Source organism: Mycobacterium sp. 852002-50816_SCH5313054-b, assembly GCF_001667185.1.
Classification (GTDB): Bacteria; Actinomycetota; Actinomycetes; order Mycobacteriales; family Mycobacteriaceae; genus Mycobacterium.
On sequence record NZ_LZIC01000059.1, the window covers coordinates 55,961 to 99,719 of the forward strand.

48 protein-coding genes, 4 tRNA genes and 1 pseudogene (1 of these 53 only partly in view) are annotated in these 43,759 nt (G+C 67.3%); 28 read left to right on the forward strand and 25 right to left on the reverse strand.

What is annotated here, in order from left to right:
- Positions 1-198: the final stretch of an aminodeoxychorismate lyase gene (locus A5787_RS12585; RefSeq protein ID WP_156763914.1), read on the forward strand. 672 nt of this gene lie to the left of the window's left edge; only the last 198 of its 870 coding nucleotides appear in the window; the start codon falls outside the window, past its left edge; its stop codon occupies positions 196-198.
- A gap of 346 nt (positions 199-544) precedes the next feature.
- Here A5787_RS12585 and A5787_RS12590 read toward each other — a convergent pair whose 3' ends face one another.
- From A5787_RS12590 to lmeA, 6 genes are all read right to left on the reverse strand, one after another.
- A complete protein-coding gene (locus tag A5787_RS12590) occupies positions 545-1,213 on the reverse strand; it encodes an FABP family protein (protein WP_066966849.1) in 669 nt (222 codons plus the stop codon).
- A 143-nt stretch (positions 1,214-1,356) separates the two neighbouring features.
- Entirely contained in the window at positions 1,357-1,659 is a 303-nt protein-coding gene (locus A5787_RS12595; protein WP_066966852.1) for a DUF1416 domain-containing protein, read from the reverse strand.
- A gap of 1 nt (position 1,660) precedes the next feature.
- Positions 1,661-2,494, reverse strand: a complete 834-nt coding sequence (locus A5787_RS12600) for a sulfurtransferase (protein ID WP_066966855.1) — start codon at positions 2,492-2,494, stop codon at positions 1,661-1,663.
- Positions 2,495-2,530: 36 nt separating this feature from the next.
- On the reverse strand, positions 2,531-2,995 hold the full coding sequence (locus A5787_RS12605) for a DUF4395 domain-containing protein (protein WP_066966858.1): 465 nt from the start codon (positions 2,993-2,995) through the stop codon (positions 2,531-2,533).
- Between the two features lie 226 nt (positions 2,996-3,221).
- A complete protein-coding gene (locus A5787_RS12610; RefSeq protein ID WP_066966861.1) occupies positions 3,222-3,635 on the reverse strand; it encodes a thioredoxin family protein in 414 nt (137 codons plus the stop codon).
- The gene (gene lmeA, locus A5787_RS12615) at positions 3,632-4,444 is read right to left on the reverse strand and encodes a mannan chain length control protein LmeA (RefSeq protein WP_066966864.1); all 813 of its coding nucleotides are present in this window, start codon (positions 4,442-4,444) and stop codon (positions 3,632-3,634) included. The genes A5787_RS12610 and lmeA overlap by 4 nt, the downstream gene beginning before the upstream one ends.
- Positions 4,445-4,619: 175 nt before the next feature.
- On the opposite strand from lmeA, the gene A5787_RS12620 reads away from it, so the two are divergent.
- The 6 genes from A5787_RS12620 (at position 4,620) to pstB (ending at position 10,364) form a co-directional block, all read left to right on the forward strand.
- Positions 4,620-5,393 carry a response regulator transcription factor gene (locus A5787_RS12620; protein ID WP_066966867.1) on the forward strand — a complete coding sequence of 258 codons (774 nt, stop codon included), beginning with the start codon at positions 4,620-4,622 and terminating at the stop codon, positions 5,391-5,393.
- On the forward strand, positions 5,390-6,313 hold the full coding sequence (mshD, locus tag A5787_RS12625) for a mycothiol synthase (RefSeq protein WP_066966870.1): 924 nt from the start codon (positions 5,390-5,392) through the stop codon (positions 6,311-6,313). The genes A5787_RS12620 and mshD overlap by 4 nt, the downstream gene beginning before the upstream one ends.
- A gap of 150 nt (positions 6,314-6,463) precedes the next feature.
- Entirely contained in the window at positions 6,464-7,582 is a 1,119-nt protein-coding gene (gene pstS, locus A5787_RS12630) for a phosphate ABC transporter substrate-binding protein PstS (protein WP_066966875.1), read from the forward strand.
- Between the two features lie 38 nt (positions 7,583-7,620).
- Positions 7,621-8,664, forward strand: coding sequence for a phosphate ABC transporter permease subunit PstC (pstC, locus tag A5787_RS12635; RefSeq protein ID WP_066966980.1), 1,044 nt, complete (start codon positions 7,621-7,623; stop codon positions 8,662-8,664).
- Positions 8,661-9,575 carry a phosphate ABC transporter permease PstA gene (gene pstA, locus A5787_RS12640; RefSeq protein ID WP_066966878.1) on the forward strand — a complete coding sequence of 305 codons (915 nt, stop codon included), beginning with the start codon at positions 8,661-8,663 and terminating at the stop codon, positions 9,573-9,575. The genes pstC and pstA overlap by 4 nt, the downstream gene beginning before the upstream one ends.
- Positions 9,576-9,587: 12 nt before the next feature.
- Complete coding sequence (gene pstB, locus A5787_RS12645) at positions 9,588-10,364, forward strand: phosphate ABC transporter ATP-binding protein PstB (RefSeq protein ID WP_066966881.1); 777 nt, start codon at positions 9,588-9,590, stop codon at positions 10,362-10,364.
- Here pstB and phoU read toward each other — a convergent pair.
- The 5 genes from phoU to A5787_RS12670 form a co-directional block, all read right to left on the reverse strand.
- Positions 10,361-11,029 (reverse strand): phosphate signaling complex protein PhoU, encoded by a 669-nt coding sequence (phoU, locus tag A5787_RS12650; protein ID WP_066915931.1) that lies wholly within the window; start codon positions 11,027-11,029, stop codon positions 10,361-10,363. The genes pstB and phoU overlap by 4 nt on opposite strands.
- Positions 11,030-11,087: 58 nt before the next feature.
- Positions 11,088-13,127: an LCP family protein gene (locus A5787_RS12655; protein ID WP_066966885.1), complete on the reverse strand. Its 2,040-nt coding sequence runs from the start codon at positions 13,125-13,127 to the stop codon at positions 11,088-11,090.
- A 165-nt stretch (positions 13,128-13,292) separates the two neighbouring features.
- Positions 13,293-14,426, reverse strand: a complete 1,134-nt coding sequence (dusB, locus tag A5787_RS12660; protein WP_066966888.1) for a tRNA dihydrouridine synthase DusB — start codon at positions 14,424-14,426, stop codon at positions 13,293-13,295.
- Between the two features lie 3 nt (positions 14,427-14,429).
- Positions 14,430-15,452: an acyl-ACP desaturase gene (locus A5787_RS12665; RefSeq protein ID WP_066966891.1), complete on the reverse strand. Its 1,023-nt coding sequence runs from the start codon at positions 15,450-15,452 to the stop codon at positions 14,430-14,432.
- Positions 15,453-15,617: 165 nt separating this feature from the next.
- Complete coding sequence (locus A5787_RS12670) at positions 15,618-16,232, reverse strand: TetR/AcrR family transcriptional regulator (protein WP_066966894.1); 615 nt, start codon at positions 16,230-16,232, stop codon at positions 15,618-15,620.
- A 65-nt stretch (positions 16,233-16,297) separates the two neighbouring features.
- Here A5787_RS12670 and A5787_RS12675 point away from each other — a divergent pair, with 65 nt between their 5' ends.
- Entirely contained in the window at positions 16,298-17,308 is a 1,011-nt protein-coding gene (locus A5787_RS12675; protein ID WP_066966897.1) for an oxygenase MpaB family protein, read from the forward strand.
- A 9-nt stretch (positions 17,309-17,317) separates the two neighbouring features.
- On the opposite strand, the gene A5787_RS26655 is transcribed toward A5787_RS12675, so the two are convergent.
- From A5787_RS26655 to A5787_RS12685, 3 genes are read right to left on the reverse strand one after another with little or no spacing between them, the layout of a single operon-like run.
- Entirely contained in the window at positions 17,318-17,521 is a 204-nt protein-coding gene (locus A5787_RS26655) for a zinc transporter Slc39a7 (protein WP_082977191.1), read from the reverse strand.
- The gene (locus A5787_RS12680; protein ID WP_066966983.1) at positions 17,518-17,940 is read right to left on the reverse strand and encodes a metalloregulator ArsR/SmtB family transcription factor; all 423 of its coding nucleotides are present in this window, start codon (positions 17,938-17,940) and stop codon (positions 17,518-17,520) included. The genes A5787_RS26655 and A5787_RS12680 overlap by 4 nt, the downstream gene beginning before the upstream one ends.
- Before the next feature lie 35 nt (positions 17,941-17,975).
- Positions 17,976-18,476, reverse strand: coding sequence for a nucleoside deaminase (locus tag A5787_RS12685; RefSeq protein ID WP_066966900.1), 501 nt, complete (start codon positions 18,474-18,476; stop codon positions 17,976-17,978).
- Positions 18,477-18,566: 90 nt separating this feature from the next.
- Between A5787_RS12685 and A5787_RS12690 the strand changes: the two genes are divergently transcribed.
- Positions 18,567-19,475, forward strand: coding sequence for a class I SAM-dependent methyltransferase (locus tag A5787_RS12690; protein ID WP_066966903.1), 909 nt, complete (start codon positions 18,567-18,569; stop codon positions 19,473-19,475).
- Here the strand turns inward: A5787_RS12690 and A5787_RS12695 are convergent.
- Together A5787_RS12695 and A5787_RS12700 are read right to left on the reverse strand one after the other, a co-directional pair.
- A complete protein-coding gene (locus A5787_RS12695) occupies positions 19,465-20,274 on the reverse strand; it encodes a TIGR04255 family protein (protein WP_066966906.1) in 810 nt (269 codons plus the stop codon). The two genes, A5787_RS12690 and A5787_RS12695, sit on opposite strands and share 11 nt — an antisense overlap.
- A gap of 101 nt (positions 20,275-20,375) precedes the next feature.
- Positions 20,376-20,451: transfer RNA gene (locus tag A5787_RS12700), tRNA-Lys, on the reverse strand.
- A 135-nt stretch (positions 20,452-20,586) separates the two neighbouring features.
- Between A5787_RS12700 and A5787_RS12705 the strand changes: the two genes are divergently transcribed.
- From A5787_RS12705 to A5787_RS12715, 3 genes are all read left to right on the forward strand, one after another.
- Positions 20,587-20,659: transfer RNA gene (locus tag A5787_RS12705), tRNA-Glu, on the forward strand.
- 31 nt (positions 20,660-20,690) lie between these two features.
- Positions 20,691-20,767: transfer RNA gene (locus A5787_RS12710), tRNA-Asp, on the forward strand.
- A gap of 26 nt (positions 20,768-20,793) precedes the next feature.
- Positions 20,794-20,867 (forward strand) — tRNA-Phe (locus A5787_RS12715).
- A 15-nt stretch (positions 20,868-20,882) separates the two neighbouring features.
- Here A5787_RS12715 and A5787_RS12720 read toward each other — a convergent pair.
- The 3 genes from A5787_RS12720 to A5787_RS12730 all read right to left on the reverse strand — a co-directional run bounded on the left by A5787_RS12720 (position 20,883) and on the right by A5787_RS12730 (position 24,840).
- A complete protein-coding gene (locus A5787_RS12720; RefSeq protein WP_066966909.1) occupies positions 20,883-22,565 on the reverse strand; it encodes a PE-PPE domain-containing protein in 1,683 nt (560 codons plus the stop codon).
- 63 nt (positions 22,566-22,628) lie between these two features.
- Positions 22,629-23,081: a tautomerase family protein gene (locus tag A5787_RS12725; RefSeq protein WP_066966912.1), complete on the reverse strand. Its 453-nt coding sequence runs from the start codon at positions 23,079-23,081 to the stop codon at positions 22,629-22,631.
- A gap of 46 nt (positions 23,082-23,127) precedes the next feature.
- Entirely contained in the window at positions 23,128-24,840 is a 1,713-nt protein-coding gene (locus A5787_RS12730) for a CocE/NonD family hydrolase (protein WP_066966914.1), read from the reverse strand.
- Between the two features lie 62 nt (positions 24,841-24,902).
- Here A5787_RS12730 and A5787_RS12735 point away from each other — a divergent pair, with 62 nt between their 5' ends.
- The 7 genes from A5787_RS12735 to A5787_RS12765 all read left to right on the forward strand — a co-directional run bounded on the left by A5787_RS12735 (position 24,903) and on the right by A5787_RS12765 (position 31,162).
- Entirely contained in the window at positions 24,903-25,508 is a 606-nt protein-coding gene (locus A5787_RS12735) for a TetR family transcriptional regulator (protein WP_066966917.1), read from the forward strand.
- Positions 25,509-25,544: 36 nt separating this feature from the next.
- A complete protein-coding gene (locus tag A5787_RS12740) occupies positions 25,545-26,246 on the forward strand; it encodes a M15 family metallopeptidase (protein ID WP_066966919.1) in 702 nt (233 codons plus the stop codon).
- A 60-nt stretch (positions 26,247-26,306) separates the two neighbouring features.
- Complete coding sequence (locus A5787_RS12745) at positions 26,307-27,116, forward strand: methyltransferase domain-containing protein (RefSeq protein WP_066966922.1); 810 nt, start codon at positions 26,307-26,309, stop codon at positions 27,114-27,116.
- Positions 27,117-27,189: 73 nt separating this feature from the next.
- Positions 27,190-28,767, forward strand: coding sequence for a methylmalonyl-CoA mutase family protein (locus tag A5787_RS12750; RefSeq protein WP_066966926.1), 1,578 nt, complete (start codon positions 27,190-27,192; stop codon positions 28,765-28,767).
- Positions 28,768-29,193, forward strand: a complete 426-nt coding sequence (locus A5787_RS12755) for a cobalamin-dependent protein (protein WP_066966929.1) — start codon at positions 28,768-28,770, stop codon at positions 29,191-29,193. It abuts the gene before it with no gap.
- Positions 29,178-30,134 (forward strand): LLM class F420-dependent oxidoreductase, encoded by a 957-nt coding sequence (locus tag A5787_RS12760; protein ID WP_066966932.1) that lies wholly within the window; start codon positions 29,178-29,180, stop codon positions 30,132-30,134. Before A5787_RS12755 ends, A5787_RS12760 begins: the two co-directional genes overlap by 16 nt.
- Positions 30,131-31,162: a CaiB/BaiF CoA-transferase family protein gene (locus A5787_RS12765; RefSeq protein ID WP_066966935.1), complete on the forward strand. Its 1,032-nt coding sequence runs from the start codon at positions 30,131-30,133 to the stop codon at positions 31,160-31,162. Before A5787_RS12760 ends, A5787_RS12765 begins: the two co-directional genes overlap by 4 nt.
- Before the next feature lie 71 nt (positions 31,163-31,233).
- Here A5787_RS12765 and A5787_RS12770 read toward each other — a convergent pair whose 3' ends face one another.
- Positions 31,234-32,127 (reverse strand): LysR family transcriptional regulator, encoded by an 894-nt coding sequence (locus tag A5787_RS12770; RefSeq protein ID WP_066966939.1) that lies wholly within the window; start codon positions 32,125-32,127, stop codon positions 31,234-31,236.
- Positions 32,128-32,294: 167 nt separating this feature from the next.
- Here A5787_RS12770 and A5787_RS12775 point away from each other — a divergent pair, with 167 nt between their 5' ends.
- Together A5787_RS12775 and A5787_RS12780 are read left to right on the forward strand one after the other, a co-directional pair.
- A complete protein-coding gene (locus A5787_RS12775) occupies positions 32,295-33,188 on the forward strand; it encodes an SDR family oxidoreductase (RefSeq protein WP_066966942.1) in 894 nt (297 codons plus the stop codon).
- Positions 33,181-33,951, forward strand: a complete 771-nt coding sequence (locus A5787_RS12780) for an LLM class flavin-dependent oxidoreductase (protein WP_082977192.1) — start codon at positions 33,181-33,183, stop codon at positions 33,949-33,951. Before A5787_RS12775 ends, A5787_RS12780 begins: the two co-directional genes overlap by 8 nt.
- On the opposite strand, the gene A5787_RS12785 is transcribed toward A5787_RS12780, so the two are convergent.
- Both A5787_RS12785 and A5787_RS12790 read right to left on the reverse strand, forming a co-directional pair.
- Positions 33,948-34,262 carry a DUF4286 family protein gene (locus tag A5787_RS12785; protein WP_066966947.1) on the reverse strand — a complete coding sequence of 105 codons (315 nt, stop codon included), beginning with the start codon at positions 34,260-34,262 and terminating at the stop codon, positions 33,948-33,950. The two genes, A5787_RS12780 and A5787_RS12785, sit on opposite strands and share 4 nt — an antisense overlap.
- A 25-nt stretch (positions 34,263-34,287) precedes the next feature.
- Positions 34,288-34,629 carry a 2Fe-2S iron-sulfur cluster-binding protein gene (locus A5787_RS12790; RefSeq protein ID WP_066966986.1) on the reverse strand — a complete coding sequence of 114 codons (342 nt, stop codon included), beginning with the start codon at positions 34,627-34,629 and terminating at the stop codon, positions 34,288-34,290.
- Positions 34,630-34,734: 105 nt separating this feature from the next.
- Here A5787_RS12790 and A5787_RS12795 point away from each other — a divergent pair, with 105 nt between their 5' ends.
- From A5787_RS12795 to A5787_RS12810, 4 genes are read left to right on the forward strand one after another with little or no spacing between them, the layout of a single operon-like run.
- Positions 34,735-36,138: a class I adenylate-forming enzyme family protein gene (locus tag A5787_RS12795; protein ID WP_066966949.1), complete on the forward strand. Its 1,404-nt coding sequence runs from the start codon at positions 34,735-34,737 to the stop codon at positions 36,136-36,138.
- Positions 36,116-37,021, forward strand: a complete 906-nt coding sequence (locus tag A5787_RS12800) for an acyl-CoA dehydrogenase family protein (protein ID WP_066966988.1) — start codon at positions 36,116-36,118, stop codon at positions 37,019-37,021. The genes A5787_RS12795 and A5787_RS12800 overlap by 23 nt, the downstream gene beginning before the upstream one ends.
- Positions 37,008-38,096 (forward strand): acyl-CoA dehydrogenase family protein, encoded by a 1,089-nt coding sequence (locus tag A5787_RS12805; protein ID WP_066966952.1) that lies wholly within the window; start codon positions 37,008-37,010, stop codon positions 38,094-38,096. The genes A5787_RS12800 and A5787_RS12805 overlap by 14 nt, the downstream gene beginning before the upstream one ends.
- A complete protein-coding gene (locus A5787_RS12810) occupies positions 38,097-38,864 on the forward strand; it encodes an enoyl-CoA hydratase/isomerase family protein (RefSeq protein ID WP_066966956.1) in 768 nt (255 codons plus the stop codon).
- Positions 38,865-38,924: 60 nt separating this feature from the next.
- On the opposite strand, the gene A5787_RS12815 is transcribed toward A5787_RS12810, so the two are convergent.
- Positions 38,925-39,782, reverse strand: a complete 858-nt coding sequence (locus tag A5787_RS12815) for a proline iminopeptidase-family hydrolase (RefSeq protein ID WP_082977193.1) — start codon at positions 39,780-39,782, stop codon at positions 38,925-38,927.
- Positions 39,783-39,941: 159 nt separating this feature from the next.
- Here A5787_RS12815 and A5787_RS12820 point away from each other — a divergent pair, with 159 nt between their 5' ends.
- The 3 genes from A5787_RS12820 (at position 39,942) to A5787_RS12830 (ending at position 42,403) form a co-directional block, all read left to right on the forward strand.
- Positions 39,942-41,081 carry a thiolase family protein gene (locus A5787_RS12820; protein WP_066966991.1) on the forward strand — a complete coding sequence of 380 codons (1,140 nt, stop codon included), beginning with the start codon at positions 39,942-39,944 and terminating at the stop codon, positions 41,079-41,081.
- 7 nt (positions 41,082-41,088) lie between these two features.
- Positions 41,089-41,964 carry an ArgK/MeaB family GTPase gene (locus A5787_RS12825; protein ID WP_066966962.1) on the forward strand — a complete coding sequence of 292 codons (876 nt, stop codon included), beginning with the start codon at positions 41,089-41,091 and terminating at the stop codon, positions 41,962-41,964.
- A 64-nt stretch (positions 41,965-42,028) separates the two neighbouring features.
- Positions 42,029-42,403 carry a limonene-1,2-epoxide hydrolase family protein gene (locus A5787_RS12830; protein WP_066966965.1) on the forward strand — a complete coding sequence of 125 codons (375 nt, stop codon included), beginning with the start codon at positions 42,029-42,031 and terminating at the stop codon, positions 42,401-42,403.
- A gap of 513 nt (positions 42,404-42,916) precedes the next feature.
- Here A5787_RS12830 and A5787_RS12835 read toward each other — a convergent pair.
- Positions 42,917-43,300, reverse strand: a complete 384-nt coding sequence (locus tag A5787_RS12835; protein WP_066966968.1) for a DUF732 domain-containing protein — start codon at positions 43,298-43,300, stop codon at positions 42,917-42,919.
- Positions 43,301-43,597: 297 nt separating this feature from the next.
- Positions 43,598-43,759 (reverse strand): annotated as a pseudogene (locus A5787_RS27335) (FAD-binding protein); the annotation flags it as partial.

Genomic DNA, 43,759 nt, shown 5'->3' on the forward strand with positions numbered 1-43,759 from the left:
GCCCGGGCCAAGGGCTATGACTGCGACTACCGGGCGCTGCGGGCCGCGGACCTGCATGCGGCCCAAGGGATCTGGTTGATATCAAGCATGACCCTGGCGGCGCGTGTGCACACGCTGGACGGGCGCCCACTGCTCCGGTCTCCAATCGCCACCGAATTCGCCGAACTGGTCGACGCTGCCATCGTCAGCGATCGCTGAGCGCTGAATTCGGTTGTCGGCTCGAAGGATGGCGGGTAACTTCGGCCGTACACAAGGAAGGAGGTGGTCCGCGAAATTGATAGCTTCATGGACATGTGAGGTGGCTACGCGCTAGCTGCACTGGCTCGGAAGAGTTGGCGTTCAACGCACGCTGGCGAATTCCCCGTAGCCACCCGGCCCCCGAGCTTCCGGTCAGTCCAACCAGGAGCTTTGCTCGGGGGCCGCTCCATGTCATGACCCCGACGTCGCCAGCGTGGGGCCTACGGACGATTTCAAGGCAGTTTCCATACATAAGGCCCACGCTCGGCGAGATTGCGATCGGGTTGCGCATGACCCTCGCGGGCGACTAACCGGCGAAGCGCGACAGCCGCGCCGAAAGGTGCGGCACCAGACCGCCGTCGGCGTCCACCCGTTCCTCGACGTAGGCCAGATCACCGCCCTCGACGATGCCGTAGAGCCGCTTGGCGCCACCGACCAGCAGGCCCGAACGGCTGCGGGCCAAGGCGTCGGTGGCAAGCTCCCACGACGACTGCGTGCGGGGCCGGCCGTAGAACAACTCGATGTAGCCGGCCGAATGCGCCAACAACAGCTCGATGGCCTGCGATTCGGTCGGATCGTCGGGGTCGCTGACGAAGCGCCAGAAACCGCTCTCGCGCAGGCCGGGTCCCTGGTAGCCGCCCTTGTCGTCGAGCCGCCAGGACCGCGCTTCCCAGTTGAGATAGTCGCCGCCGTCGTGCGAGACCACGATCTGCTGCCCGAACCGGTAGTCCCCGTCGTGAGCGCGCCCCTCGCCCTCGCCGCGCCACACGCCGACGAGCGGCAGCAGCGCCAGCAACGCATCGTTGAGGTTGGCTCCTTCGCGCAGATTTGCGGTGTCGGCGGGCACCGGGAGATCGTCGAAGGCGGGGATATTGCGGGAAGCGGTCATTTTGGCGCGTTCGGCGGCGGCTGCGACCGCACGGTCGGCGGAGCCGCCGGAAACGACTGGGCCCTCAGCGTCGTCGTCGGAACTCACGACTCGTCAGTGATGAGCCGGTAGAGGGTGTACAGCGCGAACCATGAGATGACCACGACCGATATGACCAGCATGATCTCGAAGAAGAGCACCACGGGAACGAGTCTATTCGTGCAGCAGGTGCCCGGGGACCGGCCGGTCCGTCAGGCGATCTTGACGTCCACCTCGTGAATGCCGGCACCGGACGGTGCCACCACGGCGTCGCCGTTGCCGATGGGGGACAGCGCGCGCAGCGTCCAGGACCCGGGTGCGGCGAAGAAGCGGAAGTCACCGGTGGCCGACGCGACGACCTCGGCCGTGAACTCGTCCGACGAGTCCAGCAAGCGCACGAACGCTCCCCCCACCGCCTGGCCCTCGCCATCCACGACCCGGCCCGTGATCACCGTTTCCTTCTCCAGATCGACGCTGGCGGGCAACGTCAGTCCTTGCTTCGGTCCAGAGCACATATCAGCTTCCCAACTCGATCGGGGCGCCCACCAGGGAGCCGTATTCCGTCCAACTGCCGTCGTAGTTCTTGACGTTTTCGTGGCCGAGTAATTCCCGCAGTACGAACCAGGTGTGCGACGAACGTTCCCCGATCCGGCAGTACGCGATGGTTTCCTTCGTGCCGTCCAGCCCGGCGTCGGCGTAGAGCTTGGCCAATTCCTCGTCGGACTTGAAGGTGCCGTCCTCGTTGGCGGCCCTGCTCCAGGGCACGTTGATCGCGCCGGGGACGTGGCCCGGCCGCTGGCTTTGCTCCTGTGGCAGGTGTGCCGGCGCGAGGATCTTGCCCGAGAACTCGTCGGGGGAGCGCACGTCGACCAGGTTCTTGACGTTGATGGCCGCGATGACCTCGTCGCGGAAGGCGCGGATGCTGTTATCCGGCGGGGCCGCGGTGTAGGAGGTGGCCGGCCGGTTGACGGCGTCGGTGGACAGCGGGCGCCCGTCGAGTTCCCACTTCTTGCGTCCGCCGTCGAGCAGCTTGACGTCGGCGTGGCCGTACAGCTTGAAATACCAGTAGGCGTAGGCGGCGAACCAGTTGTTGTTGCCGCCGTAGAGGACCACCGTGTCGTCGTTGGCGATGCCGCGGTCGGACAGCAGTTTGGAGAATTGCTGTGCGTCCACAAAATCGCGCTTGACGGGGTCCTGCAGATCGGTGCGCCAGTCCAGCTTGATCGCGCCGGCGATGTGGCCGGTGTCGTAGGCGCTGGCGTCCTCGTCCACTTCGACGAAGACGACGTTTCCGGCATCGAGATTGCTCTCGGCCCAGTCCGCTGAGACCAGGACGTCGGAGCGTGCCATGGTGGGTGTTCCTTTCGATTGCTTCTGATGTAGGCGTTATGCGGCAGTCGGTCGAAAGCGTGCGACCAACGGGTAGAGCTGGCAGCCCAGGCAGATGCCGAAGGCCGCGTTGAGGAAGGCGGCCACCAGCGCGGCCGCGGTGGCGGCGACGCCGAGCACAAAGGCGCCGACGGCAAATCCCGCGACACCGACCACCGCGAAGATCAGGCCGACGAGTTGGGCGAACTTCAGCGGCGCGACGGGTTCGCGCTCTGTGACGGGTCCCAGCCGGGGCGCCACGACGCGGGCGAACACCCGCCCATAGGGGTGGCGGCGGGGCCCGCCGATGGCGCCGACGGCGAAGATCACGGCCTGCGCCCCGAGAATGAGGGCGGCCGCCAGCGGGCTGACGGCCGAAACAATGAGCGCGAGCACAAGGACCGCAGTCGTGACCCAGGCGGCGAACCTGGGCCCGCGCACGTCGACGCGGTCGGGCTGCACGACGGTGTTGCTGCTTGGCACGGGGACTACTCCTAGAAGTTCTTGTTGCGCGGAAGATGGGTGGAGTGGAGGCGCGCCACGGTAGGGGACCGAAGCTGCTCCGAGTGCGCGCAGCGCGCTGCTACTCAGGAGCTACAGCAACAACAACGACAACCCGCAATGCGGCACAGATCGACTGTGCGACGCGTGGTGAGCATGGGCTCGAGGCGGGCTGACACGTCGGCAAGCTTACCCAATGACGTAGCGCTCAAGCCAACAGAGGCTGCAGCGCCGAACGCAGGTCGGCGGCCTTGGGCACCCCGGAGGCGCGGTATCGCTGTCGCCCCTCGACATCGAAGATCAGCGTGGTGGGCAGCGACAGCACCGAGAAGCGCCGGGCCGTGCCCGGGTTGGCGTCCAGGTCGATCTCGAGGTGGGCTACGTCGGCCATCTCCTCGCAGAGCTGGCCGACCACCCGGCGAACCCGATCGCACGGCCCGCACCACGGGGCGCTGAAGTGCACGATGGTCGGACCGCTCTGCGACAACGCCAGTTCGCCGCCGTCGGGCCCGCCCGGATCGGGGAGAATCTCGCGGACTCTTCCCGACCTGCGCGTCAACAGCCAACCGGCGACGGTCGCCACGGCGACGGCCCCGACGATCGCGACAAGCACGGTGGTCATGACTGCTTAAACCCTGCCAGGGTGACGGTTACTCCCCGGGTGACGCCCTCGATGATGACGTCGGAGCCGCGCGCGCCCTCTGTTGTCGGCCCAACTCCGAACGGCAGCCGCTGGTTGGGCAGCCTGGTGGTGAAGGCGCGGAGCACCGCGTCCCGCTTGTCGTCCGGGACCGGTTGGTCGGCGGTGTCGGGACCGGTGAGGACGCCCGTCGGCGTGATCACCAGCGTCGCAGGGTCGTCGGGTGCGATGGAAAGGTCCGCCGAGACGCTGACCCGGTGCTCGAAGCCGGCCGAACGGGGCGTGCCGCTGAACACCAACCCGTGGCTGTCGGAGATGCCCGATGCGGTGACGCCGCCGGTGGCGGTGTTGGTTTCCCTGGGAGGCGCCTCGACCATGAGATCGGTGATGCCCATGAAGCGGCCCAGGTGCGTCGAGTCGATGATGATGCGGCTCTCCAGCCTGCCCACCGGGAGCTGCGCGTCGGGTCTGATCAGCCAGGACGCCTGCGTCACGTCCACCGAGTACATGGTGGCTTCGAGGGTGGCCGTGCCGACCATCGTGTGATCGACGGCGTTGGCCTTGATCTCCAGCTGGTTGTAGTGGTGGCGCATCGCCTGCGGGATGAAGGGGAACGCCACGATGGCGACGAACGGGTCGGAACCGAGGTGCGCCACTTTCCGCACGTCGGTCGACAGCCGGTATTCGGCGTAGATGCTGGCTCCGTAGTCGACGCCGACGGCGGCGACGACCGGTACGGCCACGGCGATCGCCGCGGCCGCCGCGCCGATCAGCACCTTGCGCACCCGCACATTGTCGCGTAATCCGCTGGCCGCCGTGTCGCCGGCCGCCCGGTGGCGGGGCTCACACTGCCGCCTCCCCCACGCCGAAATGGCAGGTGGCACGTTATCGTTAGATGTCCTGGCAACTAACGCGTCGTGGCGTTACGAAATGGGAGACGCCTTCCCCCCGAGCTGGAGGGGCTAGTTGGAGCTATTACTGCTGACCTCGGAACTGCACCCGGACCCGGTGCTGCCGTCGTTGTCGCTGCTTCCTCACACCGTCCGGACGGCGCCGCCAGAACCATCCTCGTTGCTGGAGGCCGGGACCGCGGACGCCGTGCTGGTCGACGCGCGCACCGACCTGTCGTCCGCGCGCGGCCTGTGCCGGCTCCTGAGCACGGCGGGCCGGTCGGTCCCCGTCCTTGCCGTGGTGAGCGAAGGCGGGCTGGTGGCGGTGAGCGCCGACTGGGGGCTGGACGAGATCCTGCTGCCCGGCACCGGGCCCGCCGAGATCGACGCCCGGCTGCGGCTGGTGGTCGGCCGCCGCGGGGGGCTGGCCGACCAGGAAAGCGCGGGCAAGGTCAGCCTGGGCGAGCTGGTGATCGACGAGGGCACCTACACCGCGAGGCTGCGCGGCCGCCCGCTCGACCTCACCTACAAGGAGTTCGAGTTGTTGAAGTACCTGGCGCAGCACGCCGGCCGGGTGTTCACCCGGGCGCAGCTGCTGCACGAGGTGTGGGGCTACGACTTCTTCGGCGGGACCCGCACGGTCGATGTGCACGTGCGTCGACTGCGCGCCAAGCTCGGCCCCGAATACGAGGCGTTGATCGGCACGGTGCGCAACGTCGGTTACAAGGCCGTCCGGCCGGCGCGCGGTCGACCGCCGATGGCCGACCTCACCGAGGCCGAAGCCGATGAGGCCGAGTCCGATTCGGAGGATCTGCAAGAGCCGCTGGGCGACCCGTTGCGCAGTCAGTGACCTCGCCCGACTGGCGATCGACTCTCACCGCCGCCGAGCAGCAGAGCGTGCGCCAACTCGTCTCGGCGGCAACGGAATTCGATGGGGTGGCGCCCGTCGGCGAACAGGTGCTGCGGGAACTCGGGCACGACCGCACCGAGCATTTGCTGGTTACCGGTGCCCAACCGGGCACGATCGCGGGCTACCTGAATCTCAGCCTGCCCCGCGAAGGCGGCGGGGGGATGGCGGAACTCGTGGTGCACCCCGAGGCCCGGCGGCGCGGTGTCGGCACCGCCCTGGTACGCGCGGCGGTAGCGAAAACCGGTGGGAGCAACCAATTTTGGGCGCACGGCACCCTCGAGCCGGCCCGGGCGGCCGCCGCCGCGCTCGGGCTGGTCCCAGTGCGCGAGCTCGTCCAGATGCGACGCTCGCTGCGTGACGCCCCCGACTCCGTGCCGCCGGTTGCCGGGGTGGAGATTCGCACCTACCGGGGTGCGGCCGACGACGCGGAGCTGCTGCGCGTCAACAACGCCGCGTTCGCCCAACACCCCGAACAGGGTGGGTGGACCGATGCCGATCTGGCGGAACGGCGCGGCGAACCCTGGTTCGACCCGGAGGGATTGTTCCTGGCGTTCGGCGCGCCCGACAGCGACGAGGCGGGCAGGCTACTGGGCTTCCACTGGACCAAGGTGCACCTCGATCGACCGGGCCTGGGCGAGGTGTACGTCGTCGGGGTCGATCCGTCGGCGCAGCGCCGGGGCCTCGGGCAGGCGTTGACAGCCATCGGGATTCAGTCGCTGGCACGCCGGCTCGCCGGTTCGGCCGAACCGACCGTGATGCTTTACGTCGAGTCCGACAACGTTGCCGCGGTAAGGACCTACGAGCGCCTGGGCTTCAGCACCTACAGCGTCGACACCGCCTACGCGGTGGCCACCGGCTGAGCGCAAGCCGATCGTTCACCCGGCATTCATCTCTAGCGACTTCTCTGGGCAGCACCGACGCATACTTTCGCGGCGAGTTGGCTACCTCCCTTGGGGACGGCCGGCGGCGCCTGCATGCGTCGGGGGGAGCGCGTCAAGAAAGCGAGATCGGTGAGGCTCGACAGGGAGGGCAGGGCGCTGACGGCCGCGGCGCTGGCGATCTGCGCGGCAACGTTGACGGCCTGCGGCAGCGACGACAACCGCCGCGGCGCGTCGACGGCCGCGATCTCCGGGTTGGCCGGCACGGCGGGCTGCGCCGGCAAGAGCGGCTTGACGGCGGAGGGCTCGACCGCCCAACAGAACGCGATGTCGTTGTTCAACCAGGTGTGGGGGCAGACCTGCCCGGGCAAGGCGGTGGCCTACAACCCGACCGGGTCGGGCGCCGGCCGCGAGCAGTTCATCGCGGGCCACGTGGACTTCGCGGGATCCGACTCGCCGCTGGTCGCCGACCAGATCGGCCCGGCCGCCAAACGCTGCGACGGAAACCCGGCGTGGGACCTGCCACTGGTGTTCGGGCCGGTCGCGCTGGTCTACAACCTGCCGGGTGTGCCGAAGTTGGTCCTCAGCAGCGACGCCCTCGCCAAGGTCTTGAGCGGCAGGATCACCGCGTGGAACGACCCGATACTGGCGGCGCTGAATCCGGGCGTGGCGCTGCCCGACACCAAGATCGTGCCGATCTACCGGGCGGACTCGTCGGGAACGACCGACAACGTCCAGAAGTATCTCACGGCCGCCGCGCCGCAGAGTTGGACCCGAGGGGTGGGCACCGAGTTCCAGGGCGGTGTCGGCGAAGGGGCCGCGAAGTCGGCGGGAGTGATCCAGGCCGTGCGGGTCACGCCGGGCGCGATCGGCTACGTCGAGAAGGGGTTTGCCGACCAAGCCGGTGTGCCGTACGCCCTGCTCGACACGGGAAACGGTGTGGTTCCGCTGACCAACGAGACCGCCGGCAAGGCCATCCAGGCGGCCAGTTTCGTGGCCGACGGCAACGATCTGGTGCTCGACTTGGACCCGATGTATGCCACTCAGCGGGCGGATACTTACCCCTTGGTGCTGGCCAGTTACGAGATCGTGTGCTCGAACGGCTACGACCCGGACACTTCGGCGGCGATCAAGTCGTTCCTCAGCGCGGCCGCGACCGACGGGCAGGCCGGTCTCGCGTCCGCCGGTTATGTGCCGTTGCCCGATAAAGTCAAGGAGCGATTGGTTACCGCCATCAATGCGATCCGGTGACCGGCGGGCGCAAGGAGCGACAGCAGGACTGTGACGGGATCACAGTGATAACGCCAGACCCATCCGCTGCGGGTTCGGGTGCGGTCGTCGCTGCGGCCCTCCCCGAGTCGCCGGTAGTGCCGATCAGCCCGTGGGGGCGTGCCCAGCCACGCCTGGGGGACAGGGTTTTTCGTTGGCTGGCGCAAGGTTCCGGGGTCCTGATCGTGGTCCTTATCGCCGCGATCGGCGGCTTCCTGTTGCTGCGCGCGATCCCGGCCTTGCAGCGCAACAGGGAGAACTTTTTCAGCTACGACGGCAACTGGGTGACCACCGACACCTCGGCCATGCATTTCGGGATCTTCGAGCTGCTCCAGGTGACCGTGTTCGTGTCGGTGTTCGCCTTGATTCTTGCTATGCCGATCGCCTTGGGCGTTGCGCTCTACCTCACGCACTACGCGCCACGCCGGGCCGCCGCGCCCCTGGCCTATGCGGTCGATCTGCTGGCCGCGGTCCCCTCGATCGTGTACGGCGTGTGGGGCCTTTACGTGCTGGCCCCGCAGCTGCGCCCCGTCGCCACCTGGCTGAATCACACCCTCGGCTGGTGGTTCCTGTTCGCCACCGGCAACGCGTCGGTCGCGGGCGGCGGCACCGTCTTCACCGGCGGGATCGTGTTGGCGGTGATGATCCTGCCGATCATCACCGCAGTCACCCGCGAGGTCTTCATGCAGACCCCGAACGACGAGATCGAAGCGGCGCTCGCGCTCGGCGCCACACGCTGGGAAGTGATCAAGACGACCGTGCTGCCGTTCGGGCTGTCCGGCTACGTCAGCGGCGCGATGCTCGGCCTGGGCCGTGCCCTGGGTGAGACGGTCGCGCTGCTGATCATCCTGCGGGGCACCCAGGCCGCATTCGGCTGGTCGCTGTTCGACGGCGGCTCGACCTTCGCCACCAAGATCGCCGCCACCGCCTCGGAATTCAACGACCGATACAAGGCCGGTGCCTATATCGCCGCGGGACTGGTGCTGTTCGTGCTCACCTTCCTCGTCGACGCCCTGGCGCGCAGCGCCGTCTCCGGCGCCCGCAACAGGCGGGCCGGCCGATGACCTCGATGCTGGACCGCCCCCTCAAGCCGCGGGCCTTCCCGGCGGTCGGCCGCCGTCGCCGGGTGGCCAACACTCTGGCGACCGTGCTGATGACGCTGTCGACGGCAATCGCCGTGACACCGTTGTTGTTGGTGCTCTGCGCGGTGATTGCCAAGGGGTTCAAGGTGATTGCCTCCACCGCGTGGTGGACGCATTCGCAGGCGGGCATGACGGCGTTCGTGGCGGGCGGCGGCGCCTACCACGCGATGCTCGGCACGCTGTTGCAAGGACTGGTGTGCGCGGTCATCTCCGTCCCGATCGGCATCCTGGTCGCGATCTACCTGGTTGAGTACGGTGGCGGCACCGCCCTGGGCAGGCTGGCCACGTTCATGGTGGACATCCTCTCCGGCGTGCCCTCGATCGTGGCGGCGTTGTTCGTCTACGCGCTGTGGGTGGCGACGCTGGGGCTGCCGCGTTCCGCGTTCGCGGTCTCCCTGGCCCTTGTCTTGCTGATGATCCCCGTGATCGTGCGGGCCACCGAAGAGATGCTGCGGATCGTTCCGATTGACCTCCGTGAGGCCAGCTACGCGCTGGGGATCCCGAAGTGGAAGACCATCGCCAGGGTCGTCCTTCCCACGGGGCTGTCCGGCATCATGACCGGGATCCTGCTGGCGGTGGCTAGAGTGATGGGTGAGACGGCGCCGCTGCTGATTCTGATCGGTTATTCACAATCAATGAACTTCAACGTTTTCCACGGGTTCATGGGGTCGCTGCCCGGCATGATGTATAACCAGACATCGGCGGGCGCAGGCATCAACCCGGCGCCCACGGATCGGTTGTGGGGTGCGGCGTTAACCCTCATCCTGGTGATCGCGATCATCAATGTCGGGGCCAGGGTGATCGCGAGAAGGTATGCCCCCAAGAAGGCATAGGCAGGAGCAGTAGTGGCCAAGCGGTTGGACCTCAAAGCCGTCAACATCTATTACGGGTCGTTCAAGGCGGTCGCGGATGTGACGCTGTCGGTTCTGCCCCGCAGCGTGACCGCGTTCATCGGTCCGTCGGGCTGCGGCAAGACCACCGTGCTGCGCACGCTGAACCGGATGCACGAGGTGATTCCGGGCGCCCGGGTGGAGGGCAGCGTGCTGCTCGACGACCAGGACATCTACGGCCCCGGCATCGACCCGGTCGGGGTGCGGCGCGCGATCGGGATGGTCTTCCAGCGGCCGAATCCGTTCCCCGCCATGTCAATTCGTGACAACGTCGTCGCCGGCTTGAAGCTGCAAGGAGTGCGCAACCGCAAGCTGCTCGACGAGACGGCCGAATACTCGCTGCGCGGCGCCAACCTGTGGGACGAGGTCAAGGATCGGCTGGACAAGCCGGGCGGCGGGCTGTCCGGCGGTCAGCAGCAGCGCCTGTGCATCGCGCGCGCCATCGCCGTGCAACCGGATGTGTTGCTGATGGACGAGCCCTGCTCCGCGCTGGACCCGATCTCGACGATGGCCATCGAGGAACTGATCAGCGAGCTGAAGCAGGACTACACGATCGTCATCGTCACCCACAACATGCAGCAGGCGGCCCGCGTCAGCGACCTGACGGCGTTTTTCAACCTGGAGGCCGTCGGAAAGCCCGGCCGGCTGGTCGAAATCGATGACACCGAAAAGATCTTTTCCAACCCGACCCAGAAGGCGACCGAGGACTACATCTCCGGCCGCTTCGGCTAGCTGGTCAGGGGTTTCGTGTCGTCCTCGGGCAGCCTGCCCGTCGCCTGGAAGATGACGCGGCGCGCCACTTCCACCGCGTGGTCGGCGAAGCGCTCGTAGAAGCGGCCCAGCAGCGTCACGTCGACGGCCGCCGCGACGCCGTGCTTCCATTCCCGGTCCATCAGCACCGAGAACAAGTGCCGGTGCAGGTCGTCCATGGCATCGTCTTCTTCGCGGATCCGCGCGGCCTTCTCCGGGTCGCGGGACAACACCACCTCTTGCGCGCTGTTGCCCAATTCCACTGCGACTCTGCCCATTTCGGCAAAATATCCGTTGACTTCCTCGGGCAGCGCATGCTGTGGATGCCGTCGGCGGGCGATCTTGGCGACGTGCAGGGCCAGCGCACCCATGCGGTCGATGTCCGCCACCATCTGGATGGCGCTGACGATGGACCTGAGGTCACCGGCGACCGGCGCCTGAAGAGCCAGCAATACGAAGGCGCTTTCCTCGGCTTGCGCGCTCAGCGCCGCGATCTTTTCGTGGTCGGAAATCACTTGTTCGGCCAGCACCAGATCGGCCTGCAGCAGGGCTTGGGTTGCCCGCTCCATGGCGATCCCCGCCAGTCCGCACATGTCGCCGAGGCGCCCGGATAACTCCGAAAGCTGCTCGTGGTAGGCGGTCCGCATGCCGCCAAGCCTACGTTCTCGGCGCAGGAAATGGGCGGCGCCTTACCGCCAAAATTCTTTACTCGCAGGTGGTGTCGGCCGCGTTGGTCACCGTCAGATCGTCGGGCAGCTGGGTCGGTGCGTTGCCCGACCCGCGTTCTATCTGCATGCTGACCGACGAGCCGGTGGGCGCGGGCGTGGCAACCCTGTTGAAGTCCGGGCCCAGCACCACCTGAATCACCTGTCCGTAGCCCGAGACCCGCTGGACCTTCGCGTTGGCGAACGATGATGCCACCGTGGCGGCGGCCTGCTCGTTGCCGGGCGAGAACAACACCGTCGTCGCGTTCACCGAACTCGGGTAGTCGTCGGGCGTCATCACGTTGAAGCCGTTGTTCTTGAGCTGTTTGGTCGCGGTGGTGGCCAGCCCGCTCTGCGTGGTCGCGTTGGAAACCCGCACCGTGACGTCTTGCGGCGACGCGGTCGTCACCTGTTTTTGCTGAGCCTCGGGTGTCGCGGTGGGGGTCGGCGTCTTCTTGGTGGTGGGCGCCTTCGTCGCTCCCGACGTCGGGGAACCACCGCCCAAAGGCTTGGCGTTCTGGTCGTTTTCCTCGGGCAGGGGATCGTCGTTGATGATGGCATCGAAGAGCGCCCGCATGTCGGCCATCCGCGGCGGCTCATCGCCGTTCTGGTCTGTGATACCGGTCGGCACGGTGACGAAGGTCATGTGCCCGGCCGCCATGCCCTGCAACGACTGACCCAGCTGCACCAGGTCTTTGGTCTTGACGTTGTCGACGGAGGTGAGGCTGATGAACATGTTGACGACGTTGTTGAGCTTGTTGAGGTCGAGCAGTGTGTCCTCGGAGATCAGCGATCGCAACAGCGACGACAAGAACAACTGCTGGCGTTTGATGCGGCCGTAGTCACCGTTGGTCTCGGTCGTCACCTGGCGGGCCCGCACATAGTTCAACGCGGTTGCGCCGTCGAGGACTTGGCGGCCGGCGTGGTCCAGGACCGTGCCCAGTTCGTAGTCGTGCAGCGGAGTGCGGCTGCAGACTTCGACGCCGCCGAGCGCGTCGACCATTTTGGCGAACCCGGCGAAGTCGACGGCGATGAACCGGTTGATATTCAGGCCGGACAGCTTCTGGATCTCCTTGACCAGACATTTGGGGCCGCCGAACGCGTAAGCGGAGTTCAGCTTGGTCTCGGTGTAGACCATCTTGGGGCCCCAGGTCCCCTTCTTCTCGTCGTAGACGGGTCCGTACTTGCCGGTGTTGGGGTTGTAGGCCTCGCATTGGATCGGGGTGATCGCCAGGTCGCGGGGGAACGACACCGCGACCACCCGTTTCCGGTTCGCGGGGATGTTGACCAGCATGACGGTGTCGGACCGCGCGCCATCGGCGTCATCGGTGCTACCGGCACCCATGTCGGCGTTTTCCCCGGCCCGCGAGTCGACACCGACGATCAAGAAGTCCTCGTCGCCATACTGCCCACCGGGGTCCCGGATGTCGCTTGAGTTCTGGTCGAGCGCGCTGATCATGTTGAGGCGGTTGTTCTTCGACGCGCTCCATTGCCACGCGCCACCGGTCAGGGCCAGCGCCAGCACGGCGGAGAGGGCCGCCGCCGAGCGCGCGGCAACCAGGATCGCCCGCCGGCGGGACTTCGGCTTCGACTCGCGGCTCTTGGGCGCGCGCTCCGAGGCGGGCGCCGACGTGTCGAACTCGTCGTCGTTCGGGTAATTGGCGGGCTCGAGGTCCGGCAGCTCCGAGCCGAGCGAATACGCCGGGGTCTCGATCACCTGCGTGTCCTGCAGCTCGACGGGCAGGTCCGGCGCGGCCCCGGCAGCTTCGGGGTCGGGGGCGGCGCGACGGTGGCTGGGCCGGGTGGCGCTGGGGGCCCCGACCTTGGCGATCAAATCGGCGACCGTGAGCCCGCCGTCGGCGTGGCAACCGGCTTTTTCGGGTTCGCCGGCTGCGGGCTCGATCAAAGCCGGCTCGGCCTGCCAGCGGTGCACGCCGTCATCGGTGGGCGGTTCCCCGAACCGTTCCCACGGGGCGGAGCCCAGCCTTGGTTGCGGGGTGCGCCGATGGTCAGGAGTGGCGTCAGTGCCGCCATCACTCATGTCCTATCGGCCTCCGAAGCTCTCATGCGCCGGTAGGGGAGCCCGTGCGCAAATCCCAGCGCGCTCCTGCAGCGGCACGAAACCGACCCCCACGGAAGCGCAATGCGGCAAGGTCCACATCGTACTGAGTTATCGGTCGCGATGCGATTTCGAGCGTGTTAACGCTCAGCCACCCGAGTGCATCACGTCCGCCCCGGCCGGCACCGTGCAGTCGTCGGGGTCGGTCAGCCAGCCCTCGGGCAGGGCCACGCGGGCCGGCGAACCCTGTCGGCCGCGAGGGCCGGTCGCGGCGTCCGGGAAGGGCACCGCGCCGTCCAACCGGCCGAGCAGCGTGTCGAGTTCGTCCAGCGTCGTGACCATCGCCAGCGCTCGGCGCAATTCCGATCCGGCGGGGAAGCCGTGCAGGTACCAGGCGATGTGCTTGCGGATGTCGCGCATGCCCTTGTCCTCGCCGAAATGCGCCGCCAGCAGCCGGCCATGGCGGCGCACGATGTCGGCGACCTCGCCCAGCGTGGGCGGGGTCGGGGCCGGCCTGCCGGTGAACGCGGCCGACAGCTCGGCGAACAGCCACGGCCGGCCCAGGCAGCCACGGCCGATGACCACGCCGTCGCATCCGGTGGTGGCCATCATCGCCAGCGCGTCGCTGGCGTCATAGATGTCGCCGTTACCCAGCACCGGGATGGTCCGCACCTGTTGCTTGAGCTGCGCGATCTGTTCCCAGTCGGCGGTGCCGGAGTAACGCTGCGCCGCCGTGCGGGCGTGCAGGGCGACCGCCGCGGCCCCCTCGGCTTCCGCGATGCGACCGGCGTCCAGGTGCGTATGGTGCTCGTCGTCGATGCCGATGCGGAACTTGACCGTCACCGGTATCTGGGTGCCCTCGGTGGCCCGCACGGCGGCGGCGACGATCTGGCCGAACAGCCGCCGCTTGAACGGCAGCGCCGCCCCGCCGCCGCGCTTGGTGACCTTGGGCACCGGGCAGCCGAAATTCATGTCGATGTGGTCGGCCAGGTTCTCGTCCGCGATCATCCTGGCGGCCGCGTAGGTGGTCGCCGGGTCGACGGTGTAGAGCTGCAGCGAGCGGGGCGACTCGTCCGGCGCGAACGCCGTCATGTGCATGGTGACCGGATGCCGCTCGACGAGCGCGCGGGCGGTCACCATCTCGCAGACGTAGAGCCCGCTGACGGTTCCGGCCTTCGACTGTTCCAGCTCACGACACAGCGTTCGGAAAGCGACGTTGGTTACGCCCGCCATCGGGGCCAGCACCACCGGGCTGGCCAGCGTGATCGGACCGATGCGCACGGACTACCGGCGGCTCATCGCCAGCTTGCCAGCGGTCTGATGCAGCTCGAATGCCGTGGTCCTCTTGCCCGTGCGGGCCTCCCGATCGAGTTGGCGCTGCTTGGAGACCTCGAACTTGTCGCAGGCCGCCTCGAGCTCCTTGATCAGCAGTGCAAGGTCGTCGCGCAACTCGGCCGCCTCACCGGTGATGTCCTCACGCTCGAAGAAGCGCCACTTTTTCAGCACAGGCATGACGACGTCGTCGAGGTGGATGCGGGGGTCGTACACGCCCCCGACGGCGATCAAGACGGCTTTGCGCCGGAATTCGGGTACCTGGAAGCCGGGCATCTGGAAGTTGCGCAGGATCTTGTGCAGCGACCTCGTCGCCTGGTTGGGATCGATCTCGAACCCGGCCTCGCTGACGTCGCGGTAGAAGATCATGTGCAGGTTCTCGTCGGCCGAGATCTTGGCGAGCATCTGGTCGGCGATCGGCTCGTTGCAGGCCCTACCGGTGTTGCGGTGCGAAATCCGGGTCGCCAGCTCCTGGAACGTGACATAGATGACCGAATCGAACAGGCTCTCGGCGAACAGGTCTTCTCGAACCTGGTGATTCTGGCCCGGGCTGAAGCCGCGGTTCACCACCTCGATGCGCAGCTTCTCCAACTCGACCGGGTCGACGGCGCGGGTCACCACCAGGTAGTCGCGCAGCGCGATCCCGTGCCGGTTCTCCTCGGCGGTCCAACGGTTGACCCACTGCCCCCAGGCGCCGTCCATGCCGAAGTTCATCGCGATCTCGCGGTGATAGGAGGGCAGATTGTCTTCCGTCATCAGGTTCTGCACCATCGCCACCTGGGCGAGGTCGGAGAGCTTGCTCTGCTCGGGGTCCCAGTCCTGGCCGCCGAGCGCGTAGAAGTTCTTGCCGTCCGACCACGGGATGTAGTCGTGCGGGTTCCAGTCCTTGTGCACGCTCTCGTGCCGGTTGAGGTACTTCTCGACCACCGGCTCCAGCTCATGCAGCAGCTGTAGGTCGGTCAGCTGGGCTGACATAGTCCCTCCAGTTATCTGTGTCTACGGGTAGCAGTCAATATATCTGTGCCCGCCGGTAGCATCAAGTTTCTCCTGCCCGCGCGCCGCCGCAATTCCAAAATGCCGAAACCCCGATGCGAAATCGCGACTTTCTATGGCTAGCCAGCGCGGCGCGCGCGGAAACCACTACTCGGATTTGGCCTGCTCGGCCGCGGAGACGTACGGGGCTGCCGCGGTGAACAGCATGTTGACGCAGTAGTCGATGAACTGCTTGCGGCTGGCGCCGAGCTGGCCGTTCAGATAGGCGGTGAACAGGCTCGTCAGCCCGCCGACCAGGCTCGTGGCGATCATTTTCTGCAGCACCGAGTCACCGATCCGGGACAGCTTGCGCTGCAGCAGGTCGATGAAGTTGGGCATCCACTCCGCGCCCGACTGGGTCAATATCGGCTCCACTGTGGGCGCCAGAAGCAGCACCCGCCCGCGCACGGGATCGTCGACCATCAGTTCGACGAATTGTTCGACGGCCTCGCGCGGGGTCTTCGCCGAGGTGAGGGTGTTCATCGCCCGCGTGCAGACATCGTCATAGACGGCGCGCACGAATTCATCACGGTCGGAAAAGCTTTCGTAGAAGTAGCGCTCCGTGAGCGCGGCCTTGCGGCACACCGCGCGCACGGTCAGCGCGGGGCCGCGGTCGCTGCCGAGTAACTGCACGCCGGCGGTGATGAGATTGTCGCGACGGAGGGCGAGCCGGCTCTCTAGGGGGACGCCGGTCCAGCGGCCCCGTCGTTGACCGGTCGGCACATCGCTCCTAAGCTCTAAAGTGACAACGCATGTAGTCAGTTGCCAATACTTACAGGAATCCAATAGTGACCCAACATACTTCCGCACCCCGCTCGCTGACCAGCGGCTCCGACGGCGTGGCCGGCGGCTGCCCGGTGTCGCCGCTGGGCTATGAGGCGCCGCCGCTGCCGCTCGGCCCGGGTTCCCTGACGTGGCGGTACTTCGGTGACTGGCGCGGCATGTTGCAGGGTCCGTGGGCGGGCTCCATGCAAAACATGCACCCGCAGCTGGGCGCGGCCGTCATCGACCACTCGACGTTCTTCCGGGAGCGCTGGCCGCGCCTGCTGCGCTCGCTGTACCCGATCGGTGGCGTCGTCTTCGACGGCGACCGCGCCCCGGTCACCGGCGCCGAGGTGCGCGATTACCACACCGACATCAAGGGCGTCGACGAGCAGGGCCGGCGCTACCACGCGCTGAATCCCGACGTCTTCTACTGGGCCCATGCCACGTTCTTTGTCGGCACGATCCATGTGGCCGAGCGGTTTTGCGGCGGACTGACCGAGGCGCAGCGGCGCCAGCTCTTCGACGAGCACGTCGAGTGGTATCGCATGTACGGCATGAGCATGCGCCCGGTGCCGGCGTCCTGGGAGGACTTCAAGCTCTACTGGGACCACATGTGCCGCAACGTTTTAGAAAACAATTGGGCCGCCCGTGCGGTCCTCGACCTGACCGTACTGCCCAAACCCCCGTTCGCCCAATGGCTTCCGGACCCGGTGTGGGCGGCGCAGCGCAAACTGCTGGCCCCGTTCTTCGTGTGGCTCACCGTCGGTCTCTACGATCCGCCGGTGCGCGAGCTGATGGGTTACCGGTGGTCGCGCCGCGACGAATGGCTGCACCGGCGTTTCGGCGACCTCGTCCGCGTCGTTTTCGCCTGCGTGCCAAGGCGATACCGTAAACACCCCCGAGCCCGGGCCGGCTGGGACCGCGTCACCGGCCGAATCCCGGCGGACACACCGCTGGTGCAGACGCCGGCGCGCAACCTGCCGCCGCTGGACGAGCGGGACAACCCGAAGCACTATTGCCCGCGGGTCTCCTAGCAGGTATCTCTACCCGTGGGCGTGGTGATGCGCGCCTTCGAGGTCCGACTGGTGCACGTGCGGGTGGGTGTGCTCGGTTCCGTCGTCGTGGGCGTGGGGATGCTCGTGGCTGACATGGTCGTGTTCGTGCGCGGTGTGTGCGTGTGAGTGCGCCACGTCCCCGTGGCGGTGTTCGTGCGCGTGCGGCGCGCCATGGGTGTGCTGCTCGGTCATCGTGTCACCTTCCGGTGTGAAATGCGTTGTGCTTTAGCCGGATTCGGTGACGATCCGGCGACGGCCTTCAGGTCGCCCTCGCCCCGGTGATGACGGGGAACCCCGGGTCCGGCGTGCTCGGCGTTGCAGACCGCATCGATGACGAGCTGGCGGACGTGATCGTTCTCCAGGCTGTAGAAGATGCTGGTCCCGTCCCGGCGTGTGCGCACCAGGCGCGCCATGCGAAGCTTCGCCAAGTGCTGGGAGACCGACGGCGCGGGCTTTCCCACGTGTTCGGCGAGTTCGTTGACCGACATCTCGCGATGCGTCAACGACCAGAGCACTTGCACACGCGTGGCGTCGGCGAGCATCCGGAAAACCTCGACGACGAGGCCGGCCTGGTCGTCGGGCAAGCGGTCTTCGCTATTACCTGCATGCATACGCAAATAGTAGCCCTGCGGTGGCATGCCGCCGGTCAGCCCGCCGGGACGACCGTCGACCTGCGCCGGCCGCCATTGCGTTCGTTCCACAACCGGTACACCTCCACGGCGGCGGCATGGGGCTGGTAGCGCATCGGGAGGCGACGCTGGTCCCAGGTCTTCGCGAATTCGTCGTAGAACGTGGAAACCTCGAAGTATTTGCGGTCATCGAGGTAGTACTGCTCGTAGGACTCGCGGGTGATCAGGAAGACGACTTCTGCGGGCGAGCAGTAGTACAGCGAGCCCAGACACATCGGGCATGGGTGGGCCAGCACATAGATGGTGCTGTCGACCAGGTGCTCGGTGCCGAGCTTCCTGCACGCCTCCCGGACGGCCAGTATTTCCGCGTGTGCGGTCGGATCGTTCGTCTGGGCCACTTTGTTGGCGCTCTCGGCGAGGATTTCGCCGTCCTTCACGATCACCGTCGCGAAGGGACGCCCGCCTTCCGCGACGTTTTGGCGGGCCAACTCGATGGTGCGCTGGGCGAAGTCCGTCACAGGTCGAAGGGTAGTCCCGCGGGGTGAGCACCGGCGCTGTGGTATTAACTAGACAAGCTATATGTTTCGGCTGAAGATGAGGGATACACCATGGCGCGCACCGACCGTGATCGCTGGGATTTGGCGACGAGCGTCGGAGCGACGGCGACGATGGTCGCCGCGCAGCGCGCGCTGTCCAGCGACGAGAAGTTGATCGAAGACCCTTACGCGGCGCCGTTGGTGCGCGCGGTCGGCATCGACGTCTACGTCCGGCTGGTCGACGGCCAGATCCCGGTCGACGACGAATCCGAGTTCGATCCGCAGCGGATGGCGCGCGGGATGGCCTGCCGCACCAGGTTTTACGATCAATTCTTCCTCGACGCGGCGCGCGGCGGCATTGGCCAGGTGGTCATCCTCGCCTCAGGCCTGGACGCGCGCGCGTACCGCCTGCCGTGGCCGGTGGGCACCGTCGTCTATGAGATCGACATGCCGGAAGTGATCGAGTTCAAGACGCGGACGCTGCGCGATCTCGGCGCCGAGCCGACGGCCGAGCGGCGCACCGTCGCCGTCGATCTGCGCGACGACTGGGCCGCGGCGCTGCGGGCCGCGGGCTTCGACCCGCAGGCGCCCGCGGCGTGGAGCGCCGAGGGCCTCTTGGTCTACCTGCCCGACGAAGCCCAGGACGCGCTGTTCGACAACATCGCCGCGCTGAGCGCGCCGGGCAGCCGCCTCGCCTTCGAATTCGTGCCCGACACCGCCGTTTTCGCCGACCAGCGCTGGCGTGCGCACCATGACCGGATGAGCGAACTCGGATTCGAGCTCGACTTCAACGACCTCGTGTACCACGGTCAGCGCAGCCACATCCTCGACCATCTGAGCCAGCGCGGATGGCGGACGTCATCGCAAAGCGTCAAGGAGTTGCACGCGGCCAACGGCTTCGTCTATCCCGACGACGACGCCGCCCAAGCCTTCGCCGACGTGACCTACAGCAGCGCTGTGTTTACCGGGCTCAGCGGCTGAGCAGGTCGTCCTTCAGGCGGTTGGTGAGCATCTCCTGAAACACGGTGCGGGCCGGGTCGTACAGGTCCTGGAAGGTCGTCAGCACCGTGCTCCGGTCGTATTCGGGGATCGACCCGAGTGGAGTCCAGAAGCTGTCGATGTCCAGTAGGAAGAACGGCCCCTGTGCAGCCTGCATCGTGCGGCGCAGGTGGTAGCTGGCGTCCAGCGCCTGGCCCACGCCCGGCCCGTAGCGCACGATCATCGACTTGCCGGGGTTCGCCTCGCGGTAGACCGCGGCGCCCTGCCATTCGGTCAGGGTCAGCCCGGCGGGGGCGATGCGCTGCGGTCCGAGCAGCGGCTCGGCGATCCAGTTGGCCCACTCGATGCGGCCATCGACGCCCTGAGGCACGCGGATCTCCAGGACGTAGCGCAGTCCGAGGCGTTCCACCCCGACGATCGGCGAGAACTGTGAGCGGGCGTCGATGACCCGCATCACCAGGTCGACCAGCTCCTCGAAGTTGGTGTACGCGGTGGTCTCGATGACGACCGCCTGGGTCTTCATCGAGGCGGCGAGAGTGTTATCGCGGTTGACGTAACGGACGAAACGCTCGGCGGCCGGCTGCGGTTGCCCGCCGGCTCCCATCGCCCAGGCCACGTCCTGCGCCTGGCGTTCGATGGGCAGCAGATCGGCAAGCAGGCGTCTAAGCTCGCCGCTCGAGGATTCGGTAAGGGAATCCGTTGCTGGATGACGGATTTCCATGGTTACGAGGGCTACTGGTGCGTTGGGGTAGGCCGCGTCGACACTCACGATTCGAAGCATATGCCAAGTCGTTCGACGGCCACAGCAGGGTCAGCGGTGTCAGAGGCGGCCGGGGCCAACCGGCGGCATCGGCCGAGGTAATAACCGTTTTCGGTGCTCTTTGGTGCCCCCACTAGGACTCGAACCTAGGACCTGCGGATTAAAAGTCCGTAGCTCTACCAACTGAGCTATAGGGGCGCGAAGGTTCAGAATACTGGGTTCGGATCACCGGCCGAACGGCGCTCGTTTGAGGATTGGGCCTGCGGTGACCTAAGCTGACGTGGCTCCCAACGGTTACTGCGTTGCGAGTGCCCCCGGAGTGATTCGGTTCTGGCCCCCATCGTCTAGTGGCCTAGGACGCCGCCCTTTCACGGCGGTAGCACGGGTTCGAATCCCGTTGGGGGTACGCGCGACGCAATGACGCGGAGCGATAGCGAGGCCCTGTGGCGCAGTTGGTTAGCGCGCCGCCCTGTCACGGCGGAGGTCGCGGGTTCGAGTCCCGTCAGGGTCGCCAGCACGGCGAGGCAGCCCATGCCTTCCGGCCAGGTAGCTCAGTCGGTACGAGCGTCCGCCTGAAAAGCGGAAGGTCGGCGGTTCGATCCCGCCCCTGGCCACTGCGAGAAGAACGATCAGAAACTGCCGTACGGCGTGCCGGTCAGGATCGAATAACCCGCCTCCCCGAGGACCGCGACTTCCAAACCGCCCAGCATCGGGAGCAATCCGACGTCGGCGGCGACCGGGTACCCGAACGCGTTGACGAGCCCGGCCAGAGGCTGGCCGTTGACCATTTGGGTCACTCCGTTCAAGAACAGGTTGGCGTCATACGACGGCAACGAGACGAGGACGGCCGTCGTGATGTCTGCCGTCGGAAGCAGCGTGGAATAGGCCGTCGAGAACGCCGTCGTCGCGCCGCCGACGATCCCGGTGTTCGCCGCCTCCAGGCCCGAAATCAGGTCGGTTATGGTGGGCGGTCCCGCCGGCAGCGCCGGCGTGCCGGGGCCCGACGACAGTGACGCAAGCGCCTGCGGGATGCCCTGCAGCGACGGCAGCTGCGGAGGCCCCTCGGCGGAAAAGTCGCCGATCGCGGCGCCGATTCCCTGATGGATCCCGCTGACGAGGGCGGGCCCCAGGGCGGTGGTGTCGCTCAGCGGCGGCAAGAACCCGAACGGGGTCGTCACGTTGGCCGGTCCGGTGGACCAGCCGAAATTCGGATCGCCGTAGCCCCAATTGACGAGAGGCGTCAAAACCGGTTGCACCAAATCCGCGATCGGGTTGCCGACGTAGGGGATGAGCCGCACCGGATCCAACAACGGCAGGTTCGGGTTGGCAATCATGTAGAAGGTGGTCTGGGTGGGGCCCTGTGTCGGCAACACAGTCGCCGAATTGATCTGCGTGGGCGTCAGGGTGTCGTAGCCCGTGTGCACGGTGACCATGCCCGCCAGGGCGTTCAGGTCGGAGAAGATATCGATCGGGTATTGCGGAAAGTCGGCCCAGCCGTCGTATTCCAGGGTGTAAACCTTCGTCACGAAGTCATTGGTCGGCATCGGGCCAAGGGTCGAAAAGCCCAGCGTCGGCAGGTTCAGACCCGGGAAGCGCGCGTCCCAGCCGCCGTTGGGATTCATCGAATTGCCAAGCAGTACAAAGTTTATCGGCAAATTGCTGGGCGTGCCGCTCGGGTCCAACAACTTCATTTCCAGCGCGGCGATGTTGGCGCCCTGCGAGTAGCCAAGAATATTGACGGTGTTTCCGGCGGCGAGTTGCTGTTGTACCGCGTTGTTCAGGGCTACGACGCCCCTCGATATCGAAATGTTCTGCATCAAGTCTTTGATGCCGCTGTCGGGATATTCCCCCGCCGGCATGAACAGGGCTTGGACGAGACCAACGGGGAAATTGGGCGCGACGTACTTGCTGACGACATTGGCCACGAAATCAGGCGGAGGGAACGGCATTCCGCTGCCGCCCAGGACGAAGGTGACGGGCGGGTCCGCCGCGCCGGTCGTGAGGCTGCCGGTCGCGGCGAGCGCGGCCCGGCCGGCGGCCTCGGTGGTGGCGTAGGCGTTGCCGGCCGCCGCCAGCGCTTGGGCGAACTCACCGTGCAGGGCCGCCACCCGCCCGATCAACGCCCGCCACTGGTGGCCGTATGCGCTGAACAGCTTCGCCACCTCGGCGGAAACCTCGTCGGCGGCGGCCGCCGCCACGGCGGTTGTCCTGCCCGCCGCGGCCGCGGTGGCCTCATCGAGCGTCGAACCGATCGCCGCCACATCCGCGGCCGCAGTCGCCATTAGCTGCGGCTGCGCGAGCACGTACGCCATCGGTCCTTCCCTCCCACGCCAGCATAAAACGGTTCGTGGGGGCAGGGCGGGCATTCACGCCTTTCAGGCGAAGCGTTCGTCGGGCATGTCCTCGGCCACAAGGCCTTTCACTTGCTGGTAATAGATGACCCGTCCGCCGCCGGCCCAGTTGCCCTCGGGAATCTCATGGATCAGCGTCCACACATGAAACGCGCGGGGACCCTGCGGCTCGATCCCCGCCGCGGTGCACACCGCGTCGTGCACGCCGGCGGCGAGCTGTTCCTTGCGGCGCTGGTCCAGCGCTCCGCGGAAGACCGTCAGCTCGACCCTGAACCGCGGCGCGCCCGAACCGCGACCCCCCACCAAGAGCTGGCCCACGTCCATCGGATGCAGGTACACCCAGGTGCTCTCGCGCAGAAACGGTGTGTCCGGGGCGCGTTCGGCCCGCAGGAGCGCGGCCACCAACTCGTCGGCCAGCCGGCTCAACGCCTCGTCGTCCAGCGAGCCGCGCACGAACGTCAGATCGATCATCGGCATCGCACGATCATCCCGCTTCGCGCACCGCCAGGCCACACCTCGACGGCTACGTCAGCACGGGGAGCAGCAGCCGCGACGACGAGCGAACCGTGTTCAGGCTGGTGGTCCCGACGCCGGCGTGCCGGAAGTTCATGATCGCCGGCGCCGACGGGTCCTGGTCGTCGCTGGTGAGTATCAGGCGAATGCGGTGGCCGGCGCCGAACCGTCGAGCGTTGGGGACCAGGGGGATTCGATACACGACGTCCTCGCCCAGCGGCACGCCCCGCGCGTTGCGGCACGGCAACACCGGCGCACCGGGTCGGCTGGCCGCCTCGTCGACCTCGCGCAGGCTGGCACGCAACCAGCCCGCGGTCACATCGGTGGTCGTGCCGTCGGGGGCCACGTCCTGCAGCGTCGCCATCCATCCGGTGTCGATCGCGGTGGCCGAAGCGACCAGCCGCAGTTCGATGTCGCCGACGACGTCGAGGTCCTCGGACAGCGCTGCGCCGGTCCAGATCAGCGCCGACGGCGGGTCGATCTTGCTGGGCTTGACCCGACCCAGGCCCGAGCCCAGGACCATGAATTCGCGACCGCCCGGCTCGCCCTCGTCCTCGCTCAAGGTGCCGTCGGCGCGCAGGGCGAGTTCGCGATGCGGGGCGTGCGACGGCGGCCACGAGTCGGCGGTGCGCCACTCGTCGGCGCCGGGCAGGAAGTACCGGATCGGTGGCCCGTCGGTGATGCCGGTGTCGCGACCCTTGAGCCAATGGTCGTACCAGGCCAGCGCCTCGGTGTGCATGCTTTCCCAGGGCCAGGTCAGCCCGAACTTGCCCAGCATGCCCATCCGCACGCAGGCGTTGTCGGACAAGCCTTTCCAGGTGGCGAACGTGGAGGGCAGGTGCAGCGGCACGTTCTCCCAGTCGCAGCCGAGGTATACGGGAATGTCGATTTCCTTGAGCAGCGGCAACAGGTTTCGCTCCTCCCACCATGCGTCGCGGGTCGGATGCTTGACGACGGCCTCCTGCCAGAGTTCGTCCCACGGGTGCGGGTTGTGGGGCAGCCTGAGCACTTGGCGCAGCATGGTCACCGCCGCCTCGCCGTTGGCGGTCTCGAATTTCTTATGCACGCGTGGGCTTTTCAGCACCCGCCGGGCCAGTGCGACCGGCTTACTACGCCAGAGCCGGTCGCTGCGCTCGGAGGTCAGCCCCATCATGGCCAGGAACGGCGTAACAAAGGACGAACTCAGCAGGCCGTGGTGGTTCGCGCCGTCGTACAGATCCGCGGTCACGGCCAGCGGGAAGATCGCCTTGAGGTGCGGCGGGCGTTCGACGGCCGCCTCGAGCTGGGTCATCGCGAAGTAGCTGATGCCGATCATGCCGACGTTGCCGTCGCACCAGGGTTGGGCGGCAACCCATTCGACGAGGTCGTACACGTCACGGCGTTCCTGAGCGTCGAAGAAGGTGAAGGTCCCGTCCGAGCCGCAGGTGCCGCGCAGGTTGGCGATGACGTGCGCGTAGCCTCGCGGCACCCAGAAGTCGGTGACGCCCGCCTCGACGAATCCGGCGGGGGCGCCCAAGTCCTGCATCTGCCGCGGGTAGGGGGAGGCGGCCAGCAGAGCCGGGAAGCGGCCGTCGGTGTCGGGCCGATGGATGTCGGCCAAAAGCCTGGTGCCGTCCCGCATCGCGACGGCGATGTTGATATCGCTGCGTTGGGCGTATCGGGGCTCACTGAGGTTGCGGTACTGCCGGCCGGTGGTCTGCGGGCCGTTGAGCGACTCGGTCATAGTTTCACGCTACGTTGAAACTAGTCTCAACGCAAGATGAAATTTCGCGGTATGGTGAAACGGTGCCGAAGCGATCCAGCAGCCCGGGCCCGCGCGACGAGCGCGGCGTGCTGGCGGCGCGCATTCTGTGCGCGGCGCGCGACGAATTCGCCGAACACGGCTGGGCCGGCACCGCGATTCGGGCCGTCGCCCGCGCGGCGGACGTCGACCCCGCGTTGATCTACCACTACTTCGGCTCCAAGGAGGGCCTGCTCGACGCCGCCACGGCGCCGCCGGAGAAATGGCTCGATTCGGTCACCAAGACGTGGGCCACGCCCAAGGCGGAACTGGGCGAGCGACTCATCCGCAACGTCCTGGAGATTTGGGCGGACGAGGACGTCGGGCCCGTGCTGCGCGCGGTGGTGCTGACCGCGGCCCATGAGACCAAGACCCGCGACAAGCTGCGTCTGATCGTGGAGCGCGGGCTGATCGGCGAATCCACGCTGAGCGATGACGAGGACGAGCGGCTGCGTCGCAGCGGCCTGATCTCCAGCCAGTTGATCGGCTTCGCGTTGTTGCGTTACGTCTGGAAGATCGATCCGGTCGCATCGATGTCCGACGACGAGGTGGTCGCGGCGATCGGACCCAACCTGCAGCGCTACGTCGACGGCGACATCGCCCCGAATTGAGCGGGATCCGACGCGGCGAACCGCGACAATTGAGCTATGCGTCGGACGTGGCGGTTGCTTTCGGTCGTGGTGGCAATTGAACTGATAGCGCTCGCCGGTCCCGCCACCGCGCAGGCCGGTCCCGAGGTGCCGCCCGTCAGCGACGCGGCGCGCGCGGCCGGATTCATCGACGTGCGCACCGTGGTGCCCGACGCGATCATCGACCTGCGCTACGCGACGACGAACAATTTCACCCACACGCAGCTGTATCCGTCCGACGCCCGATGCCTGGTGCATCAATCCATGGGTCCCGGGCTGGCGGCGGCCGCGACGGCGCTGCGCCCCCAGGGCCACGTGCTGGTGTTCTGGGACTGCTACCGGCCGCACGAGGTCCAGGTCAAGTTGTTCAACGCGGTCCCGAACCCCGCGTGGGTGGCCCGTCCCGGTCAGTACGCGCACAGCCATGAGTCCGGGCGTTCGGTCGACGTGACGTTCACCAGCGTGCAGGAGCAGTGCCCGGCAGAGCGTCAAGCCGACGGGCTGTGCCTGGCCGACATGGGTACCGACTTCGACGACTTCTCCTCGCGCGCAACGGCATACGCCACGCAGGGCGTCAGCGCCGAAGCCCAGGCGAATCGCGCCCGGCTGCGGGACGCCATGGAATACGGGGGGCTGGCGCCGTACTCGGGGGAGTGGTGGCATTTCGACGGCCCGGGCGCTGGCGTCGACCGCCCCATCCTCAACGTCCCAGTGGACTAAGCCGTCTCATAATACGAGACAGTTGTTTCATATTATGAATCCTGCGGTAGGCTCCAGGCCATGAACGCGCAGTCGGCCAAGTACACGCACGGGCATCACGAGTCGGTGCTACGCAGCCACCAGCGGCGCACCGCGGCGGACTCCGCGGCCTACCTGCTGCCGCACCTGAAGCCGGGTTCGTCGGTGCTCGACATCGGCTGCGGCCCGGGGACGATCACCGCCGACCTCGCCGAGCGGGTGGCGCCCGGCACGGTGCTGGCGGTCGACCAGTCCGCCGACGTCCTCGACGTGGCCCGCGCCGAGATCGAGCGGCGCGACCTGCCCAACGTGACGTTCGCGACCGCCGACGTGCATCGCCTCGAGTTCGCCGACGACACGTTCGATGTCGTCCACGCGCACCAGGTGTTGCAGCACGTCGCCGATCCGGTGCAGGCGCTGCGGGAGATGCGGCGCGTATGCCGGCCGGGGGGAATCGTCGCGGCACGCGACGCCGACTACGCCGGTTTCATCTGGTTTCCGCGGATCCCGGGGCTGGACCGGTGGCTCGATCTCTACGGCAAGGCGCACCGTGCCAACGGCGGCGAACCGGATGCGGGCCGGCGGCTGCTGTCGTGGGCGCTGGCGGCCGGGTTCGACGACATCACGCCGACGGGCAGCGTCTGGTGCTACGCGACGCCCGAAACCCGCGACTGGTGGGGCGGGATGTGGGCCGACCGGATCCTGCACTCCAGCGTGGGTCGCGACCTGCTGGCGTCGGGCCTGGCCACTGCCGACCAGCTCGAAGAAATCTCCGAGGCATGGCGATCCTGGGCGGCGGCACCGGACGGTTGGCTGTCGATGCCACACGGCGAAATCCTCTGCCGAGCGTAGGTGATAAACGCAACGTCCCAGGTCAACGCCGTGGTATTGGCATTCTCTTTTTTTGCAAGTACGTTATTCATCGATGGATAACGCTGCTCAGACACCGTCGGGCATCCCGTTGCAGCCCGTGTACGGGCCGGGGGACAGGACCGCGGAACCGCCAGCGCCGGGGGAGTTCCCGTTCACCCGGGGCAACTTCGCGTCCGGCTATCGGGGCAAGTTGTGGACCTTCCGGCAGTACTCCGGTTTCGGCACCGCCGAGGAATCCAATCGTCGCTACCGATACCTGTTGGACCAGGGCGGGACGGGCCTGTCGGTGGCGCTCGACCTGCCCACCCAGTGTGGCTATGACTCCGACGATCCCGAGTTCGGCGAGGAGGTCGGCCGGGTCGGCGTCGCGGTGGACACGCTGGCCGACTTCGAGATCCTGTTCGACGGGATCCCGTTGGACAAGCTCAGCACGAGCATGACGATCAACGGGACGGCCGCGATCCTGCTGGCCTTCTATGTCGCCGCCGCCGAGAAAAAAGGGATACCGCGGGCCAAGCTCACCGGGACCATCCAGAACGACATCCTCAAGGAGTACGCCTCGCGCGGGACTTGGATCTGGCCCCCGGAACCGTCGCTGCGGCTGATCGCCGACACCATCGAGTTCTGCGCGGCCGAGGTCCCGAGGTTCAACGCCATCTCGGTGGCCGGGGCGCACTTTCGCGATGCCGGTGCCAACGCGGTGCAAGAGATGGCGTTCACCCTGGCCGACGGCGTCACCTATTGCGACACCGTCGTCGAACGCGGCCGGATGACCATCGACCAGTTTGCGCCGCAGATCTCGTTCTTCTTCTACACCCACGGCGACTTCTTCGAGGAGGTCGCCAAATATCGTGCGGGACGGCGGCGCTGGGCGACGATCGTGCGGGAACGCTACGGCGCGACGACGGACAAGGCGTCGATGTTCCGCTTCGGTTGCGTGTGTGGCGGCGCGTCCCTGTACGCCCCGCAGGCCCAGAACAACCTGGTGCGGGTGGCCTACGAGGCGATGGCGGCGGTGCTCGGCGGCGTCCAGTCGATGTTCACCGCGGCCTGGGACGAACCATTCGCGCTGCCCACCGAGGAGTCCACCACCCTGGCGCTGCGCACCCAGCAGATCCTGGCCTACGAAACCGGTGTCGCCGGCGTCGCCGACCCGCTGGGGGGCTCCTACTTCGTCGAGGCACTCACCGACGCCACCGAGGCCCGCATCGTCGAGATCATGGACGACCTGGAGCGCCACGGCGGCATGGTCAGCGCTATCGAGGACGGATACCTGCAGGGTCTGATCGCCGACGAAGCCTTCCGGGTGCATCAGGACATCGAGGCGGGCGCCCGCCCAGTCGTCGGGGTCAACCGATTCGTCTCCGAAGAGCCCGAGCCCGATGTCGTCACCTACGAGCTCGACGCCGAGGGCCGCGATTTGCAGCTGAAGCGACTCTCCAAGGTGAAGGCCGAAAGGGATTCGGGCGCAGTGCAATCCACGCTAGCCGAACTGTCGCGGGCCGCCGAAGGAACCGACAACCTGATGCACAAATTGATCGACTGCGCCAATGCGTACTGCACGGTCGGTGAGATGGTTTCCGCGCTCAAAGGGGTGTGGGGCGAATTCCAACAACCGGTGGTGTTCTAGATGGCCGTGCGAGTTCTGGTGGCCAAGCCCGGCCTGGACGGACACGACCGCGGCGCCAAGATCGTCGCGCGCACCCTGCGTGACGCCGGCTTCGAGGTGATCTACACCGGCATCCGGCAGCGCATCGAGGACATCGCATCGATCGCCGTGCAGGAAGACGTGGCGGTCGTGGGCCTGAGCATCCTGTCCGGTGCCCACCTGACCCTGACCGCGCGCACCATCGAGGCGTTGCGGGCGGCCGATGCCGCCGACATCGCCGTCGTCGTCGGCGGAACCATTCCGCACGCCGACGTACCCAAGCTGTTGTCGGCCGGGGCCGCCGCCGTGTTTCCCACGGGGACACCGCTGGAGGACCTGGTGCGCGAAATCCGCGCATTGACCGGCAATCCCGAACCCGCCCCGGAGGAACCGTGCGCGTCGGAGTAATGATCGGCGCCGAGCGTGGCGATATGGCCCGCAAGGTGAGCAAGCTGGCGTCCGACATCGAATGGGCCGAGTCCGCGGGTCTGGACACCGCGTGGATGCCGCAGGTGCCCAACGACTTCGACTGCCTGACCATGGTGTCGCTGATGGCCGCGCACAGCTCGCGCATCGAACTCGGCACCGCGGTGGTGCCGCTGCAGGCCCAGCATCCGATCGCCCTTGCCCGCCAAGCGCTCTCGACGCATGCGGTGGCCGGTGGGCGACTGGCGCTGGGCGTCGGACCGTCGCACCACTGGATCATCCGCGACATGCTCGGCCTGCCGTATGAGAAGCCGGCCGCCTACACCCGTGACTACCTGCAGGTGCTCAACGCCGCCATCGCGGGGCCGGGACCGGTTGACGTCGAAAATGATTCGTTCGCGGTGCACAATCCGTTGGCGATCGGCGCCGATACCCCGATGCCGGTGCTGGTCGCCGCGCTGGGACCGGTGATGTTGCAGCTCGCCGGCGAACTCGCCGACGGCACCGTGTTGTGGATGGCCGACGAGCGCGCGATCGGCGACCACATCGCGCCGAAGATCACCAAGGCCGCCGCGGACGCCGGCCGCCCGGCGCCGCGGATCGTCGCGGGTATCCCGGTATGCCTTTGTGCGCCTGAGCAAGTCGACGAGGCCAAGGAGCGGGCCAACCGCATCCTGGGCGAGGCCGAGGTGTCACCCAACTATCAGCGCCTGCTCGAACGCGGCGACGCCCGCGATGTCGGCGATCTGTGCGCCGCGGGCGACGAGGAGGCCATCTTGGCCCGGATGCGCCGCTTCGCCGACTCCGGTGTGACGGACCTGTCGGTGCGGCTGCTGCCCATCGGCGACAACCGGGACGAGCTGGTCGCATCCAAACGCCGCACCCGCGAAATGCTCGCCTCGCTGGCAAGGGAGTTGCGTTGACGGCCAACGGTGCTCCGCTCGCGGGGATACGCATCCTCGAGGTCGGCACCATGCTGGCGGGTCCGTACGCCACCATGCTGCTGGCCGATCTCGGCGCCGAGGTCACCAAGATCGAACCCGCCGGCGGCGAGATCTCGCGCAGCGTCGGCGCCTCCTACTTCGCCAGCCTCAACCGCAACAAGTCCAGCATCACCTTGGACCTGAACTCCGATGCCGGACAGCAACGGTTGGGCGAGCTGGCCGCCGAATCTCACGCGCTGCTGGTGAACTTGAAGCCGTCCGCCATCCGCCGGCTGGGTCTGACCTACGAGGCGTTGCGACGGCACAATGAACGGATCGTCTGCGTGGCCATCACCGGCTTCGGCCTGTACGGTGGCGACGATCCGGCCTTCGATTACGTTGTGCAAGCCGGCGTCGGCACCGCCGCCTTGACCGGCGACCCGGACGGCCCACCGACGCTGCCCGGCTATTCCTCGGCGGACAATTCCACCGGAATGTGTGCGGCGCTGGGCCTTTTGGCCAAGGTCATCTCGGGCGCGGGCGGGCAAGTGGACGTATCGCTGCGCGACGTGATGCTGTCGCAGCTCAACTACCACGCCTCGGCCTACCTCAACAACGGCGTCGAACCACAGCGCCGGCCCAACGGGGCGCATTCGTATTACGTTCCGGCGCAGCTTTTCCCGACCTCCGACGGCTACCTGGCGCTGTTCATCACGCATGACGGTTTCTGGAAATCGTTTGCCACCGAGGCGGGTATCGGCGGTTTCGACACGATGGCCGAGCGGGTTGCTCGCCGCGATGAGGTGCTGGCCGTCGTCACGGCGATGCTGGCGACCGACACCGCCGCCGGCTGGGAACGGCGACTACGCCCCCTGGGCGTTCCGGCCGCGGCCGTCAGGACGCTGCCTGAGGCGCTCAAAGCAACCCCGCAAGTGGTTGTGACGGCGGGCGATTTCCGACTCGTCGGAAGCCCGATCCATGTTTCCGGATACGAGCCCGAATACCACCCGCCTCCCGAACTGATCTAACACTCCCGCCGAACGTCGAGTTGTTGCGCCAAAATCACCGAAATCGCCCAAACAAGTCGACGTTGGCGTCGTCAAGGCTTGAGGTGGGCCTCGGCGAGTTTGCGGAAGGCCGCCACTAACCGGCTGCGGTCCCCGGCCCGCGTCGCCAAGACGACGTGGCAGGGCTCGACGCCTTTCAACGGGACCGTGGTGATATCCGGCCGCAGGGCGTTGCCGTGAAAGCCGGCCGTGATCGCCACCGCCTGCCCTGAGGCGATCAGTTCGAACTTGTCCTCGAGCGCGTCGATGAATGGTCCATCGGGCGCCCGGCGCCCGTCGGGACGGGGATCGATCCGCCAGTAGGCGCTCCAGGCCGGGTCGGAGTTCCGCACCCGCGGCATCGGCTCGTCGGCGATGTCGTCGAGGGTCACGAAATCGCGACCCGCGAGGCGGTGGTCGACGGGTAGCGCCAGTACCCGAGGCTCGTCGTAGAGGATCGTCACGTGCAGCCCGTCGGTCGGAAAAGGTAGCCGGGTGACCACCGCGTCCACCCGATGCCCGAGCAGGGCGTCAAGCGCCTGACCCCAATCCAGGTGCGAAACTTGCACTTCGGCGTCGGGGTGTTCGCGGCGCATCTCGCGCACCGCGGGGGTGACGATCATCCCGGTCGTGTATCCGATCGCGATGCGGCTGGGCTGGGCGGCCGCGCGGGCCTGGGCCGCGGCCTGCGCGGCCGAACGCAGCAGGGTTTTGGCGCGCGGCAGAAACACCTCCCCGGCCTCCGTGAGCCGGGTGCCTTGCGGCGTGCGATCCAGCAGGCGAACACCCAGCTGCTGCTCGAGTCGGCGGATCTGCCGGCTCAATGACGGCTGCGCGACGCGCAGTGCGCTCGCGGCCCGGCCGAAGTGCCGATGCTCGGCCACCACGACGAAGTAGCCGACCAACCGCAGATCGAGATCCATGATCGGCAATGCCGAGTCCGTCATGCGCCCAGTGTAGCCACCGCCTTCGTCGTGTCGTCCCACGTAGCGGTCACTGTGCTGCGGTGATGCCTAAATTGCATCGCGCCATATGAAAGAGGACTTGGACAGCCCCGCCACGGCCGTCATTGACTTGATGGCATCGACCTAAGGGACAGAAGGGATCTTCCGCCATGCACGTCTTTGTCACCGGCGCCACCGGGCACATCGGTTCTGCCGTCGTCACCGAACTTCTCGAAGCCGGTCACCAAGTCACCGGGCTGGCCCGCTCCGACGAGGGAGCCGCGGCGCTCACCGCGGCCGGCGCCACGGCACGCCCGGGCAATCTTGACGACCACGACGGGCTGCGCGATGCCGCCGCGGCCGCAGACGGCGTCATCCACCTGGCCTTCAAACACGACTTCGACGACTTCATGGGAGCCGCCGAGACGGATCTGCGCGCCGTCGAGGCCATGGGTGAAGCGCTCGTCGGCAGCGATAAGCCGTTCGTGAGCACCTCGGGAACGCTCGTGCTCGCACTTGCCGTGCCGGGGCGACTTGCCACCGAACACGACACCCTTCCCGCAGGACCGCGGATCGACTCGGAGAATGCGGTCATCGCTTTGGCCGAGCGCGGGGTGCGGTCGTCGGTCGTCCGGCTGTCGCCGTTGGTGCACAGCAACCTGGATCACCACGGCTTCGCGCACCACCTGATCAACACGGCCCGCGACACGGGCGTGTCGGCCTACATCGGCGACGGATTCAACCGCTGGCCCGGTCTGCACACCCTCGATGCCGCGCACCTGTACCGCCTGGCCCTCGAAAAGGCTCCCGCCGGAACGCGTTTGCATGGGGTCGCCGATGAAGGGGTGCCGTTCCGCGACATCGCCGACGTGATCGCCCGCCACCTGAAAGTGCCGACGGTAAGCATCCCGGCCGAAGATGCCGGACATTTCGGCTTTCTCGCGCTGTTCGCGTCTCTGGACAATCCGACGTCGAGCGCCCTCACGCAGAAGCTGCTGGACTGGAAGCCGGAAAGGGCTGGACTCATCGAGGATCTCGACGAAGGTCACTACTTCAGTGTGTAAGAGGGATAACGGTGCCGATGCGGCGCGGCGGGCATTGGGGTCGGTAGGCGTTTGCCTGCCGGTCTCGTTCACCAGCAATCCGCACGCCGAGTCGCTGCGCGAGGCAGTTGGCCGGCTGGAAGGCGCCGGATACCGCGCCGTCTGGACGAACGAAGTGATTGGCAAGGACGCCCTGCTGCAACTGGCCGTGCTGCTGTCCGCCACGGAGCGGACGGTTTTCGGCACCTGCATTGCGAACATCTGGGCACGGCCGGCTCAGACCATGCATGCGGCGGCCGCTCAGCTGGCTCAGGCCTACCCGAACCGGTTCGTGCTCGGACTGGGGGTCGGTTACCCGGAGCAGGCGGCCAGCGTCGGCCAGGAATTCGGGAGCCCGCTGGCCACGATGCGTGACTACGTGACCCGAATGGACAGCCCCACGTGGCCGCCGGCGCCCGATGCGGAGTATGCGCGGATCATCGCCGCCAACGGCCCGAAAATGCTTGCGCTGGCTGGTGATATTGCCGACGGCGCGCTGCCGGCGATGCTGGCTCCGGAGTTCACCGAGCGGGCTCGGCAGTCGCTGGGTCCGGACAAGCTTTTGGTTGTCGGCGTGTCCCTAGTCCCGGACGGGTTTGAGCCGACGGGCGTCGTCGCAGACGTGCGGGAGCACCTGACCGCCGGCGCCGATCATGTCACACTCCTGCTGCCGATCGGCGTTGACTTCGACTCTGGGATAAGCCAACTCGAACGGCTGGCTCCAGCGCTTGCCGAATTGGGCTAACCGCCGCACTCGATGGTGGTTTCGAGGAGCCGCGGGACCGGCGCGGGGTCCAGTTGGAGCGCATCGGACATGTGCAGCTGGCCGGCGTTGGCGATCATGTTGTCCAGGATCGCCTGCAAGTCGTCGCCCTCGAGTTCGTAGATGGCGACATAGGGCCCGTTCCCGTCGACAGGGCGCAGCCGGCGAGCCGCGACGATACCGTCGAGCGCCAGCAGTTCCGGAATATGTATTTCGTCGTACCAGGTGTTGTACTCGTCCTCGCGGTCAGGCGAACTGGGCACACTCTCCACGAGCATGATTCCCTTGGCCATCGTCGCCGCCTCTCTGTGACTACTACTACTCGTAGCGCACCGTGACCGAATCGCTGTCGGGCACGCCCTGGCACGTCAAAATGTAGCCCTCGGCCACTTCGTCGTCGTCGAGAGCGTCGTTGACCCGCATCGTCACGCGGCCTTCCTCCAGCCGGGCCATGCACGTGCCGCAGTTGCCGGCCTCGCAGCTGAAGGGCGGCTCGAGGCCGGCCCGCCGCGCGCTCTCCAACAGCGTCTCGCCGGGGACCCGTGGCACCGTCGCCTTCTTCCGGTCGAGGTGGATCGTCACCGTACCGACCTCGGCGCCATTCTTGGACGCGGGATCTGTCACCCGTGGAGTCTCCTCGATGATCGTGGTGACCGTCACCATGACCGCCCCCTCCCGTACTTGCATTCTTCACTATAGAGAATACTATTCTCACAGAGCGATAGGGTCTTCTCAAGACGGTTGGACTGCTGGAAGGAACGGGACGTGAGCGAGCCGCCGGCGCTCGTGTTCGAGGAACGGCGATTCAGCCTGCCTCAGCTCGACGCGTTGGCCGCCGGCGTGGCCGCCACGCTGACCAAAGGCGGCGTCACCGCCGGTCAGCGGGTCGCGGTCATGTCGTCGAACCGGCCGGAGTTCGTCGCCGTCCTGCTGGCGATCTGGCGGCTCGGCGCCACGGCCGTCCTCATCAGCCCCGCGTGGAAACACGATGAGGTCGACCACGCGCTGGGGCTCACCGAGCCGGCGCACGCCGTCGGCGACCATCCGGTACTCGCCGGCCTGATGCCCATGCTGCACCTCGACGAACCGATCCCGCCCGGGGAGCCGGTGGCCGGGTCGCTGCCGCCTCCGGCCGACGCGGTGCTGGTGTTCAGTTCGGGCACCACCGGCCTGCCGAAGGCGGTGCGGCACACCCACGCCGGCTTGGACGAGGCCGTCGGGCACTGGCGCGCGGCCCTGCAGCTGACCCGGCGCGACCGGATTCAGGTCGCCACGCCGCCGTCACACATTCTCGGCCTGCTCAACATCCTCACCGCGCTGCGAACGGGCGCCTGGATGCGACTGCACCCGCGATTCGATACCGACCGGATGCTGCGGTACATCGAAAGCGACCGCATCACAGTCGAAATGGCGGTCGCGCCGATCGCGCTTGCCATCGCGTCGCATCCCGATCTCGAGTCCTACGACCTGTCTTCGCTGCGCTTCATCATGTGGGGCGCGACGCCGGTCAGTCCCAGCGTCGCCGAGACCGTGACCCGTCGCACCGGCGTCGGTTGGGTCCCCGCCTACGGCACCACGGAATTGCCCGTCATCGCGTGTAATCCGTTGCAGGAGGGCCGGCTTGACTCGGTCGGGCGCCCGGTGCCCGGAGTGGACGTGCGGGTGGCCTCCCCGGAGACCGGCCGGCCCGTCGGGCCGGGGGAGGTGGGTGAGATCCAGGCCCGGTCGATGTCGCTGATGGCCGGCTACGTGCCGGCCGAGGCGACCGCCGAGGCCATGTGCGACGGCTGGTATCGCACCGGGGACGTCGGCTGGCTGGACAACGACGGTTGGCTGCGCATCACCGACCGTCTCAAAGAGATGATCAAGGTGCGCGGTTTCCAGGTGGCACCGGCCGAGATCGAGACGGTGCTGCACGGTCATCCGGCTGTCAAGGACTGCGCGGTGTTTGGCGTTCCCGACGGAATCAACGGCGAGGCGATCGTTGCGGCGGTGGCAGCCCGCGGGCACGTCGACGCGGCCGAGCTGACCGCCCGGGTGGGCGAGAGGCTAGCTTCGTACAAACGCCTGAGCCGCGTCGTGTTCGTGGACGATATCCCGCGGCTGCCCTCGGGCAAGGTGCTGCGCCGCGTATTGAAGGAGACTTATGGATGTACGTCTGACCTCTGAACAGCGGCAACTTCGCGACGCCGCCGCCAAGCTGGCCGACGACCTCGGGCTCGGGGCGGTGCAGGATCTCGACGACGAGGCCCGAATCACGCGGCTGGACAAGCAGATCGAGGCGGCCGGCTGGCGGTCGCTGCGTTCCGACGGCGCCTCCGGCGTCGAGGTGGCCATCGTCGCGGAGGAGTTCGGGCGCCGACTGGTCGACGCGCCCTTCCTGGGGCCGGCGCTGGCCGACGATCTGGCCCGGCACATCGGCGCCGACAGCGCGGGGGCGACCGTAGCGGTCGACGTCCGGGCGATCGACGCTCGCGGCGCCCGGCGCGCCCTGTTGCTTTCCGGCAACGACGTTCTGGCGGCCGACGTGGCAGCGGCCCGCACCGAAGCCGACCTGACGCGCACGGAGGCGGACCTGGTCGGAGCCCCCGCGGCCGTCGGCGAGTTGGCGCCCGACGCCGCCGCGCGATGGCGGGCCCTCGCGCTGGTCGCCACGTCGGCGGACCTGGTCGGCATCGCCCGGGGCGCGCACGCCGTCGCCTGCGATTACGCGAAAATCCGCGAGCAGTATGGCAAGACGATCGGGTCGTATCAGGCCGTCGCGCACCTGCTCGCCGAAAGCCTCGCGCTGATCGAGGGGTCGGTCAGCGTGCTGCGCCATGCCGCGTGGGGCGTCGACGAACTCGCACCGCCCGAAGCCATCCGGGCCGCTCAGGTCGCGAAGGTGTATTGCGCCCGAGCCACCCGCACCGTGTGCGAGACCGCGGTACAGGTGCACGGCGGCATCGGCAACACCTGGGAGTGCCTGGTCCACGTCTACCTGCGCCGCGCGCTGACATCGACCGAACTCTGGCCCGTGACGCTGAAGGAGATCGACTTTGGACTTTCGTGACTCGCCGGACGAGGCCGCCTTCCGCGAGCGGCTGCGCGCGTGGCTTGCGTTGCACGCCAAGGAATATTCCGGCTCCGGGGACGAGTACTGGGAGCGCATGGCCGACTGGCATCGCGCCCTCTACGACAACGGCTTCTTCGGCCTGTCCTGGCCGCGCGACTACGGCGGCCGCGAGCTGGCGCCGGTGTACGACGTTATCGTCGACGAGGAGCTGGTCCGCGCCGACGCGCCGCCACGCCCGAGCGTGGGCTACCTGGTGTACGGCATCGGCCGGCACGCGAGCGACGAGCTGCGAAAACGCTTCCTGCCCGGCATCATCAACGGCACCGAGCGGTGGTGCCAGGGCTTCAGCGAGCCCGGCGCCGGCTCCGACCTGGCATCGCTGACCGCCACCGCCACGCTCGAGGGCGACACCTATGTGGTGAACGGGCACAAGATTTGGACGAGCTACTCCGATGTCGCCGACTGGTGTCTGTTGTTGGCGCGCACCGATCCCGAGGCCAAGCGCCACCGGGGCCTGTCGGCGTTCGTGCTCCACATGAAACAGCCTGGCGTGCAACAGCGGCCGTTGCGCATGATGAACGGCGTCACCAACGAATTCGGCCAGGTGTTCTTCGACGGCGCCACGGTGCCCGCGGACCGGATGGTCGGTGCGCCCGGTGAAGGCTGGGCGGTGGCAATGACCGTCGTCGGGCACGAGCGCGAACCCTCGACGCTCGGCTACGCGGCCCGATACGGCAAGCTGGTCCGAAACCTGTTCGCGCGCAACGATGGTCCGGTGACCGAGGAGCTCGCCTGGGCGGCGGTCGAGGCGGAGATGCTGACGCATCACGTCCGGCGCCGCCTGTCGGAGCAGCTGGACGGGGTCTCACACGGCCCGGAAGGGTCGCTCGACAAGCTGTTGATGACGTGGGTCGAGCAATCCGTCGGGCACGCCGCGCTGGCGGTGGCAGGGACCCGCGATCCGGACCTGCTCAGCGCCTACTTGTACAGTCGCGCGCAGAGCGTGATGGGCGGGACCTCACAGATACAAAAGAACATCATCGCCTCGCGAATCCTGGGATTGGGAGTCTGAATGTACGACATGCCAGCCGAAATCGACGTCCGTGTCGACGGGGCGCTTCGGATCATCACGCTGAACCGGCCGGACGACCTGAACGCGGTCAACGACAACCTCCACGTGGGGCTCGCGCGCCTGTGGCAGCGTTTGACCGACGACGCCACCGCCCGCGCCGCGGTGATCACCGGGGCCGGCAAGGCGTTTTCGGCCGGCGGCGATTTCGCCTACCTCAAGGAGCTGTCCCAGGATGCCGATCTGCGCGCCAAGACCATCCGGGACGGGCGCGAGATCGTTCTTGGCATGGCGCGGTGCCGAATTCCGGTGGTGGCGGCCGTCAATGGGCCGGCCGTCGGGCTGGGCTGCAGCCTGGTCGCGCTGAGCGACATCGTCTACATCGCCGAGGACGCCTTCCTCGCCGACCCGCACGTGCAGGTCGGGTTGGTGGCCGCCGACGGCGGGCCGCTGACCTGGCCGCTGCACATCAGCCTGCTGCTGGCCAAGGAGTACGCGCTGACCGGCACGCGAATCAAAGCGCAGCGTGCCGTCGAGCTCGGGCTGGCCAACCATGTGGCGGCCGATCCCCTTGCGGAGGCGATCGCCTGCGCGAAAAAGATTTTGGACCTGCCCCAGCAGGCGGTCGAGAGCACCAAGCGGGTGCTCAACCTCCATCTGGAGCGCGCGGTTCTCGCCAGCCTGGACTATGCGCTGTCCGCGGAGCACCAGTCGTTCACGACCGAGGACTTCCGGACGATTGTCAACAAACTGAACGAGGGCAAGAACTGATCTACTGAACCCGCGAGCGTAACGCCACTGCTAATTTTCGTCCGATCCTTCGCAGTGACGTTACGCTCGCGAGTCGTGCGCCCGCAGAAACTCACGCATCACCGAATCGAACTTGTCCGGCTCCTCGATGAAGGGCATGTGAGCGCTCGCCTCGAACAGCTCGAACCGTGACCCGGGAATCCGCTGGTGCATTTCCCATGCGTGCTCCGGCACGCACTCGTCGTACCGGCCCGCGAGAACCATTGTCGGCAAGGTAATCTCGCCTAGCCGGTCGAATACATCCCAGTCGCGGATGGTCCCGACTATATGGAAGTCGCTCGGGCCGAACATGGTCTCGAAGACATCGGTTCCCATGTTCCTGAACGCTTCCTCGAGTTCCCTGGGCCAGGGGCGCACGCGGCAGAGATAGGTTTCGTTCCAGGTGCGGATGGCGGCCTGGTATTCGGCCGAGTACGTCGTGCCCGCCACTTCGTGGCGGTCGATGGCCGACTGAGTCGCCGGGTCCAGCTCGGATTTCAAGCGCGCCACCATATTCGAGAATTCGGGTATCGACGCGATGCTGTTCGAGATGGTCAGGCTGACGGCGCCGGAGGCCACGTCGAGCGCGTACTGCTGCGCCAGCATTCCGCCCCACGAGTTACCGAAGACATGAAAGCGGGCCAGGCCCAGCGCCTTCACCACCGCGTCCATTTCGGCCACCGCCCGTTCCATCGTCCAAAGCTGGGTGTCGGACGGCCGCCGGGACTTTCCGCAACCGAGTTGGTCCCAGAAAACGACCTCTCGCTCGTCGGCCAACCGTTCGAGCGAATTCAGGTAGTCGTGCGGAAGACCCGGTCCCCCATGCACGACGAGCAGCGGAAGCCCCGGCCCGCTGCCGACTCGCGTGAACCAGACCTTTCCTCCTGGAACGGGCACCATCCCCTGACTCATCCACCCACCTTCGCAAATGAGCGCCCTACCGCGCCCGGTGACGCGCGGGTTAGGCCGAGGCGGCCTTCTTGCAACTCGTACTCTCGAAATGCGAGAATAGTGTTCTCGCGAATGCGCGAGATTCGTTCGGTCGAACTGGAGAAGCCCGTGCCAGAAGCCGTCATCGTGTCCGCGTTGCGCACGCCCATTGGCACCGCCCGCAAGGGCACGCTGCGCGACACCAGCGCCTTCGACCTTGCGCACCACGTGGTCAGCGAGGCGGTCAAGGACCTGGACCTGTCGCAGGTCGACGACGTGATCCTGGGCGAAGGCCTGTACGGGGGCGGCGTCGTCGCTCGCCACGCGGCGATCACGGCGGGTATGCCCCACGTGCCGGGTCTGGCCAACAATCGGCACTGCGCGGCCGGTCAGGCCGCGGTGCAGACCGCCGCCGGCAGCGTGCGCGCGGGAATGGATCAGCTGGTCGTTGCTGGCGGGGTGAACTCGGCCTCGACGTCGCCGCGATCGCGCATCCAGGTGGACGGCGAGTGGGCCGACTGGTTCCCGCCGACCCACCCCGACCGCCCCGACGCCCCGAACATGGACATGTCGATCACGGTCGGGTGGAACGCCGCGGTCAAGGCGGGCGTGAGCCGCGAGGAGATGGACGCCTGGGCGCTGCGGTCGCACCAAAACGCGATCGCCGCCATCGATGAGGGCCGCTTCAAGGAGGAGATCGTTCCCATCGAGACGCCGCACGGGCTGTTCTCGGTCGACGAGCACCCGCGACGCGACACCACCATGGAGAAGCTCGCCGCGCTCAAGCCGCTGCATCCGGAGATCGAGGGCTTCTCCATCACCGCCGGCAACGCCTGCGGCGCCAACGACGGCGCGGCGGCGCTGATCATCGCGAGCGACGCGCTCGGCTTGCCCGCGCTGGCCACCGTGCGGTCCTGGGCGTCGGTCGGCGTCGACCCCGCGATCACCGGCCTGGCGCCGGTGGAGGCCATACCGAAAGCACTTGCCCGCGGCGGCCTTTCGGTGTCGGACGTGGACCTGTTCGAAATCAACGAGGCCTTCGCGGCCATGTGTGTGGCCACCATCAAGCTGCTCGACCTGGATCCGGACAAGGTCAACGTCAGCGGCAGCGGCTGCTCGCTGGGGCACCCCGTCGCGGCGACCGGGGCCAGGATGCTGGTCACCCTGGTGCACGAATTGCGCCGTCGCGGCGGCGGAAGAGGTGTCGCGGCCATGTGCGCCGGTGGGGGAATGGGTTCCGCGACGGTCATCGAGGTCGCTGCGCCATAATGCGCACATGACGATCGCCGACCTGATCGCGGGTGCGCGCAACGGATCTCCGCGCGCGGCGGGTCGGCTGCTCAGCCTGGTCGAAGGCGATCGTCGCGACGAGGTGCTGGCGGTTCTCGAACCGTCGGCGGTCCGCGTTATCGGCATCACCGGCCCGCCCGGCGCGGGTAAGTCGACGACGATCGGCGCCCTGGTCGGCGCCTACCGCGAACGCGACAGCCGGGTGGCCGTGCTGGCCGTGGACCCGTCGTCGCCGTTCAGTGGCGGCGCGCTGCTGGGTGACCGAATCCGAATGACCGCCCACATCAACGACTCCGACGTCCTGATCCGCTCGGTGGCCACCCGCGGTCACGTCGGGGGTCTGGCCGCCGCGGTTCCGGCGGCCATCCGGCTGCTGGGCGCGATCGGATACGACGTGGTGCTGCTGGAAACAGTCGGAGTGGGGCAGTCGGAGATCGAGATCGCCGCCGTCGCCGACCCGACCATCGTCATCCTCAATCCGGGCGCGGGAGACGCGGTGCAAGCCGCCAAGGCGGGGGTGCTGGAAGTCGCCGACATCGTGGCGGTCAACAAGGCCGACCGCGAGGGCGCCGAGCAGACGGTGCGGGATCTGCGCGCCGAAACCAGCGCCCCGATCGTGAGCCTCGTGGCGGCCCGGGGGGACGGCGTCGCGGATCTGTTGGCCGCCATCGACGATCACCACCGCGCCGACAGCCGCGAGCGCCGGGTGGCGAGGGCCCGGTCGCAGATCCTTTCGCTGGCGCAAACGCTGCTGCGGACGCGGCCGGATCTTGACCGGCTCGCCGAGGCGGTGGTCGACGGCCACGACGACGCCTATGCCGCCGCCGAAAAGCTGTTGGCGCCCCCGCCGGCCGGTGGCTGAGCCGGCGCTCCAATCACCCGCTTCCGGCCTTGATTTACCGCGTATCACTGTGTTGCATGAAAATATGACACGCTCGGCCGATGATCTGGTAACCGAATTCTGCGCGCGGTGGGCATCCCCCGACCCCGACGAGCTGGCGGGGTATTTCACCGAAGACGCTGTCTACCACAACATCCCAATGCAGCCCGTGCGAGGTCGCGAAGCGATCAGGGATTTCATCGCGGGCTTTCTCGCCGCATTCGACGGTATCGACTTCAACGTCCACCGCCAGATCAGCGACGGCGCACTGGTGATGAACGAGCGCACCGACGTGATGCGCAGCAACGATGGCCAAACCATCCCCTTGCCGGTGATGGGCGTTTTCGAGGTGCGGGACGACCGGATTGTCGCGTGGCGTGACTATTTCGACATGGAAGCCATCACCAGCGCGCTGAGCTAGCCCAGGGACCGTTGTCATCTCTAAATCCCTTGTTTCACTGCAGTTTCGGTAGCCATACGGCGGTAATTGTTGTCTGTGGCCCTTTGTAGATTTGGGGCGTGGCGGCGAGTACGCGTGAGGAGATCGCCGGGTCTTTGACGCGCTCGACGCCTATTTGGGTCGCATGGACGCGTTGTCTTTGACGTCTTCGCCACCCCGGAACTGATGTGCGCGCTTGAACGCCTCGAGCGCCCCGCCCCGCCGGCTGCGCACCCCTCAGCATGCGTTGATCAACCAGCTCGACACCCAAGCGGGCTAAGAAGAACTGGGCGGCGCGCTGCGCTGCGCGTTGGTAGACCGGATACCCATCACCAGGGCCGAAGCCGGCCGCCGCATCGACGAGGCCGCGACCTTAGTGCGCGGCGCGCTGTGACCGGTCAGCCGTCGGCGCCCCCCAGCTGAGTGCGACCGCGGCCGCCCAGCGCGACGGGCGCATCGGTGATGGGTGTGTGCGGGATCTCCCCCGCCCCTTGCCTAGACGACCGGGACGTTCGACGGGTTCGGTGTGTCCGTCGGAGGTGCATTGACGATGGATTTGTACTGCGGGCAGTAGGCCGCGATGGCCGCCCCTGTTAAGTAAGCGCTGTCGGCGCTCGACCAGTTGGTGTTGGTCGCCACGCCGGAAACAACATCGCTGATCGATTCCCAGGGATGGGAGTCGAGTCGGCCGCAGACGTCGACGATGGCCACATGCATCGCGTCCACGGGGTCGCCGTACTGAACGCCGTGGTTATCGAGATCTTGGAGAAAGGCATCGTCAATGGCGTCCCCGCGGGCCGGCCCCGCGAAACCGATCCCAGCGACCGCCGACTCACCGGCGAAGATCGCTGCCGCGATGAGAGCAGCACGGACGAACATGCGCCCAGGACTCCTTCTGTTGCTGACGTTGCTAGACCGATGGCAGCCTATGCGCTTGCGAGTTGAGCGGCATCGGGATTTGGGAAATTCCCGCAGTTAACCCGCCTGCCATAAACCCACCTGCCTACCGCGCAACTATGCGGCGGTCGGGATCATCGTTTTGGGCTCGATGGGTGGCAACGGAATGGCTACCGCCGCCAGACCTCGATTACGGGACACCCGCGAACCAACCCGTTCCACCACTCCGAGCGATTCCTGCACGACGAGGAAGACGACACTTAGTGCCGAGATCGCAGCCTACTTCAGGTCGACCGACTTTCCGGTGGCGTCCGCATGGCTCGCCCGGTGGCCGAAAACCATTGCCGGACCGATCGTTCCACCGGCGCCGCCGTAGGCCCGCCCGGTCACGCCGGCCATCGCGTTCCCGGCGGCGAACAGGCCCGTTATCGGCTCCCCGCT

Bases quoted from the DNA above. Each gene is read 5' to 3' on its own strand.
- A5787_RS12815 (WP_082977193.1), bottom strand. From the start codon at position 39,782: ATGGTGCCCGTTCCAGGAGGAAAGGTCTGGTTCACGCGAGTCGGCAGC.
- A5787_RS12665 (WP_066966891.1), bottom strand. From the start codon at position 15,452: ATGTCAGCCCAGCTGACCGACCTACAGCTGCTGCATGAGCTGGAGCCG.
- pstA (WP_066966878.1), top strand. From the start codon at position 8,661: ATGACCTCGATGCTGGACCGCCCCCTCAAGCCGCGGGCCTTCCCGGCG.
- A5787_RS12740 (WP_066966919.1), top strand. From the start codon at position 25,545: ATGCGTCGGACGTGGCGGTTGCTTTCGGTCGTGGTGGCAATTGAACTG.
- A5787_RS12730 (WP_066966914.1), bottom strand. From the start codon at position 24,840: ATGACCGAGTCGCTCAACGGCCCGCAGACCACCGGCCGGCAGTACCGC.
- A5787_RS12770 (WP_066966939.1), bottom strand. From the start codon at position 32,127: ATGACGGACTCGGCATTGCCGATCATGGATCTCGATCTGCGGTTGGTC.
- A5787_RS12785 (WP_066966947.1), bottom strand. From the start codon at position 34,262: ATGGCCAAGGGAATCATGCTCGTGGAGAGTGTGCCCAGTTCGCCTGAC.
- A5787_RS12720 (WP_066966909.1), bottom strand. From the start codon at position 22,565: ATGGCGTACGTGCTCGCGCAGCCGCAGCTAATGGCGACTGCGGCCGCG.
- A5787_RS12695 (WP_066966906.1), bottom strand. From the start codon at position 20,274: ATGCTTCGAATCGTGAGTGTCGACGCGGCCTACCCCAACGCACCAGTA.
- A5787_RS12610 (WP_066966861.1), bottom strand. From the start codon at position 3,635: ATGACCACCGTGCTTGTCGCGATCGTCGGGGCCGTCGCCGTGGCGACC.
- A5787_RS12600 (WP_066966855.1), bottom strand. From the start codon at position 2,494: ATGGCACGCTCCGACGTCCTGGTCTCAGCGGACTGGGCCGAGAGCAAT.
- A5787_RS12745 (WP_066966922.1), top strand. From the start codon at position 26,307: ATGAACGCGCAGTCGGCCAAGTACACGCACGGGCATCACGAGTCGGTG.
- A5787_RS12680 (WP_066966983.1), bottom strand. From the start codon at position 17,940: ATGCATGCAGGTAATAGCGAAGACCGCTTGCCCGACGACCAGGCCGGC.
- A5787_RS12750 (WP_066966926.1), top strand. From the start codon at position 27,190: ATGGATAACGCTGCTCAGACACCGTCGGGCATCCCGTTGCAGCCCGTG.
- A5787_RS26655 (WP_082977191.1), bottom strand. From the start codon at position 17,521: ATGACCGAGCAGCACACCCATGGCGCGCCGCACGCGCACGAACACCGC.
- phoU (WP_066915931.1), bottom strand. From the start codon at position 11,029: ATGCGGACCGCCTACCACGAGCAGCTTTCGGAGTTATCCGGGCGCCTC.
- A5787_RS12690 (WP_066966903.1), top strand. From the start codon at position 18,567: ATGGCGCGCACCGACCGTGATCGCTGGGATTTGGCGACGAGCGTCGGA.
- A5787_RS12725 (WP_066966912.1), bottom strand. From the start codon at position 23,081: ATGCCGATGATCGATCTGACGTTCGTGCGCGGCTCGCTGGACGACGAG.
- A5787_RS12830 (WP_066966965.1), top strand. From the start codon at position 42,029: ATGACACGCTCGGCCGATGATCTGGTAACCGAATTCTGCGCGCGGTGG.
- A5787_RS12755 (WP_066966929.1), top strand. From the start codon at position 28,768: ATGGCCGTGCGAGTTCTGGTGGCCAAGCCCGGCCTGGACGGACACGAC.
- A5787_RS12810 (WP_066966956.1), top strand. From the start codon at position 38,097: ATGTACGACATGCCAGCCGAAATCGACGTCCGTGTCGACGGGGCGCTT.
- A5787_RS12655 (WP_066966885.1), bottom strand. From the start codon at position 13,127: ATGAGTGATGGCGGCACTGACGCCACTCCTGACCATCGGCGCACCCCG.
- A5787_RS12595 (WP_066966852.1), bottom strand. From the start codon at position 1,659: ATGTGCTCTGGACCGAAGCAAGGACTGACGTTGCCCGCCAGCGTCGAT.
- A5787_RS12800 (WP_066966988.1), top strand. From the start codon at position 36,116: ATGGATGTACGTCTGACCTCTGAACAGCGGCAACTTCGCGACGCCGCC.
- A5787_RS12825 (WP_066966962.1), top strand. From the start codon at position 41,089: ATGACGATCGCCGACCTGATCGCGGGTGCGCGCAACGGATCTCCGCGC.
- A5787_RS12835 (WP_066966968.1), bottom strand. From the start codon at position 43,300: ATGTTCGTCCGTGCTGCTCTCATCGCGGCAGCGATCTTCGCCGGTGAG.
- A5787_RS12775 (WP_066966942.1), top strand. From the start codon at position 32,295: ATGCACGTCTTTGTCACCGGCGCCACCGGGCACATCGGTTCTGCCGTC.